General features: G+C 63.3%; 44 protein-coding genes (1 of these 44 cut by a window edge). 18 read left to right on the top strand and 26 right to left on the bottom strand.

All coding sequences use genetic code 11. The features are described 5' to 3' along the window. The 5 genes in view from MO486_RS02055 to MO486_RS02035 are tightly spaced (at most 10 nt apart) and all read right to left on the bottom strand, a layout consistent with a single transcriptional unit that may run on beyond the window. Positions 1-1,913, bottom strand: partial view of an EAL domain-containing protein gene (locus tag MO486_RS02055; protein ID WP_242904597.1) — the 5' portion only. 661 nt of this gene lie to the left of the window's left edge; 1,913 of the gene's 2,574 nt are visible here — the first part of the coding sequence; the start codon lies at positions 1,911-1,913; its stop codon lies beyond the left edge, outside the window. Between the two features lie 5 nt (positions 1,914-1,918). Next, positions 1,919-2,833 carry a hydroxymethylglutaryl-CoA lyase gene (locus tag MO486_RS02050; protein WP_242904171.1) on the bottom strand — a complete coding sequence of 305 codons (915 nt, stop codon included), beginning with the start codon at positions 2,831-2,833 and terminating at the stop codon, positions 1,919-1,921. Between the two features lies 1 nt (position 2,834). Next, a complete protein-coding gene (locus MO486_RS02045) occupies positions 2,835-4,829 on the bottom strand; it encodes an acetyl-CoA carboxylase biotin carboxylase subunit (RefSeq protein WP_242904170.1) in 1,995 nt (664 codons plus the stop codon). Continuing rightward, a complete protein-coding gene (locus MO486_RS02040; protein ID WP_242904169.1) occupies positions 4,829-5,230 on the bottom strand; it encodes a VOC family protein in 402 nt (133 codons plus the stop codon). Before MO486_RS02040 ends, MO486_RS02045 begins: the two co-directional genes overlap by 1 nt. A gap of 10 nt (positions 5,231-5,240) precedes the next feature. Beyond that, positions 5,241-6,023 carry an enoyl-CoA hydratase-related protein gene (locus MO486_RS02035; RefSeq protein WP_242904168.1) on the bottom strand — a complete coding sequence of 261 codons (783 nt, stop codon included), beginning with the start codon at positions 6,021-6,023 and terminating at the stop codon, positions 5,241-5,243. Positions 6,024-6,181: 158 nt separating this feature from the next. Here MO486_RS02035 and MO486_RS02030 point away from each other — a divergent pair, with 158 nt between their 5' ends. Genes MO486_RS02030 through MO486_RS02020 form a run of 3 tightly spaced genes read left to right on the top strand, consistent with a single transcriptional unit; the run spans position 6,182 to position 8,567 of the window. Beyond that, positions 6,182-6,427: a FeoA domain-containing protein gene (locus MO486_RS02030; protein ID WP_242904167.1), complete on the top strand. Its 246-nt coding sequence runs from the start codon at positions 6,182-6,184 to the stop codon at positions 6,425-6,427. Beyond that, complete coding sequence (locus MO486_RS02025) at positions 6,424-8,325, top strand: ferrous iron transporter B (protein ID WP_242904166.1); 1,902 nt, start codon at positions 6,424-6,426, stop codon at positions 8,323-8,325. The genes MO486_RS02030 and MO486_RS02025 overlap by 4 nt, the downstream gene beginning before the upstream one ends. Beyond that, positions 8,322-8,567, top strand: a complete 246-nt coding sequence (locus tag MO486_RS02020) for a DUF6587 family protein (protein ID WP_242904165.1) — start codon at positions 8,322-8,324, stop codon at positions 8,565-8,567. Before MO486_RS02025 ends, MO486_RS02020 begins: the two co-directional genes overlap by 4 nt. A 63-nt stretch (positions 8,568-8,630) precedes the next feature. Here MO486_RS02020 and MO486_RS02015 read toward each other — a convergent pair whose 3' ends face one another. The 8 genes from MO486_RS02015 to MO486_RS01980 form a co-directional block, all read right to left on the bottom strand. Continuing rightward, positions 8,631-8,996, bottom strand: coding sequence for a hypothetical protein (locus MO486_RS02015; RefSeq protein WP_242904164.1), 366 nt, complete (start codon positions 8,994-8,996; stop codon positions 8,631-8,633). Next, on the bottom strand, positions 8,993-9,529 hold the full coding sequence (locus tag MO486_RS02010; protein WP_242904163.1) for a polymer-forming cytoskeletal protein: 537 nt from the start codon (positions 9,527-9,529) through the stop codon (positions 8,993-8,995). Before MO486_RS02010 ends, MO486_RS02015 begins: the two co-directional genes overlap by 4 nt. Positions 9,530-9,666: 137 nt before the next feature. Next, on the bottom strand, positions 9,667-11,277 hold the full coding sequence (locus MO486_RS02005) for a carboxyl transferase domain-containing protein (protein ID WP_242904162.1): 1,611 nt from the start codon (positions 11,275-11,277) through the stop codon (positions 9,667-9,669). 137 nt (positions 11,278-11,414) lie between these two features. Further along, positions 11,415-11,789 (bottom strand): hypothetical protein, encoded by a 375-nt coding sequence (locus MO486_RS02000; RefSeq protein ID WP_242904161.1) that lies wholly within the window; start codon positions 11,787-11,789, stop codon positions 11,415-11,417. Between the two features lie 178 nt (positions 11,790-11,967). Next, entirely contained in the window at positions 11,968-12,315 is a 348-nt protein-coding gene (locus MO486_RS01995) for a hypothetical protein (RefSeq protein WP_242904160.1), read from the bottom strand. A 124-nt stretch (positions 12,316-12,439) separates the two neighbouring features. Further along, positions 12,440-13,615, bottom strand: coding sequence for an acetyl-CoA C-acyltransferase (locus MO486_RS01990; RefSeq protein WP_242904158.1), 1,176 nt, complete (start codon positions 13,613-13,615; stop codon positions 12,440-12,442). A gap of 97 nt (positions 13,616-13,712) precedes the next feature. Further along, a complete protein-coding gene (locus MO486_RS01985; protein WP_242904157.1) occupies positions 13,713-14,870 on the bottom strand; it encodes an isovaleryl-CoA dehydrogenase in 1,158 nt (385 codons plus the stop codon). 108 nt (positions 14,871-14,978) lie between these two features. Next, entirely contained in the window at positions 14,979-16,082 is a 1,104-nt protein-coding gene (locus MO486_RS01980; protein WP_242904156.1) for a Glu/Leu/Phe/Val dehydrogenase dimerization domain-containing protein, read from the bottom strand. Between the two features lie 389 nt (positions 16,083-16,471). Between MO486_RS01980 and MO486_RS01975 the strand changes: the two genes are divergently transcribed. The 3 genes from MO486_RS01975 to MO486_RS01965 all read left to right on the top strand — a co-directional run bounded on the left by MO486_RS01975 (position 16,472) and on the right by MO486_RS01965 (position 23,457). Beyond that, positions 16,472-19,954, top strand: coding sequence for a methylmalonyl-CoA mutase family protein (locus tag MO486_RS01975; RefSeq protein ID WP_242904155.1), 3,483 nt, complete (start codon positions 16,472-16,474; stop codon positions 19,952-19,954). 80 nt (positions 19,955-20,034) lie between these two features. Next, entirely contained in the window at positions 20,035-21,723 is a 1,689-nt protein-coding gene (locus MO486_RS01970; RefSeq protein WP_242904154.1) for a tetratricopeptide repeat protein, read from the top strand. Between the two features lie 105 nt (positions 21,724-21,828). Then, complete coding sequence (locus MO486_RS01965) at positions 21,829-23,457, top strand: TIR domain-containing protein (RefSeq protein ID WP_242904153.1); 1,629 nt, start codon at positions 21,829-21,831, stop codon at positions 23,455-23,457. A 21-nt stretch (positions 23,458-23,478) separates the two neighbouring features. Here MO486_RS01965 and MO486_RS01960 read toward each other — a convergent pair whose 3' ends face one another. Continuing rightward, on the bottom strand, positions 23,479-24,696 hold the full coding sequence (locus MO486_RS01960; protein WP_242904151.1) for a serine hydrolase domain-containing protein: 1,218 nt from the start codon (positions 24,694-24,696) through the stop codon (positions 23,479-23,481). Between the two features lie 329 nt (positions 24,697-25,025). Here MO486_RS01960 and MO486_RS01955 point away from each other — a divergent pair, with 329 nt between their 5' ends. The 3 genes from MO486_RS01955 (at position 25,026) to MO486_RS01945 (ending at position 29,490) form a co-directional block, all read left to right on the top strand. Then, a complete protein-coding gene (locus MO486_RS01955) occupies positions 25,026-27,437 on the top strand; it encodes a hypothetical protein (protein ID WP_242904149.1) in 2,412 nt (803 codons plus the stop codon). A gap of 134 nt (positions 27,438-27,571) precedes the next feature. Continuing rightward, on the top strand, positions 27,572-28,789 hold the full coding sequence (locus MO486_RS01950) for a hypothetical protein (protein WP_242904148.1): 1,218 nt from the start codon (positions 27,572-27,574) through the stop codon (positions 28,787-28,789). After that, a complete protein-coding gene (locus MO486_RS01945; RefSeq protein ID WP_242904147.1) occupies positions 28,786-29,490 on the top strand; it encodes a hypothetical protein in 705 nt (234 codons plus the stop codon). The genes MO486_RS01950 and MO486_RS01945 overlap by 4 nt, the downstream gene beginning before the upstream one ends. A gap of 228 nt (positions 29,491-29,718) precedes the next feature. On the opposite strand, the gene MO486_RS01940 is transcribed toward MO486_RS01945, so the two are convergent. Further along, entirely contained in the window at positions 29,719-30,192 is a 474-nt protein-coding gene (locus MO486_RS01940; RefSeq protein ID WP_242904146.1) for a helix-turn-helix domain-containing protein, read from the bottom strand. Positions 30,193-30,237: 45 nt separating this feature from the next. Here MO486_RS01940 and MO486_RS01935 point away from each other — a divergent pair, with 45 nt between their 5' ends. Continuing rightward, complete coding sequence (locus tag MO486_RS01935; RefSeq protein WP_242904145.1) at positions 30,238-30,831, top strand: hypothetical protein; 594 nt, start codon at positions 30,238-30,240, stop codon at positions 30,829-30,831. Between the two features lie 172 nt (positions 30,832-31,003). Here MO486_RS01935 and MO486_RS01930 read toward each other — a convergent pair whose 3' ends face one another. The 6 genes from MO486_RS01930 to MO486_RS01905 all read right to left on the bottom strand — a co-directional run bounded on the left by MO486_RS01930 (position 31,004) and on the right by MO486_RS01905 (position 42,436). Beyond that, entirely contained in the window at positions 31,004-33,937 is a 2,934-nt protein-coding gene (locus tag MO486_RS01930; protein ID WP_242904144.1) for an HYR domain-containing protein, read from the bottom strand. A 432-nt stretch (positions 33,938-34,369) separates the two neighbouring features. Next, a complete protein-coding gene (locus tag MO486_RS01925; protein ID WP_242904143.1) occupies positions 34,370-36,424 on the bottom strand; it encodes a TonB-dependent receptor plug domain-containing protein in 2,055 nt (684 codons plus the stop codon). Between the two features lie 265 nt (positions 36,425-36,689). After that, a complete protein-coding gene (locus MO486_RS01920) occupies positions 36,690-37,994 on the bottom strand; it encodes a sugar MFS transporter (protein WP_242904141.1) in 1,305 nt (434 codons plus the stop codon). A 211-nt stretch (positions 37,995-38,205) separates the two neighbouring features. Next, positions 38,206-38,421 carry a hypothetical protein gene (locus MO486_RS01915; protein WP_242904139.1) on the bottom strand — a complete coding sequence of 72 codons (216 nt, stop codon included), beginning with the start codon at positions 38,419-38,421 and terminating at the stop codon, positions 38,206-38,208. A gap of 210 nt (positions 38,422-38,631) precedes the next feature. Then, positions 38,632-41,454, bottom strand: coding sequence for a hypothetical protein (locus MO486_RS01910; RefSeq protein ID WP_242904138.1), 2,823 nt, complete (start codon positions 41,452-41,454; stop codon positions 38,632-38,634). After that, positions 41,447-42,436, bottom strand: a complete 990-nt coding sequence (locus MO486_RS01905) for an SIR2 family protein (RefSeq protein WP_242904136.1) — start codon at positions 42,434-42,436, stop codon at positions 41,447-41,449. The genes MO486_RS01910 and MO486_RS01905 overlap by 8 nt, the downstream gene beginning before the upstream one ends. Before the next feature lie 218 nt (positions 42,437-42,654). On the opposite strand from MO486_RS01905, the gene MO486_RS01900 reads away from it, so the two are divergent. Then, positions 42,655-43,326 carry a hypothetical protein gene (locus tag MO486_RS01900; RefSeq protein WP_242904135.1) on the top strand — a complete coding sequence of 224 codons (672 nt, stop codon included), beginning with the start codon at positions 42,655-42,657 and terminating at the stop codon, positions 43,324-43,326. Between the two features lie 171 nt (positions 43,327-43,497). Beyond that, a complete protein-coding gene (locus MO486_RS01895; protein WP_242904134.1) occupies positions 43,498-43,968 on the top strand; it encodes a hypothetical protein in 471 nt (156 codons plus the stop codon). Between the two features lie 400 nt (positions 43,969-44,368). Here the strand turns inward: MO486_RS01895 and MO486_RS01890 are convergent, their stop codons facing one another. From MO486_RS01890 to MO486_RS01880, 3 genes are all read right to left on the bottom strand, one after another. Next, positions 44,369-45,193, bottom strand: coding sequence for a trypsin-like serine protease (locus MO486_RS01890; protein WP_242904133.1), 825 nt, complete (start codon positions 45,191-45,193; stop codon positions 44,369-44,371). A gap of 169 nt (positions 45,194-45,362) precedes the next feature. After that, positions 45,363-46,265, bottom strand: coding sequence for a patatin-like phospholipase family protein (locus MO486_RS01885; protein ID WP_242904132.1), 903 nt, complete (start codon positions 46,263-46,265; stop codon positions 45,363-45,365). 77 nt (positions 46,266-46,342) lie between these two features. Further along, positions 46,343-47,086 carry an SDR family oxidoreductase gene (locus MO486_RS01880; RefSeq protein WP_242904131.1) on the bottom strand — a complete coding sequence of 248 codons (744 nt, stop codon included), beginning with the start codon at positions 47,084-47,086 and terminating at the stop codon, positions 46,343-46,345. Positions 47,087-47,184: 98 nt separating this feature from the next. Here MO486_RS01880 and MO486_RS01875 point away from each other — a divergent pair, with 98 nt between their 5' ends. From MO486_RS01875 to MO486_RS01855, 5 genes are all read left to right on the top strand, one after another. Next, entirely contained in the window at positions 47,185-48,105 is a 921-nt protein-coding gene (locus tag MO486_RS01875) for an AraC family transcriptional regulator (RefSeq protein WP_242904129.1), read from the top strand. A gap of 476 nt (positions 48,106-48,581) precedes the next feature. Next, complete coding sequence (locus MO486_RS01870; protein ID WP_242904127.1) at positions 48,582-50,210, top strand: serine hydrolase domain-containing protein; 1,629 nt, start codon at positions 48,582-48,584, stop codon at positions 50,208-50,210. Positions 50,211-50,633: 423 nt separating this feature from the next. Continuing rightward, positions 50,634-52,211: a hypothetical protein gene (locus MO486_RS01865; protein ID WP_242904125.1), complete on the top strand. Its 1,578-nt coding sequence runs from the start codon at positions 50,634-50,636 to the stop codon at positions 52,209-52,211. Positions 52,212-52,429: 218 nt separating this feature from the next. After that, on the top strand, positions 52,430-52,795 hold the full coding sequence (locus tag MO486_RS01860) for a DUF6164 family protein (RefSeq protein ID WP_242904123.1): 366 nt from the start codon (positions 52,430-52,432) through the stop codon (positions 52,793-52,795). A gap of 187 nt (positions 52,796-52,982) precedes the next feature. Further along, positions 52,983-53,663, top strand: a complete 681-nt coding sequence (locus MO486_RS01855) for an alpha/beta hydrolase (RefSeq protein ID WP_242904122.1) — start codon at positions 52,983-52,985, stop codon at positions 53,661-53,663. Positions 53,664-53,684: 21 nt separating this feature from the next. Here the strand turns inward: MO486_RS01855 and MO486_RS01850 are convergent, their stop codons facing one another. Further along, positions 53,685-54,779: an alanine racemase gene (locus MO486_RS01850; RefSeq protein ID WP_255745509.1), complete on the bottom strand. Its 1,095-nt coding sequence runs from the start codon at positions 54,777-54,779 to the stop codon at positions 53,685-53,687. A 144-nt stretch (positions 54,780-54,923) separates the two neighbouring features. On the opposite strand from MO486_RS01850, the gene MO486_RS01845 reads away from it, so the two are divergent. Then, on the top strand, positions 54,924-55,355 hold the full coding sequence (locus tag MO486_RS01845; RefSeq protein ID WP_242904595.1) for a VOC family protein: 432 nt from the start codon (positions 54,924-54,926) through the stop codon (positions 55,353-55,355). 265 nt (positions 55,356-55,620) lie between these two features. Here the strand turns inward: MO486_RS01845 and MO486_RS01840 are convergent, their stop codons facing one another. Continuing rightward, positions 55,621-57,279, bottom strand: coding sequence for a glycoside hydrolase family 5 protein (locus MO486_RS01840; protein ID WP_242904120.1), 1,659 nt, complete (start codon positions 57,277-57,279; stop codon positions 55,621-55,623). Between the last annotated feature and the right edge of the window lie 392 nt (positions 57,280-57,671).

The raw sequence follows: 57,671 nt of genomic DNA, 5'->3' as shown, positions 1-57,671 counted from the left end.
CGGATCAACGCCTCTGCGGCGATCACACGACCACTGGCGAGGTCGACCTGCGGCTGGTAGACCAACGTCAGCTCGCGGTTGTCGACCGCGCGGCGCAGGTGCGTTTCCAGCTGCAGCCGCTGCAGTTGCTGCTGCGCCAGTTCGGGACTGAACACCTGCCAGCCGTTGCGGATGCGGCGCTTGCTGTCGTACATCGCCACGTCGGCATTCTGGATCAGCACCTGCGGGCGTTCGCCGTGTTCTGGCGCGCGGGCGATGCCGATGCTGGCGGTGATGCTGAACTCCTCGCCGTCCATGCGGAAGCTGTCGCCGAAGACGTCGAGGATGGCCGCCGCGAGCCGCTCCGGCCGCATGCTGTCGTCGCCGATCGAGCAGACCACCAGGAATTCGTCGCCGCCGAAACGCGCGATCAGGCCTTCGGTGCCGACGGCGCGCTGGATACGGTGCGCAGCGCTGGCGATGACCTGGTCGCCAGCGCCATGTCCGAGCACGTCGTTGACCACCTTGAAGCGATCGAGGTCGATGTACAGCACGGCGACATCCGACTGCGCGCGATCGTCGAGGCGTGCCTCGAGTTCGGCCAGCACCGCATCGCGATTGAGCAGGCCGGTGAGCGGATCGGTGCGCGCCTGCACGCGCAGTGTTTCCTCGGATTGCTTGCGCTCGGTGATGTCCTCGACAGTGCCCGCCAGGTGGGAGCCACTGGGGTCGCTGACTTCGGCTTCGCCGATCACCTGCACCCAGATCGTGTGGCCGTCGCGGCCGACGCCCTGCAGTTCCAGATCGAAGCTGCCGCCGTGCTCGCTGATTCGTTGCAGCGCTTCCTGGAAGCGACGACGGTCGGGTTCGCGTAAACGCGACTGCATGCTTTCAATCTGCATGCTCTCGGTGGTTTCGGTTTGTGGCGGATCGAGGATGCGCTGCGCTTCCGCAGTGAGATACAACCGGTTGCGGCCGGCATCCCATTCCCAGCCCCCGATATGGGCCAGGTCCTGCACGCGATCGAACAGCGTGCTGTCGCGCTTGAGCTCGGTGACATCGGAAAACATCGACAGCACCTTGTGCGGCTTGTCCTCGCCGGACGCGAACTGCGGCACGGCGGTCACCGACAACCACTTCAGCTTGCGCAACCTCCGGTTATAGAAACCGAACACCGCACTGCCGACGATCTGCCCGGTCTTCAGTGCAAGTTCGAACGGTCTTTCTTCCCGGGCGATGGGTCGGCCATCTTCGTTCACTACCAGCCAGCGTTCGGAAGCGAATTCCTCGTCGAAGCTCAGGCCTTCCTCGATGTTGAACAACTGTATGGCCGCAGGGTTCGCATAGGTGATGTGGCCATCGGCATTGCGCACCAGGATGGGTTTGTCGATCGATTCGAGCAGTTCGCGGTAGCGGAGTTCGGCTTCCTGGCGGCCGCTCATGTCGCGGGCGACCGCAACGATGCGCTTGTGGCCCTCGTCGACGAAACCGGCCGAATGCACTTCGACCGGGAAGCGTGTGCCGTCGCCGCGCATGTTGGTGACTTCGACGACGTAGGTTCCGCCGTGACTGAGCGCGTTCCAGACCGGACCCATGTGATCGCGGGGCAGATCGGGATTGATGACGTGGATTGGTTTGCCGACGATATCCTCGCGTGGCCGTTTGTACGCGGCCATGCCCGCCTTGTTGAGGTCGAGCACGGTGCCGTCCCAGTCGATGATGCTGACCGGGTCTGGAATGGTGTCGAACAAGGCGCGAAAGCGGTTGCGCTCGGCTTGAGTGGTAGCGAGTGCGGCCTGCAAGGTTCCGTGCGCTTGCTGCAACAGCATGCGAGTGGCTTCGGGTAGCGCCGGGTCGCGGCTGGCGTATTCGAGAGCCACCAGCATCGCGGCCGCATCCGCAGCAGCGGAGGCGCGATCGAACTCGGCCTGCATGGCGTTCACGCGGCCGCCAGCGCCTGCGTGACCTTGCTGCCGCTACTGCGGCCGAGTAATGCGGCGAGCCAGCGGCCGGTGTCGACCAGCTTGTCGAGATCGATCCCGGTGGCGATGCCGAGGCCGTGCAGCATGTACACGACGTCCTCCGACGCGACGTTGCCGCTCGCGCCTTTCGCATACGGGCAGCCACCAGTGCCGGAAACCGACGAGTCGACTACCGCTACGCCTTCCTCGAGGCAGGCGAGGATGTTCGACAGGGCCTGCCCGTAGGTGTCGTGGAAATGCACGGCGAGGGCCGACATCGGGACTTCTGCGGCGACCGCACGCAACATCGCACGCGCCTTGCCCGGCGTGCCGACGCCGATGGTGTCGCCGAGCGAGATCTCGTAGCAACCGAGATCGTGCAGGCGTTTGGCTACCCGCACGACATCGGTGACCGGCACATCCCCTTGGTACGGGCAGCCGAGCACGGTCGAAACGTAGCCGCGCACGCGCACGCCATCTGCTTTCGCGCGTTCGAGCACGGGTCGGAAGCGTTCGATCGATTCGTCGATCGAGGCGTTGATGTTCTTCTGGTTGAAAGCTTCGGAGGCCGCGGTGAACACCGCGATTTCATCGGCGCCAACCGCACGCGCCCGTTCGTAGCCTTGTTCGTTCGGCACCAGGACCGGGTAGTGCACGCCGGGCTTGCGCCTGATCCCGGTGAATACCTCCGCCGCATCGGCCAGCTGCGGTACCCATTTCGGACTGACGAAGCTGGTCGCCTCGATCGTCTGCAGTCCAGTGGCGGAGAGCCGATCGATCAACTCGATCTTGGCGGCAGCCGGCACGATCGTCTTTTCGTTCTGCAGCCCGTCACGCGGGCCGACTTCGACGATGCGAACAGCCTGTCCTGAAGCCGGGTCGGGCAGGGTCATGTCAGTCTTCCAGCAGCACCAGCGCTGCGTCGGCTTCGACGAAATCGCCGACGCTGGCGCGCAGCTCGGAGATGGTGCCGGCGCGCGGCGCCTTCAAGCTCAATTCCATCTTCATCGCTTCCATCACGAGCAGCTCCTGGCCTTCGGCGACAGCGGTTCCGACGTGAACCTTGACCAGCACGATCCGGCCGGGCATCGGTGCCGTCACGCGGTTGCCGATGCCGGCAGCGGCAACGCCCTCGCGAAGATACACCGCGATCGGCTCCAACCGCAGTCGGCGGTTGCCATCATGGACCGCGACCCGGCGCTCGTCCTGATCAACCTGGAAGCGGCGTCCGCGGGCGTCGATGCGTGCGCTCAATTCGCCACCAGCAAGCCGCGCCCCTGCGATGTCGGTGTGTACGTCGTCGTGTTCGATGCGGTAGTGGCCGTCGCTGCCGTGCGCGATGAGTTCCAGCCGTGCGCCGCGATGGAGGAAGGCGAGATGGCGCTTGCCGGCATGACCGAGGCGCCAGCCGTCTGCGATGGCCCAGGGCGAGTGCGGGTCGGTCGAATGCGCGGCACGTTCGCGTGCTGCCTGTTCCTGTGCCAGGAGCCGCGCGGTGGCCGCAGCCAGCAGCAGGTCGCGGTCGACGGTCGCGGTCGGCATGAACTCGTCGAGGTGGCGGTCGAGATAGCCGGTGTCGATGGTCGCATCGACGACGGCCGGATGCCGTATGAGGCGCTCAAGGAATTCGATGTTCGACTTCGGGCCGCTGATCTCGCATTCGACCAATGCCTCACGCAGGCGCGCCAGCGCGGTCGGGCGGTCGCGATCCCAGACGATCAGCTTGGCGATCATCGGGTCGTAAAAAATCGTGACTGTGTCGCCTTCGACCACGCCGGAGTCGATGCGTATGTGTTGCGAAGGCGTGGGCAGCTGCAAGCGTTCGAGCTTGCCGGAACCGGGCAGGAAGCCCGCTTCCGGATCTTCCGCATACAACCGCACTTCGATGGCGTGGCCGTCCTGCCGCACCTGTTCCTGCACCAGCGGCAGGGCTTCGCCCGCGGCGACACGCAATTGCAGTTCAACCAGGTCGAGCCCGGTCACCAGCTCGGTCACAGGGTGTTCGACCTGCAGGCGGGTGTTGATCTCCATGAAGAAGAACCCGCCGTCGGGGGCGACGATGAATTCGACGGTGCCGGCGTTGACGTAGTCGATCGCACGCGCGGCCTGGACTGCCGCTGCGCCCATCGCCGAGCGCAACTCCGGCGTGAGGAACGTCGATGGCGATTCCTCCAGCACTTTCTGATAGCGACGCTGGGCCGAGCATTCGCGTTCATTGAGGTGGATGACGTTGCCATGGGCATCGCCGAACACCTGGATTTCGATATGGCGCGGATGGCTGACGAAGCGTTCGAGCAGCACGCGATCGCGGCCGAATGCACTTTTCGCTTCGCGCTGGCAGCTTTCCAGCGCGGGCATGAATTCATCCAGCACGCGCACGATGCGCATGCCCTTGCCGCCGCCGCCGTGCGCGGCCTTGATCATCAAAGGGAAGCCGATGCGCGCCGCCTCGCGCGCCAGCACTGCGGGCGACTGGTCGCTGCCGGTGTAGCCGGGCACCACCGGCACGCCGGCGGCCTGCATGAGTTCCTTGGCGCCGGCCTTGCTGCCCATCTTGCGCATCGACGCCGCCTTCGGCCCGATGAAGACGATGCCGGCGGCTTCGACCGCGTCGGCGAAGTCGGCGTTCTCGCTAAGGAAGCCATAGCCGGGATGGATCGCCTGTGCGCCGGATCGTTTCGCTACTTCGATGATCGTGTCGCCGCGCAGGTAGGACTCCTGCGGCTGTGGCCCGCCGATGCAGTAAGCCTCATCGGCTTGACGCACGTGCTGCGCGCCGGCGTCGGCTTCGGAATACACCGCGACAGTGCGAATGCCGAGCCTGCGGCAGCTGCGGATCACGCGACACGCGATTTCGCCGCGGTTGGCGATGAGGATTTTCGAGAACATCAGCGCGGGGCTTCCGGCAGGTGGCAGACGGCTTCGATGTTGTGGCCATCCGGATCGAGCACGAATGCGCCGTAATAGTTGGGGTGGTAATGCGCGCGGATGCCCGGCGGACCGTTGTCGCGGGCCCCGGCCGCGAGCGCGCCTGCATAGAACGCGTCGACATCGGCACGCGACTTCGCGTGCAGTGCGACGTGGACGCTGCTGTCGCGGGTCACGTTGCCGGTGCTGATCCAGAACGCGGGCTTGCGGTCGGCGCCGAAGCCTGCATGGTGCGCATCGGCCCCGGTCATCTCCGGCGTCACTTCCATCAGCAGGCCGTAGCCAAGCGGCGCGAGTACGCGCTCGTAGAACGCCTTGCTGGCGGCGAAGTCGGAAACCTTGAAGCCGACGTGATCGATCATGGCGATGTCCTTATTCGGTCCAACGGGGTTTGCGTTTGCCGAGGAAGGCCGACAGACCTTCCTGTCCTTCGGATGACACGCGCAGCCTGGCGATCAACGCGGCATTGTCGGCATCGAGCCGGCTGCCGTCGTGCTCGGCCGCCACGCGCCTGACCAGCTGTTTCGCCGAAGCCGAGGCGATCGGCCCAGCTTTGAGCAGCAGGTCGATCTGACGCTGCACCGCGGTATCGAGCGCGGTCGCGTTAACCACGTCGTGCAGAAGGCCGATGCGTTGCGCTTCATAGGCGTCGAATAGTTCGGCGGTCGCGAACCAGCGTCGCGCCTGCCGTGCGCCGATGGCAGCGATCACGTAGGGCGAAATCACCGCCGGCAGTAAGCCGAGCTTGCTCTCGGTCAGGCCGAACTTCGCCTCCGGCGTGCCGAAGGCGATATCGCAGCAGGCGACCAGACCGACGCCGCCGCCGAATGCGGGGCCATGCACCCGCGCGATGGTCGGCTTCGGCAACTCGTCCAGGGTACGCATCAGGTGGGCGAGGGCGAGCGCGTCGTCGCGGTTCTCGGCCTCGCTGGCCGCGGCCATGCCGCGCATCCAGTTGAGGTCGGCGCCGGCGGAGAACGAGGCGCCTTCGCCTGCCAGCACGACCACGCGCACGTCCGGATCGGCCGCCAGCTGTTCCAGCGCGGCGGTCAGCGCGGCGATCAATTCGGCGTCGAAGGCGTTATGCAGCTCCGGCCGGTTCAGGCGCAGCTGGGCGACCGGACCCTCGCGCAGGGTCAGCAGGGATTGGCTCATCGGGTCGGGTCCACGAGTGATCCGGCAATCATAAGGGCGGGGCTTGGGAACTACGCCGTACACAAACATTCCGGTTTCCAAATCTTCTGAGTGCTTGGCCAAGGCGGTGCTAGAATGAGAACAATTCCCATTTGGGATTACGCCCTCGCAGGCCCGCCTTGAAGCTGTCCGAACTGTCACGCCGCATCGTCGCCACGGTCGTGGGCGTCGAAGACTGCACCCCGAACGACGCCATCGCGCGTCGATTGCGCGAGTTGGGTTTCGTCGCCGGCGAAGCGGTGGAAGTGATGGCGGCCGGGCCGCTCGGTGCCGAGCCGTTGCTGGTGCAAGTCGGCTACACCCGTTTCGCGCTGCGTCGCGCCGAGGCCGAGCGCGTCCGGATTCGCGTGGGTGAATCCGCATGACCGCCGCGTCCACGAACATGGCCGCGCTACGCGTCGCACTCGTCGGCAATCCGAACTGCGGCAAGACTGCGTTGTTCAACCTGCTGACTGGCAGCCGGCAGAAAGTCGCGAACTACGCCGGCGTCACCGTTGAGCGTAAGGAAGGCCGTTTTTACGCACCATCCGGACGCAACTACGCCGTGCTCGACCTGCCCGGTGCGTACAGCCTGCACGCGGCGAGCCTGGACGAGGCGATCACCCGCGACCTGTGCCGTGGCTTCTATCCTGGCGAACCCGCGCCCGACGTCATCGTGTGCGTGGTCGACGCCACCAACCTGCGCCTGCACCTGCGTTTCGCACTCGAGGTGCGCCAACTCGGCAAGCCGATGGTGCTGGCGGTGAACATGATGGATGCGGCCAAGCGTCGCGGCATCGACATCGACCTTGCCGCGCTGGAACGCGAACTCGGCGTGCCGGTAGTCCCAACGATCGCGGTGAAGCACGACGGTGCGCGCGAGCTGGTCGCGATGCTCGACCGCGTTGCAGCCTCGTTGCACGAGCCGCGTGTGCACCTGCCCGCCGCAGCGGGCGATGCCGATGCCCTGCATGCGGAAACACGCCGGCTGCTTTCCCTCGCGGTCACCATGCCGCGCCGCACAGCCGAAATCGACGACGCGCTCGATCGCTGGCTGCTGCACCCGGTGTTCGGCCTGCTGGCGCTGGGGCTGGTGATGTTCCTGATCTTCCAGGCGGTGTACGCCTGGGCGACGCCGCTGATGGACCTGATCGAAGCGGGCACCGCCGTGGTCGGTACCGCGGTCGGCGGCGCGTTGCCGCAAGGGCCGCTCAACAGCCTGCTGGTCGACGGCATCATCGCCGGCGTCGGTGGCGTGATCGTGTTCCTGCCGCAGATCCTGATCCTGTTCGCCTTCATCCTCGTGCTCGAGGAAAGCGGCTACCTGCCGCGCGCGGCGTTCCTGCTCGACAGGCTGATGGCATCGGCCGGCTTGTCCGGACGCTCGTTCATTCCGCTGCTGTCGAGCTTCGCCTGCGCGATCCCCGGGATCATGGCGACGCGGTCGATCCAGGATCCGCGCGACCGCCTCGCCACCATCATCGTGGCGCCACTGATGACCTGTTCGGCGCGGCTGCCGGTATATGCCCTCCTGATCGGCGCGTTCATCCCGGCGCACAAGGTTGGCCTGCTTGGAATGAATGTGTTCAATCTGCAGGGGTTGGTGCTGTTCGCGCTGTATGCGACCGGCATCCTGAGCGCGCTGATGGTGTCGTGGGTGATGAAGAAGTGGCGCCGCGACAAGAGCGAGCATCCGCTGATGCTGGAGCTGCCGTCGTATCGCCTCCCGCACCCGCGCGATCTGATGATCGGCCTGTGGGAACGCGCCGCGATCTTCCTGCGCCGCGTCGGCGGCATCATCCTCGCGCTGACGGTGCTGCTGTGGTTCCTGCTGTCGTTCCCGGGCGCGCCAGCGGACGCCGTCGGCCCGGCGATCGACTACAGCTTCGCCGGCCGCATCGGCCACGCGATGACCGCGTTCTTCGCGCCGCTCGGTTTCAACTGGCAGATCTGCATCGCGCTGATCCCGGGCATGGCGGCGCGCGAGGTGGTGTTGTCGTCGCTCGCGACCGTGTACGCGCTGTCGGCGACCGACGACACCGCCGCGGCGCAGGCGTTGTCGCCGATCATCAGCGACACCTGGTCGCTGGCCACGGCCTTGTCGCTGTTGGTGTGGTTCATCTATGCGCCGCAGTGTATTTCGACGCTGGCGACGATCCGGCGCGAAACCGGCTCGTGGAAGCAGGTCGCAGTCAGCGCAGGTTATCTGTTCGCCCTGGCCTACCTGGCGAGCTTCGTCACTTACCAGGTCACTGGCATGTTGTTCGGGACGGGCCCGGCATGACCGCGTCACTGCTCGCGCAATACGCGGTGATCGTGCTGGCAGTCCTGCTGAGCACGGCTTACGTCGTGCGGCGGCAATTCCCCGCGAGCGTGCGTCGCATGCGCCTCGCGTGCGCCTTGCCGCTGGTGCGGGAAGGGCGATCGCCATGGTTGCAGCAGCTTGGCCGTTACATCGCACCTGCGCCACTGGCCGCAGAAAGCGAGTGCGGTGGCTGCAATAACTGCGGTCCGCGGAAAGCGTAGGGCGGGTCTTGACCCGCCGCTTGTCGAAAACTTGTATCGGATGGCGGGTCAAGACCCGCCCTACTAGTGCCCGAACTTGCCCTTCGCGGGCATCTTCAAGTCCGGTGACGAGGACATTTCCACGCTGAAACTGAAGGTTCGCTCCTCATCGGGCCGCAAGGCACCGACGCCGAGCACCTGGCGAGTGACCTCTTCGCCACGTTCGTTGCGGATCGAAAGCACGACGGAGTACTCGGCCGCGCCGCCAGTAGCGGGCTGGTGGATCGTGCCCTCGACACGCAGCGGCGTGGAGCTTTCGCGCTGCGCCGCATTGGGTTCGAAACGCAAATGTCCGCGGCATGCCGGGCAGACGCTCGCGCTTTCGAGGATCGTCGCCTTGCAGTGGGGGCAGGTGCGGGTCGCACCTGCCGTGCCCGGACGGAGACTCATGAGCCTGAGCCGTTCTCCGAACCGCTTCCGGATTTCGAGGTGCTCTTGTCACCCCAGCCGAATTCGACATTGCCACGCATGCGCGAACCCGCCGCGACCGTGAGCGAACCGGCCTTGAGGTCGCCGGCAAGCACACCAGACTCCAGCAGCTCGACGCGCTGCGCGGCATCGATGTTGCCTTCGAGTTCGCCGGCGATGATCACCTTGCTGGCGCGCACGCCGCCGGTCAGCTTGGCGCCGAGCTCGATGGTGAGGTTGCCTTGCACGTTGACGTCGCCCTTGAACTTGCCGGCGATGCGAACGTGGCCGGTGCCTTCGATCTTGCCTTCGATGGTGAGATCCGAGGCGATCAGCGATTCCTTGACCTCGCGCTCGACCGCCGTGGTACGCACAGGGGCAGGCGTGGCGGTGGGCGTGAAATCGGCAGCCGCCGGGGTCGATTCAGGTTCGCGGATCCGGACGGGTTCCGAAGCCATCGGGGTTGGCGTTGGCTTGGCGGGGGTGCTCGGCGTTTGTTCTTTCCAGAGGGCCATGCGCGGGAGTTCCTGCGTTCGGGGGAACCGCGAGGCTATCACTCGTCACGTGATCTTGACGTTTTCCCTTCAGCTATCGGACAGGAACGTGATTGCGTTGTGAGTACCGGGAGTGAACGGGATCACATCACGAGCAGCTACATCCTGAAGACACCGAAGCGCGTGCGGTCCTCGATGGGCGCATTCAGGGCGGCCGACAATCCAAGCCCGAGCACGCGGCGCGTATCGGCCGGATCGATGATGCCGTCGTCCCACAAACGCGCCGTTGCGTAATAGGGATTGCCCTGCGATTCGTACTGCGCGCGGATGGGAGCTTTGAACGCCTCTTCCTCGTCTGGTGTCCAGACCTTGCCAGCGGCTTCGATGCCGTCGCGCTTCACCGTCGCCAACACGCTTGCCGCCTGTTCGCCGCCCATCACGCTGATGCGCGCGTTGGGCCACATCCACAGGAAGCGAGCACCGTAGGCACGACCGCACATTGCATAGTTGCCGGCGCCGAAGCTGCCGCCGATCACCACGGTGAACTTGGGCACGTGCGAGCAGGCGACGGCGGTGACCATCTTCGCGCCGTCCTTGGCGATGCCGGCGTGCTCGTACTTCTTGCCAACCATGAAGCCGGTGATGTTCTGCAGGAACACCAGCGGGATGCCGCGCTGGTTGCACAGTTCGATGAAGTGCGCGCCCTTGAGCGCGCTCTCTGAAAACAGGATGCCGTTGTTGGCGACGATGCCGACCGGATAACCGTGCACGTGCGCGAAACCCGTCACCAGCGTCTTGCCGTAGCGGGCCTTGAACTCCTGGAGTTCGCTGCCATCGACGATGCGCGCGATCACTTCGCGGATGTCGAACGGGCGGCGAGTGTCCTTCGGCACGATGCCGTAAAGCTCTTCGGCGGCGTACAGCGGGTCGCGCGACGCCTGCACGGCGACCGGCAACACTTTCCTGCGATTGAGATTGCCGACGATGTCGCGTGCGATCTGCAGGGCGTGGCGGTCGTCCTCGGCGAAATGATCGGCGACGCCTGATATTGAAGTGTGCACATCGGCGCCACCGAGTGCCTCGGCGTCGACCACTTCACCGGTAGCGGCTTTCACCAGTGGTGGGCCACCGAGGAAGATCGTGCCCTGTTCCTTGACGATGATGCTTTCGTCGCACATCGCCGGCACGTACGCACCACCGGCCGTGCAGGAGCCCATCACCACGGCGATTTGCGGGATGTTCTCGGCGCTCAATCGTGCCTGGTTGTAGAAGATGCGGCCGAAGTGATCCTTATCCGGGAAAACCTCGTCCTGCAGCGGCAGGAACGCGCCGCCGGAATCGACGAGATAGACGCAGGGCAGGTGGTTCTCGCGCGCGATTTCCTGCGCTCGCAGGTGTTTTTTGACCGTGATCGGGAAGTAGGTGCCGCCCTTGACCGTCGCGTCGTTGGCGACGATCACCACTTCCTGTCCCTGCACGCGGCCGATGCCTGCGACGAGGCCAGCGCCGGGCGCGGCGTCGTCGTACATGCCTTCGGCGGCGAGTGGGGCGATTTCGAGTAGGGGCGAGCCCGGGTCGAGCAGGGCGGTGATGCGATCGCGCGCGAGCAGCTTGCCACGCTCCGTATGTTTGGTCCGGGCTTTGTCGCCACCGCCGTTGGCAGCGCGTGCGAGTCGGGCATCGAGCTCCTGGACCAAGGCGCGGTGGTAGGCGACGTTGTCCTGGAAGTCCTGCGAACGCGGGTCGAGGCTGGAGCTCAATGCGGGCATTGCGGGCGCCGTGCGGAGTGTGAATGGCGCAGGATAACCGCTCGTGCGGTATACGCCGTTCAACTACGTGCCGTTCTATCCGCACAAACAAAAAGACCCGCCGAAGCGGGTCTTTTTGCACAACCTGGAAGCAAGAATTACTTCTTGGCTTCTTCGGCAGCGGCGTCAGCCTTGTCGGCGACGTTCTGAGCGGCGTCGGCGGTAGCCTGGGCAGCGTCAGCAGCGGCGTCGGCGGTAGCGGCAGCGGCAGCGTCGGTAGCTTCTTCCACGGCTTCACCGGTAGCGGCAGCAGCGGCTTCGGCGCCTTCGACAGCGGCGTCGCCAGCGGCGACAGCGGCGTCACCGGCAGCAGCGGCAGCGTCGCCAGCAGCAGCGGCGGCGTCGCCAGCAGCGTCGGCAGCCTGCTCGGTGGCAGCGGTGGCTTCAGCGGAGGCGTCAGCGGCTTCTTCTTTCTTGCAGGCCGCGAGAGCGAGGACGCCGGCGGCCAGGAGGACGTAAAGCTTGGTGTTCATGATCTCTCCGAAGGAGTTGTCTGAAATTACGAAGGGTCAGGCAACGCCAGTGCGCGCGGCAGTCCGGCTTGCGCCGGCTTCATTCGTTCACTGACTCTACAACTGAAAAAGCCGCCGGCGGACCGGCGGCTCATTCATTGTAACAACTAATTCAATCGTGTGAAGAAACGATGAATTATTACTTCTTGGCCGCTTCTTCAGCAGCTTCTTCCGCCTGCTCGGCAGCGTCGGCAGCCTGTTCGGCCGTGTCGGCAGCAGAGTCGGCAGCAGCAGCGGTGTCGGCAGTGGCAGCGGCGTCGGCCGAGGTGGCAGCGGCGTCGGCAGCAGCGGCGGCGCTGTCGGCAGCAGCCTGGGCGGCGTCGGCAGCGGCGGCGTCACCGGTGGCGGCGGCGTCGGTAGCGGCGGTGGAAGCGTCGGTCGCGGATTCAGCGGCCTCAGCAGCCGAATCCTCGGCCTGCTGCTGGTTGGTGCACGCGGCCAGGGCGAAGCCCAGGGCCAGGGCGAGCAGAGCCTTATTGATGGACATGGTGATCGTTCCTCGTCGTTAAAGTTAGGCAACGCGCAACTGCGCGCCAATACCATGATGACAAGCCCGTGTCGCGTGTCAAGCGGGTTGGCCGGTTTTTTTTCAGCTATCCGTTATACGACCTTCACAGGATCTCGACAGCGACTGCGGTGGCTTCCCCGCCGCCGATGCACAGCGACGCCACCCCGCGCTTGCCGCCACGCGTCTTCAACGCATTCAAAAGCGTGACCAGCAGGCGCGCACCGCTGGCGCCGATGGGATGGCCGAGCGCACATGCGCCGCCGTTGACGTTCAACTTGTCGTGCGGAATGCCCAGTTCCTTGATCGGGGCCATGGCTACGCAGGCGAAGGCTTCGTTGACTTCGAACAGGTCCACGTCCGCCACGCTCCAGCCGGCCTTCTTCAGCACGTTGTCGATGGCCTTCACCGGTGCCGTGGTGAACCATTCCGGGGCCTGCGAATGGGTCGAGTGGGCGACGATCCGGGCCAGCGGCTTCAGGCCACGCTTCTGCGCTTCGTCTGCCGACATCAGCACCGTCGCGGCGGCGCCATCGGAAATCTTGGACGAGCTGGCGGCGGTGATGGTCCCGTCCTTCTTGAACGCCGGGCGCAGCGAAGCGATCTTGCCGAGGTCGCAGCGCGCCGGCTCTTCGTCGCTGTCCACCACGACGTCGCCCTTGCGGCCACTCACGGTGACCGGGACGATCTCGTCCTTGAACCCACCGTTCTGCTGCGCCGCGACCGCGCGCTGCACCGAAGCGGTGGCGAATGCATCCTGCTCCTCGCGGTTGAAGCCGAACTTCTCGACGCACAGCTCGCCGAACACGCCCATGGCCTGCTTGTCGTAGGGATTGGTCAGGCCATCCCAGGCCATGTGGTCAAGCATTTCGCCGCTGCCGTAACGAATGCCGGTGCGCGAACCGTTGAGCAGGTGCGGCGCATTGGTCATCGACTCCATGCCGCCGGCAACGACGACCGTGGCCGAACCGGCCTTGATCAGATCGTGGCCGAGCATCACCGCCTTCATGCCCGAGCCGCAGACCTTGTTGATGGTGGTGCAGCCGGCCGCCGTCGGGATTTCCGCCGCGATCGCAGCCTGTCGCGCCGGCGCCTGGCCGAGCCCGGCAGGCAGCACGCAACCCATGATCACTTCGTCGACCTGGTCCGCTGCGATACCTGCTTGGGCGAGCGCGCCGCGGATCGCGGCAGCGCCGAGGGTCGGCGTCGGGACGCCCGTGAACTGGCCGAGGAAGGAACCGATGGCGGTGCGCTTGGCACCGACGATGACGATGTCGGACATGGAAGGAACTCCAGAAAAAGGCGGCCGGCAAGGGCCGGAACAAGCCGATTATGCGACTCTATGTTGCACTGCGGCAAACCGCAGGTCGGACGGGCGCTCAGGCCTTGCCGTCGAACAATTCCCGTCCGATCAGCATGCGGCGGATCTCGTTGGTACCGGCCCCGATGGCGTACAGCTTGGCGTCCCGCAGCAGGCGGCCGGCGGGGAATTCGTTGATGTAACCGTTGCCCCCCAAGGCCTGGATGGCCTCCAGCGCGACCTGGACGCAGGCCTCCGACGCATGCAGCAAGCAGGCAGCCGCATCGGTGCGCGACTTGTGCCCGGCGTCGTAGTCGCGGGCGACCTGGTAGGCAAACGCGCGCGAGGACTGCAGCGCGGTGTACATGTCGGCGATCTTGCCCTGCATCAGGCTGAAGGTGCCGATGGGGGCATCGAACTGCTTGCGCTCGCGCACATAGGGCAGGGTGATGTCGAGCGATGCCTGCATCAGTCCCAGCGGCCCGCCGGTCAACACGAGGCGTTCGGTGTTCAAGCCGGACATCAGCACCTTGACGCCATGATTCACTTCGCCGAGGACGTTCTCCGTCGGGATCTCGCAGTTCTCGAACACCAGCTCGCAGGTGTTGGAGCCACGCATGCCCAGCTTGTCCAGCTTCTGCGCCGTGCTGAACCCCTTCATGCCCTTTTCGACGATGAAGGCGGTCATGCATTTGCTGCCCGCGCTTTTTCCGGCCGTACGCATATAGACCACCAGCACGTTGGCCTCGGGGCCGTTGGTGATCCACATCTTGCTGCCGTTCGCGACCCACACATCGCCGCGCAGTTCAGCGCGGCACTGCATCGAACCGACCACGTCGGAGCCGGCGCCCGGTTCGCTCATCGCCAGGGCGCCTTTCCATTCGCCGCTGCACAGCTTGGGCAGATACTTCGTGCGTTGCGCCTCGTTGCCGTTGGCGTAGAGGTTGTTCACGCACAGGTTGGAATGCGCGCCATACGAGAGGCCGACCGAACCCGAAGCGCGGGAAATCTCCTCCATCGCCACCAGGTGCGCCAGGTAGCCCATGTCGCTGCCGCCGTATTCGCCGGGCACGGTCAGGCCGAGCAGACCCATTTCGCCGAGTTTCGGCCACAGGTCCTGCGGGAAGGCGTTGTCGTGATCGATCTGCGCCGCGCGCGGCGCGATTTCGGCGTCGGCAAAACGACGCACGGCATCGCGCAGTGCGTCGACTTCTTCGCCTAGTGGGAAAGCTCGCATGGTGACTCGTGTCTGCTCGCGTTGAACGCGCTTGCAGCACAGTCTAGCGATGCATACGCCGTATGCCGCAATGCATACGGCGTATGCGTTACTACTTCAGGAAAATTTTCAGTGGCCGCCGCGAATCCGACCCTGGAAACGCGGTGCAGCGCGGCCCAGCGGCAGCTTGAGCTTGCCGATCGCGGTGATGCGTTCTTCGGCGAGGCGATCGGCGGCCTTGTAGGTCGGGATGCCTTCGCGTTCGGAGATTTCGTAGATGCGCGCGAGGTTGTGGTAGATCGTCCGCATCATGCGCATCGCGCGTTCGCGGTTGTAGCCGTCGAGTTCGAGCGCGACGTTCATCACGCCGCCGGCGTTCACCGCGTAGTCCGGTGCGTACACGATGCCGCGCTTCTGCACTTCGTCGCCGATCGCATTGTTGGCGAGCTGGTTGTTGGCAGCGCCGCAGATGATCTTGGCCTTCAGGCGCGGCAGGGTCTGCTCGTTGACGGTGCCGCCCAGTGCGCACGGCGAGTACACGTCGGCCGGGACATCGTAGATCTCGTCCAGGCCCACGGCTTCGGCGCCGTATTCGGACACGGCCTTGTCGACCAGTCCCTTGTTGATGTCGGTGACGAAGATCTTCGCGCCGCGTTCCTTCAGCAGCTTCACGAACTCCATGCCGACGTGGCCGAGGCCCTGCACCGCATAGGAATGCTTGCCGACTTCTTCGTCGCCGTACTTCTTGTTCAACGTCGCCATCAGGCCCTGCAGGGTGCCGTAGGCGGTGAACGGCGACGGATCGCCCGAACCGCCGTGGACCTGGTGCACGCCGGTGACGTACTCGGTTTCGCGGTACACGTATTCCATGTCGTTGACGTCGATGCCGACGTCCTCGGCGGTGATGTAGCGGCCGCCCAGCGATTCGACGAACTGGCCGAACGCGCGGAACAGCGCCTCGGACTTGTCGGTGGCCGGGTCGCCGATGATCACCGCCTTGCCGCCGCCGATGTTCAGGCCCGCGACCGCGTTCTTGTAGGTCATGCCGCGCGAAAGGCGCAGCACGTCGTTGAGCGCGTCGGCTTCGGTCTTGTACGGCCACATGCGCGTACCGCCCAGAGCAGGGCCGAGCACGGTGTTATGAATCGCGATGATGGCCTTCAAGCCCGCATCTTTGTTGTGGCAGAACACGACCTGTTCATGGCCGTAGGTGTCGAGGGTTTCGAAGATCATCAGAGGCTCCGGTCGGCGGCTGCACTGCGCATCGCGTACAACGCCAACAAGGTGGGGTAAGTCATTGAGTTTCTTGCCTTCAGCGGTTTGAAAGCGGGCGTGGCCGCCACCGCAGGCGCGGTAGTCTAATTCAATCGACTGGTGCGGGCTTGTATACGCCGGCGTATTCGCGAGACAGCGCTCTCGCATCATTCAGTTCCATCAGCATCAGCTTGAGATGTGCGCTGCACTGGGTGGCAGTGACGACAAGTCGGATGGATGACACGACGACTACGTTGTTGCTACCTGCAACCGCCATGTTTACAGGCGCAACATGTTGATCGCCAAGAGGATGTCGTGAGGTGCGCGTTACAATGCGTTATCGCCTGTTTTCGCATTGAGTGCCCCCCATGAGCACCCCCGCCGCCAGCGTTCCCGCAGCTGCCCTCGAAACTTCGCCGCTGCGCTTCGTCACCGCCGCCAGCCTGTTCGATGGCCACGACGCGGCGATCAACATCATGCGACGGTTGATCCAGGGGCAGGGCGCGGAAGTCGTGCACCTCGGCCACAACCGTTCGGTCGAAGACGTCGTGCGCGCCGCGCTGCAGGAAGACGCCGACGGCATCGCGCTGTCGTCGTACCAGGGCGGACACGTCGAGTACTTCAAGTACATGGTCGACATGCTGCGTGAGCGCAACGCATCGCACATCCGCGTGTTCGGCGGCGGCGGTGGCACGATCACGCCGGAGGAAATCCGCGAGCTGCAAGCCTACGGCGTCGAGCGCATCTATCACCCCAACGACGGCATGCACATGGGCCTCGTTGCGATGATCGAGGACGTCGTGCGTCGCGCCGAAGGCGCGCGCCTGCCGGTGGAGAAACCGCACCAGGTCGATCTCAACGACGAGATCGCCATCGGCCGCATGCTCTCGTCGATCGAAGAGGGCCTGCTCGACGAATCCGAACTCGCCCACCTGCGCAAGCAGTGGCATCTATCCGGAGGCAAGACGCCGGTGATCGGCATCACCGGCACAGGTGGCGCCGGCAAGTCGTCGGTGACCGATGAACTGTTGAATCGCTTCCTCGCCAATTTCCCCGAGATGCGCATGGCGGTGATCTCGGTCGACCCGACCCGTCGCCGCACGGGCGGCGCGCTGCTCGGCGACCGCATCCGCATGAACTCGCTGCGCAGCCATCGCGTGTACATGCGTTCGATGGCCACGCGTCGGCAGAACCTCGCCACCAACGTGGTGCTCAAGGACTGCATCGGTTTCCTCAAGGGCCTCGGCTACGACCTGGTGATCGTCGAAACCGCCGGTATCGGCCAATCGGATTCCGAGATCGTCGACCTCGTCGACTTCCCGATGTACGTGATGACCTCCGACTTTGGTGCGCCGAGCCAGCTCGAGAAAATCGACATGCTCGACTACGCCGAACTCGTCGTCCTCAACAAGTTCGACAAGCGCGGCGCTGAAGACGCGTTGCGCGACGTGCGCAAGCAGTGGAAGCGCAACCGCGTCGCCTTCCAGATGAAGGACGAGGACGTCCCGGTCTATCCGACCATCGCCTCGCAATTCAACGATCCCGGCATCAGCTGGATGTTCTCCAACCTCTGCCGCCTGCTGCGCGACAAGCTGTCGCTGCCGGCCGAGAAGTGGACGCCCGACATCGACACCACGCTGAAGGAACCGCGCGCCACCGTGTTGATTCCCGGCAGCCGCGTGCGTTATCTCGCCGAAATCGCCGAGCAGGGCCGCGCCATCAACGCAGGCATCGACAAGCAGGCCGAAGCCGCGAACCGCGCACAGGCGTTCTGGCTGACGTTGCAGGAACTCGGCGATGCCAAGCTGCCGAAGCAGCTCGATCTCTATGACATAGCCGCCGTCACCGAAGGCGATGATCGCAGTCTCAAGACCCTGCGCCAGCGCTACAACGACGCCATCCACGCGCTCTCGTCCGAGTCGCTCAAGTTGCTGCGCGAATGGCCGCAGCGTTTGAAGTCGATCACCGACGACGTCACCGAATACGAAGTCCGCGGCAAGAAGATCCGCGTCGAGAACTATCGCGAGTCGCTGTCGCACCAGAAGATCCCGAAGATCGCCGCGCCCACCTACAACAACTGGGGCGAGCTGCTGGTGTTCCTGCAGAAAGAAAACCTGCCGGGCAGTTACCCCTACACCGGCGGCGTGTATCCGTACCGCCGCACCGGCGAAGACCCCATCCGCATGTTCGCGGGCGAGGGCACGCCGGAGCGCACCAACCGCCGCTTCCATTACCTCAGCCTCGGCCAACCGGCCGCACGTCTGTCCACCGCGTTCGACAGCGTCACGCTGTATGGCGAAGACCCGGCCGTGCGTCCTGACATCTACGGCAAGGTCGGCAATTCCGGCGTTAACATCGCCACGCTCGATGATATGAAGAAGCTGTACTCCGGCTTCGACCTGTGTTCGCCGACGACTTCAGTGTCGATGACCATCAACGGCCCCGCGCCGATGATCCTGGCGATGTTCATGAACACCGCCGTTGATCAACAAGTCGAAAAGTACCTGCGCGCCGATCCCGCGCGTTGGGAAGAGGCGCACAACAAAATCGAAGCGTTCTTCGAAGGCAAGCCGCGTCCTGCGTATGCCGGCATGCTGCCCGAAGGCAACGACGGCCTCGGCCTCGGTTTGCTCGGCGTGACCGGCGACCAGATCGTCGACGCCGACACCTACAATCGCATCCGCACCGAAACGCTAAGCACTGTGCGCGGCACCGTGCAGGCCGACATCCTCAAGGAAGACCAGGCGCAGAACACCTGCATCTTCAGCACCGAGTTCGCCCTGCGCATGATGGGCGATATCCAGCAGTTCTTCGTCGACAACAAGGTCCGCAACTTCTACTCGGTGTCGATCTCGGGTTACCACATCGCCGAAGCCGGCGCGAACCCGATCAGCCAGCTCGCCTTCACCCTCAGCAACGGCTTCACCATCGTCGAGTACTACCTTGCGCGCGGGATGAAGATCGACGACTTCGCACCCAACCTGTCGTTCTTCTTCAGCAACGGCATGGATCCGGAATACACCGTCATCGGTCGCGTCGCCCGCCGCATCTGGGCCCGCGCGATGCGCGAGCGCTACAACGCCGACGCGCGCAGCCAGATGATGAAGTACCACATCCAGACCAGCGGCCGTTCCCTGCACGCGCAGGAAATCCAGTTCAACGACATCCGTACCACGCTGCAGGCGCTGTATGCATTGTTCGACAACTGCAACAGTCTGCACACCAACGCCTACGACGAAGCGATCACCACGCCGACCGAAGAAAGCGTGCGTCGCGCCGTCGCGATCCAGATGATCATCAACAAGGAGCTGGGGCTCAATTTCAACGAGAACCCCTGGCAGGGCAGCTTCATCGTCGACAAGCTCACCGACATCGTCGAAGAAGCCGTCTACAAGGAGTTCGAAGCCATCAGCGAGCGCGGCGGCGTGCTTGGTGCCATGGACACCATGTACCAGCGCGGCAAGATCCAGGAAGAGTCGCTGTACTACGAACACAAGAAGCACGACGGCAGCCTGCCGCTGGTCGGCGTCAACACCTTCCTCGCCAAGGAACACGGCGGCGACATCGTCACCGAGATCGAACTGATCCGCTCCACCGAAGGCGAGAAGGGCCAGCAGATCGACAACGTCAAGCGCTTCCAGCAACTCCGCAACAATCTTCCCGTGGGAGCGACGTCGGTCGCGAGCTCTTCCCAGAAGGGCGACGCCCCCGGCCTCGCCTACCTCCAGAAAACCGCCCGTGACCGCCAGAACGTGTTCGCTGCGTTGATGGAAGCGGTGAAGACGCATTCCCTCGGCCAGATCAGCCACGCGCTGTACGACGTCGGTGGGGAGTACCGCCGCAACATGTAAGCCTGCCGGACTCCCCCGGCGCGAAGGTTGCACGGTCGAGGTATGGCGCTCACCATGCGCGCAGTCCCTGGAGGACGCCCATGGCTGAACCAGGCAATGAGTCGCCGTCGCTCGGCTTCTTCGCCGAGCTGCGCCGACGGCGGGTGATCCGTGTCGCGGTGTTCTATGCGATCGCCGGTTGGGTCGTGATCGAGGTCGCCTCGACCATGTTGCCCGGGCTGCACTTGCCCGACTGGACTGTCACCCTGGTGATCGCACTCGTCGTGCTCGGCTTTCCGATTGCCTTCATCATGGGTTGGATGTTCGACATCGGCCCGCGCGGCGTGCAACGCACCGTCGGGACAGACGATCCGCCCATGGCCGCATTGCCAACATCCACGCCGGCACCAGGACCAGCGCTACAGGAACGCCGCGCCACGGTCGCGCCGCCGACGGCGCCAAAGCCGGCACCAGTGCCACGCGAGCCGTCCGTGTTGGACGAAGGTCGCCGCACCATCGCGGTGCTGCCGTTCGTCAACATGAGCGGCGATGTCGAGAACGAATATTTTAGCGACGGCATCTCGGAGGAGATCCTCAATCTGCTGACCAAGCTGCCACAGCTGAAGGTCGCCTCGCGCACATCCTCGTTCAACCTCAAGGGCGAGAAGATCGACATCCCGACCGTCGCCCGCCAGCTTGGCGTCAACACCATCCTCGAAGGCAGTGTCCGCCGCGCCGGCGACCGCGTGCGCATCACCGCGCAGCTCATCGAGGCCGATTCCGACTCGCACCTGTGGTCGGAAACCTACGATCGCGAGATGAAGGATGTGTTCGCGATCCAGGACGACATCGCCCAGAGCATCGTCAAGGCACTGCAGGTGACGCTCAGTCCGCAGGAGCGCCGCGCCATGCAGTCGGTCGCCACCAGCGATCCCGAGGCCTATGACTACTACCTGCGTGGCCGTCGCTACATGTATTCCATGGCCCGCCGCGACTACGAACACGCCATCCGCATGTTCGAGCAGGCGATCAGCCTCGATTCCAAATACGCGCTTGCCTACGCTGGCCTCGCCGACGCCTATTCGCACATGTACCGCTACGTCGAGGCGACGCCGGACAACGTCGAGAAGGCCATTCGTGCCAGCGAGCAGGCCGTCGTGCTCGATCGCGACTCGGCCGAGGCGCACGCTTCGCGCGGGATGGCGCTGTTCATCAGCGAACGCTACGACGAGGCCGAGGCCGAATTCGAGATCGCCATCGCCCGCAATCCCAACCTGTTCGAGGCCTGGTACTACTACGGTCTGGCGTCCTCGTCGCAGGGTCGGGTCGAGAAGGCTGCAGAGCTCTACAGCAAGGCTTCCGAGGTCAACCCTGCCGACTTCCAGGTGCCGATGTTCCTCGCGATGGCCTACGCCTCGCTCGGCCGCAAGCAGGACGAAATGCGCGTGCGCCTGGGTGCCCTTGGTACGCTCGAGCGGCACCTCAAGCTCAATCCGCATGACACCCGCGCGATCTATTTCGCCGCGCAGAACCTGTACCGCATCGGCGAGAAGGACAAGGCGAGGGCGATGGCGGAGCAGGCGATGCAGCAGGGCATGAACGAACCCGTCGTGCTCTACAACGTCGCCTGCTTCTACACCGGCATGGGCGAGCACGAGCGCGCGATCGACCTGCTGGAACAGGCCGTCCAGCTGGGGTGGGGCGATCGCGCCTGGATGGAAAACGACAGCGACCTCGAGCCATTGCACGCGGAACCACGCTTCCAGGCACTCCTGGCGCGCATCCACTAACTGTGCCAATACGCGCGTCATGTGACCTCCGCTTTATCCAGGCGGGCGTATGCTCCGGGGGCCGGATGGGGTGGCGGCGACCGACCCGGTTGAGGTCCACCAGACATGGCCGACGTCTTCGTTTCCTACTGCCGACGTGACAAGGCGCGTGTCGCGCCGCTCGTGGCCGCGATCGAATCCCAGGGCTGGTCGGTCTGGTGGGATACGGAGATCGCGCCCGGCCAGGAATTCGATCGCCTGATCGATGCCGAACTCGCCAGCGCCGGTGCCGTGCTCGTGGTCTGGACCAAGGATTCGGTCGAGTCCCGCTGGGTGCGTGGCGAAGCGCGCGAAGCGGCGGACCGCGACATCCTGGTCCCGGTGCGATTCGATGGTGCGACGCTGCCGATCGATGTGCGCGCGTTCCAGACCATCGACTTCGATGAGGCAAGCGCTCACGCACGAGGACCGCAAGTCCAGGACATGCTGCACGCGCTCGATACCCTGATCGCGCGTCAACGCACGCCGTCGTCCGACGCAGCGGCGAAACCGAAACTCCCGTCCGCTTCCACCACGGGACCCGCCCGCGTCGAGATCTGCGTCCTGCCTTTCGCCAATATGAGCGGCGATCCTCAGCAGGACTATTTCAGCGACGGCATCACCGAGGACATCATCACCGAGCTCTCGCGCTGGCGCCTGTTGGCAGTGCGGTCGCGCTCGGCCTCGTTCCGCTATCGCGGCGTCGCGGTCGACATGCAGCAGGTCGCGCGCGACTTGCATGTCCATTTCATCGTCGAAGGCAGCGTCCGGCGCATGGGCGATCGCATCCGCATCACCGCGCAGCTGATCGACACCGAAACCGGCAACCACATCTGGGCGGAGAAATTCGACAGCGACGTCGCCGAGATCTTCACCGTGCAGGACGAGGTCGTGCGGACGATCGTCAGCACGCTGGTGGGCCGGGTCCAGGCGTGCGACGTCGAACGCGCACGCCGCAAACCTCCGGCGAGCCTGGCCGCCTACGAGTGCGTCCTGCGGGGCAACGCATTGCCTTGGGACGACCCGGAAGGCGCCGCGGAAGCAGCGCGATTGTTCGAGAAGGCCATCGAAATCGATCCGGACTATGGCTTTGCCTATGCGCTGCTGGCCGCAATGCGTTACGGGCAGTGGTACCACGAGTCGAGTGACTCCGACGCCGCGCTGCAGGAGGCCTACACCCTGGCCAAGCGTGCGGTCGAACTCGACGAAAACGAAAGCACCTGTTTCTCCATCCTGGCCTACGTCTGCCTGCTACGACGCTCGTTTGACCTGACGCAGCAATACATCCGGCGCGCCGTCGAGCTCAATCCGACCAACCAATGGAACATGGCCGATATGGGCCTCATGCTCATCTATCTCGGCCAGGCAGAAGAGGCCCTGACCTGGTTCAAGCGCGCCCGGGAAATCGATCCCTATTTCGAAGAGCCCTGGTACTGGCGCGCGTACGGCCAGGCCTACATGGTCCTGCACCGGTACGAAGAGGCGCTGGCGAAGTTCGACCGCTGCCCCACGCGGGTCTATCGCATCGCCGCCCTGCGGGCGGGTTGCCATGCCCGACTGGGGAATATCGAGCTGGCCCGCCGCGACGCCGCTGAATGCATGGCGTTGAAGCCGGATTTCTCGATCCGACACTGGATGGCGAGAGAACCCTTCAAAAACCCAGCCGACGCCGCGCACCTGGCCGATGCGCTGCGGCTGGCGGGGTTGCCTGAGTGAGCGCGTAAAACTCTCGCGATCTTATCGACCGAGCGTCAACTGCTCCTCGACCGCACTGAAAGCCGAACGTCCGCCCGAGCGTTCCCCTGGCATCCCTGTAGCGAAATAGACCAAGCCGGTGCCGGCTTCACGATCGACCCACAGACCCGACAACAAGCCGTAGGCCGAACCGGAATGACCGACGCGCGCCACGCCGTCGCCGAACGGATCGTCGCGACAGCCTTCGCGCTTAGTGGCCAGAGTTTGCGTCGCCAATCCGTAGCGACAGAAGAAACCCCGATCCGGCCCGCTGTCTTCCTCGAACGTCATGCCGGTCTCGGGCGCATAGGTCCACAACGGTTGCACCAGCGTCTGCACCGAAGCCGGTTGCAGCAGACGCATGCCATCGACACTGCCGTCGCCGAGCAGCAACTGTCCGATCCTCGCCAACCCATTGGCGGAGATGCGCAGTCCGCCCTGCGGCGAGAACAGCGCACCGTTGTCGCCAGCGCGCCAGCGCGACAGGTCGCAGTTGCCATCGCTTGCGATCACCACCGGACAATCCGGCTTGCGACCAAGATTGTCGTCGCGCACCGGCTTGCCCTCGGTGTCGTACAACACCACGGCGCGCGCGGCTGTGGCCTCGCTGCACGCATCCCAGTTGAAGCAGCCTTCGATGCCCAGAGGCTGCAACACCAGGCGATGCATCAACCGATCGAAACGCTCGCCGGTGGCGCGCTCCATCACCATCGCCACCAACGGGAAGTTGAGGTTGGTGTAACGAAAATATGTGCCGGGTGCGTGCGCGCTATCCCACGCACGCGGATCGTCGAGGATGCTGCGCAATTGTCCGCCCAGCGGCACCGCGTAATAGCCGGCCGCATCCGTCAGGCTGGAGCGGTGCGACAACAGCAGTCGCAACGTGATCGGTTGGTCCGGAAAGGCGGGATGCCGCAGCGACCAGCCCAGCAGCTCCGACACGTCCGCATCGAGATCGAGCTTGCCGTCTTCCACTAATCGCATCACGCCGATCGCGGTGACCAGCTTGGAGATCGACGCGACCCGCACTGGATCGCCGGCACTGACCTTGCGACCGCTGGCCACGTCGGCGAAGCCATCGACGTCGATCGCGGTAATGCCTTCGCGGTCGAACGCCACGCGTACGGTGGCGGCCGGCTTGATAGGAGCCGGTTTGGCAGCATGGGCGCTTGCCGCTGCAAAGACGACGGTCAGTAAACAGGCCTGCAGTCTTCGCAACATGATGGGAATTCCACGATGGATACGGACGCGTACATATAACGGCTTTAACCGCATCAAGGAAACTCGACCCACGTAGGTAAATAACGAATGGTCATGTGCTCTTTCCCACTTCAGTTATCAGGCACGCCTGATTTGTAAGCGCCATCAGTGAGTTAAGACCTGCACTGCACGTGCTTATTAGTTCGCGGATGGTGCAATGCGGGATGCAATGCCAGTCAAAGGTGGCTAGGTTCCGCGTGCCGCGCCAATGGGCCATCCCCGTGAGCGCGGCACTGTTGTATCCGACTGCCGCTTCCGCGGCTTATTTCGCATTTGCGAGGGGGAAACAGATGATCCACAAACACAAACGCTGGCCATTGCTGGCTAGCGCGTTGCTGACCGCGCTGGTTGGCCTGTCCGGGCCCGGCGCCGCGCGTGAGCGCGACAACGCCACGGCGCGTCGTCAGGCCATGGACGAGTGGTACAACGAAACCTATGCCGATCGCGGCAATCAGAAGAAGTTGCACAAGAACAAGAAGCCGCTGTGGACGCAGAGGTACGAGCGTTTCATGCAGGACGCGGCCAAGCGCGAGCGCCAGCGTTATCGCACGCTGATGCCGGGCAGCAGCACTTCGGCGACAGCGATCGATCCAACCGTGTCGATCGCCGCCGTGGGTACGACCTGGACCAATATCGGTCCAACCAAAGCGAACTATTTGCAGAACGGCGGCACCACCATCAACAATGCCAGCGACACCGGCCGCGTACGCAACATCGTGACCGATCCGGCCAACCCCGACACCATCTACGTTGCCTTCTCTGGTGGCGGCGTGTGGAAGTCGACCGATGGTGGCGCGTTCTGGAATGCGAAGACCGAAACGCTGGGTTCGCTGTCGGTGGGCTCGCTGGAAATGGATCCGAGCAACGCCGGCGTGTTGTATCTCGGCCTTGGCGATCCGTTCGATGGCACGGGCATCGGCCTGGTCAAGTCGACCGATGGCGCGAACACGTGGTCTGATCCAGTCGTGCTGGGCGACGCATCCGTGATCCCGGACATCGCCGTGGCACCGGGCAATACCAACATCGTGCTGGTGGCGACAAACAAGGGGCTGTACCGCTCGACTGATGCAGGCGCGACGTTTGCCGCGACCAGCATCGCAACGGGTTCGACCGAGAAGCCGTACGTGTGGTCGATCGCATGGGGCGGTGGCAGCAACTTCGTGCTCAGCCTCGAAGCAAGTCCCAGTGCCACCGCTACCGATGGCCAGGTCTGGCGCTCGGCCGACAATGGCGCAACCTGGACCAAGGGAACCGGCATAACTGATGCCAGCGGCATCTCCCGCGTCACCGTGACCTCGGCCCCGTCCAACCGGAACGTGATGTACGCACTGGCCGCCAACGACGCCTCCCAGTTCGCCAACCTGTTCAAGTCCAGCGACGGCGGCGCCACCTGGCTCGGCGTCGGCACGTCCAGGAAGGGCGGTCGCACCACCTTCAAGAGTTACGCCAACAAGAACACCGAGCAGAGCACGCTACAGACGCTCTTCAATGGCCAGGGCTGGTACGACCAGATGATCATCGTCGATCCGACCAACACCAACACAGTGTATTTTGGCGGCGCGCTGGTGATGGCCAAAACCACCGACGGCGGCAGCACGTACCGCCAGGTGTCGAACTGGTTGGCCCAGTTCAACCTGCCGTACGTGCATGCCGACCTGCATGCCGCGCATTTCGCCAGCAACGGCACGCTCTACATGGGTACCGACGGCGGCATTTTCTACACCGCCAACGGCGGCACCACCTGGAGCGCAGCCCTCAACGAAGGCATCGCGTCGCACCTGATCTACCAGGTCGGTTCGTCCCTCGCCAATCGCAACGCGGTGGTGGTCGGGCTGCAGGACAACGGCACCCGCGTGCGCGAGAGCAGCACCAGCGTGTACAACCAGGAGATCGGCGGCGACGGCTTCGGTTGCGACGTCAACCAGTCGAATGCCAACCAGATGCTCGGCAGCCTGTACTACTCGCGCATCTACAAGAGCACCGACGGTGGCCTGAACTTCAGCAGTGCCTGCTCGGGCATCACCGAGTGCAACAACTCGAGCACTGCGCCGTTCATCACCGTGCTGTCGCGCTGGGCTGGCGACGCCGCCGGCAACACGCTGTACACCTACAGCAACACCAAGGTGTACAAGACCACCAACTACGCCGGTTCGTGGACGGCGCTGGGCGTCACTGGCCTGCCCACCACCAGCCTGTTCCTGCGTGGCGTCGCCGCGGCGCCGAGCAGCAGCAGCGTGATTGGCGTCGTGGCCAATTCGGGTCGCGTGTTCCTGTCGACCAACGGTGGTTCGAGCTGGGCGGCACCGGCCGCGACGCTGCCGAACAACGGCTTGAGCCTGAGCTGGATCGCGTTCGACCCGACCGACAGCAACACGATCTACGTTGCTTCGGTTGCGCCGGACCAGACCAAAAACCATCTGTGGAAGTCCAACAACTTCGGCGCCAGCTGGACGGCGATCGACGGCGGCGGTTTCCCCACGGGCATTCCGGTGAACTCGATCGTGGTCGATCCGGTGACCCGCACCACGCTGTATGCCGCGACCCATCTCGGCGTGTACACCTCGACTGACGCCGGCACGACCTGGACCCGCTTCGGCGCAGGCCTGCCGCTGGTCAACGTCACCGACCTGTACGTGGCCAGCGATGCTTCGCTGGTGCGTGCGGCGACGTTCGGCCGCGCGGTGTGGGAATTGGCGCCCTGATCTAATCGTTGTCAGTATTTTGGGCGCGGCAAATGCCGCGCCCTTTTTTTATCGCCGCGTCTCCGCGCTAGTCGGCGAACCCCACGTTGGTTCAAACTGATCGACGAAATACAAGCGTTGCTCAGGGGACAACGATGCGATGGATCATGCTCGGCCTCACGGCCGCAGTGGCAGTTTTGGGGTTCGTGGTCTTGAGCCCGGCGAAGAAAGGGGAGAGTCGTGCGTACCGTCCGACGGTGGAGGCGCAGCCTGATGCGCTTGCCGCAGGCGAGTCCTACGTGCTGGCACTGGACGGACGCGGACGCGTCTTCGGCTGGGGCTCGGCGCGGCGACGTGGGGGTGAGGTGGCTCCGTTGAGCACGAGCAAACGTCCACGGTTGTTGCTCGAAGGCGAGGGCTATCGCCAGGTCAGTGCCGGTTCGCGTGCGATCTACGCGCTCCACGCAAGCGGAACGCTGTGGCGCTGGAGCATCGACGATGTGCTTGACGGCGCGGCGGCCAACGCGTTGCCCAAGCCGATGCCCGTTGCGCCCGACCTGCGCTGGAAGAAGGTGTTCGAGACCTGGGGCGTGGGTGCGGGCATTCGTGCCGATGGCAGCCTGTGGTACTGGCAGGACGAAGGCCTTGAAGACCAGACTTCGCAAGTGACGACGGCACTGATGTTGCGCGCGCCGCACCAGCTGAAGCCCGGCACGCGTTTCGTCGACGCCTGCCTGGAGGGCTCGCGACTGCATGCCATCGACGAGTCCGGCCAGCTATGGCGCACGGCGCACCTCCACGGCCGCACCGGCAGGCAGGGTCCTGACCAGGGCGAGCGCACCGACATGCAGGTGCTGTCGGCGGGAGGCCGCTTGCGCCAGGTGTATTGCCGCGAGAACGCCAGCCAGGTCTTCGCGCTGGACGATCAGGGCCGCCTGCATGGTTATGGCTTCAATTCGTTCGGCGAGCTCGGCGTGGGCGAACCGGACTACCACTACCGCAATCGGGACGCGTGGAAGGCGACGTCGCTGCAGCCGGTTCCCGGTGGGCCGTGGGCGACGGTAGCGGTCAGTCATTCGTTTTCGCTTGGCATCGCGCGGGATGGTTCGCTCTGGGGCTGGGGCCGCAATCTGGATCATGAGTTGGGATTGGGTGACGAGGGGTCCGAGCACCACCCGGCACTGATCGATGACTCGCACCGCTGGCTCGCCGTCGCCGCCACTTACGGCGCGGGCATCGCCTTGACCGCGTCGGGAGAGTCCTACGCCTGGGGCAGCAATGGCAGCGGCGCGCTTGGCGACGGCGGGATCGCGAAAACACACGACCGGCCCACGGCCGTGCTGACCGACGAACATTTCGGAGCCTCCCCATGACACGCTGCAACGGAATGTTCCTGGCTGCGTTGCTGATGCTGGCCGGGTGCGGCGGCGGTGGCATGTCCTTGCCGGACGAAAAGTTGGCCCGCGTGCGCGAGGCCGTTGATGAAGGGCTGATCGCGTACGAACCGCTGTGCATCGAGGCCGGCCCGTTTCCCTACCGCAACGATCGCGAACACAAAGGATGCGATCGCTGTCAGGCATTGCACGCCGCCGGATTGCTGGAGCGCCGCGTCGTCGATGGCCCGGTCGAAAACTACGTCGAGTACGTACTGTCGCCGCTGGGCGAAAGCGCATACCGGGTGGCGCCGGATCCCGAGTTCCTCGCCCTCTTGCGCAAGCGCTACGCGCAGATGGGCCAACCTGATCGCGTGCCGGACGAGAAGCAGCTCGCGAAGCCGCGGATGTGCTTCGGCACCACGCGCTTCCACAGCGTGACCGACGCGCTGGCGCCGATCTGGTTCGGGGGTTCGAAGGTCTTCAGCGTCAAGCTGGTGTACGAAGCGAAGGACACTTCCGGCCACCTGTTCGACCCGCAGATCGCGACGCTGGGCTTGTCGATCCCGCCGCGTCCCGAGCCGGGCCAACCGGCGCTGTATCCGGCACGGGTGATGACGTTCGCGGAACACCCGGCCTATGGCGACGAACTGGAGATGAGGGACGACGTGCGTTACGGGCGCTGGGTGAACGAGCCATAGCGCGCGGCCGACAACATCTGCCAACACATGGGGTGGTGCAATAGCACACCCCCTGTGGGAGCCCCTGTGGGAGCCCCTGTGGGAGCCCCTGTGGGAGCGACGTAAGTCGCGATCCTCTCCAACCAAATGATTGAATCGCCCCAGAACAGCTCAGCGCCGCCCTCCCCTGTGGGAGCGACGTAAGTCGCGATCCCACCAACCCAGATGATTGAATCGTCCCAGAACAGCTCAGCGCCGTCCCCCTGTGGGAGCGACGTAAGTCGCGATCTCCGCCGACCCAAATGATTCAATGGCCCCCGAACAACTCAGCGCCGAAGCCGCGCTAGCGTCGTCTCCACGCACCCGTTGCAAGTGCTGCACTCCCCACACGCGAACGTTCTCAACCAACGGCAGCACAGTGCAGCCGTAATCAGTGAGGCGATAGCAAACCGGCATCGGCACCGGCCCCAACGCCGTCCGCTCCACGATCCCGTCCGCTTCGAGTTCCCGCAGCTGCTCGGTCAACACCTTGTGCGAAATCGGCGCGACCCGGCGCAGCAGCCCGGAGAAGTGATGCTCCTCGTGCGCCAACCAATAAATGATCGTCAGCTTCCATTTGCCGCCAACGGCAGCAAACGCGGCAGTCAGTGGGCAGTCGACCAGCGGATTGCGTCGCGCTGGCCGGGGGTACGCACCTTGAAGTGCGTTCTTGTGACTGGACATCGAGGGCCTCTACGGTGGTCGGCAGTCGCTCGTAGCGAGGATGCCATGCCGAACCGTAACAACGCGTTTCCATCCGGACTCCTGGCCTGCCTGCTGGGCATCGCGCCCGCATTGCCGGTGTTGGCCCAACAAGCGACGGACGCGACCACGATGAAACCAGCCCAGGCATTGCGCGATGGACAACACGACTTCGATTTCGAAATCGGCACCTGGAAGACCCACCTGAAGCGCCTCGTCCACCCCTTGTCGGGATCGAGCGAGTGGACCGAGTACGAAGGCATCACCACGGTCCGCAAGGTCTGGAACGGCCGCGCCAATCTGGTCGAACTCACCGCGGACGGCCCAGCCGGCCATTTCGAAGGCCTCAACCTGCGCCTCTACAACCCGCAATCGCGGCAATGGAGCCTCAATTTCTCCAATGCTCGAGTGGGCACCATGGGGCCACCCACGATCGGCGAGTTCAAGAATGGCCGCGGCGAGTTCTACAACCAGGAAGAATTCAACGGCCGCGCCGTCCTCGTCCGGTTCGTGATCATCCCGATCGACGACAACACGATCCGTTTCGAACAAGCGTTCTCCGACGACGGCGGCAAGACCTGGGAAGTGAACTGGATCGCCACTGACACGCGGATGAAGTGAGGCCCCCACGCAGGCTTTTGCTTTTGTGGGAGCGACGTAAGTCGCGATTGTGGGAGCGAAGCATCGCGACTTACGTCGCTCCCACAGAACAGATGCCAGGCGCCCCGTGGCACATCAAAGAAAAAGGCCTGGTCCGTGGACCAGGCCTTCTCTGTTGCAGTGACTCGCCGCGTTACTTCGTGAACTTGAAGTTCGCCGCATGCACCGTCCCGTCGGCAAGCTTTAGCTGCAGTTGGCGGCAGCTGCCGGCCCACAACTTGTCGCTCTTCCAGACATAGATGTACTGCTGCGCCGCGGCGTCATAGGTGAGCGTGCTGCTGCCTGCGGTCACCGTCTCCTCGATGACGTCTTCCAGCGCGCCGCTCGTGCATTGCATCAGCACGACGCGCGGATAGCCTTGCGCGAAGATCGCCAGACCCATGTTGCCACCCAGGTTGAACTTCACCGGGATCGCACTACCGGCCTTGGCGCTGTTCACCGTCGGCAGGTTGTCGATCGGGCGGAAGAAGCCGTTCCACGGGTAATGCACCGTCACCGTGAAGGTGACAGGCGTGGCCGCGTTGCCGCGGGCGTCCGTCGCGGTGCATGTCACCGTGGTCGTGCCCAGCGGGAACAAGGTGCCGGACGTGTGATCGCAATCGGCAACACCATCGCCGTCCACCACGTCATGCGTCGCGGGGTTGTCGAACGTAGCAATCGCGCCGTCGGGTCCGGTAGCGTCGATCGGTCCGATGTCAGCGGGCTGGTCGATCGATGGTGCCGTCGTGTCCTGCACGGTGACGTTGAAGCTGCCATGTGCCGTGTTGCCGGCTGCATCGGTGGCCGAACAGTCGACCGCGGTGATGTTGGCCTTAGTCGGGGCGGGAGCCAGCGCGAAGGTGCTGCCCGACGTCGGCACACAGGTGACGCTCACGTTGCCGTCGACGATGTCCAGCGCAGAGGCGACGAAGTTCACCACCGCACCAGCGGCCGAAGTGGCCTCGACAACCGGGTTGGCCGGCAAGGTCAACGCCGGTGGCGTGGTGTCCTGCACCGTGATGTTGAAGCTGCCTGTCGCAGTGTTGCCGGCAGCATCCGTCGCACTGCAATTCACCGGCGTCACGCCGAGTGCAAACAGGCTGCCGGAAGCGGGAACGCATGTCACCGCGACGTTGCCATCGACGAGATCATCGGCGGTGGCGACAAAGGTCACCACAGCGCCACCCGAAGAAGTCGCTTCTTCGATCATGTTGCCTGGCAGGCTCAGGTCAGGCGGCGTGGTATCCACGACGGTGACGGTGAAACTTGCAGTCGCGACGTTGCCATCGGGGAAACCCAGGCGCACTGCCGAGTCGTGCGCGCTGCACTGCACGGTCGTGGTGCCGAGCGGGAAGGTATCGCCGGACTGCTTGTCGCAGGTCACGGCCACGACTTCATCGACCAGATCGAATGCCGAGACGCTGAACGTCACCGGCGCACCCTGCGCGGAAGTGGCTTCCGCGGTGATGGGATCCGGCACGGTGATCTCGGGCGGCGTCGTGTCGTGCACCGCTACCTCGAAGCTCGCCGTGCCATTGTTTCCACGCGCGTCCTCGGCCTCGCAGTCGACTTGGGTCACGCCTACCTGGAAGACAGTCCCCGAGGCTGGTGTGCACACTGCAGTGCCCGCGCCATCCACCGCATCCAGCGTCGGAACGACGCCGTAATCGACGGGAGCGCCATCGGGACCGATGGCCTCAACCGCGATCGATGCCGGCACGGTGATGGCCGGTGCAGTGGTGTCTTGGACCCTGACATCGAAGCTGGCGTTCGACGAATTGCCGGCCGAATCGGTCGCCGTGCAAGTCACTTCTGTCGTCGTTCCCTGTGCGGGCGCGCTGCCCAGCGGGAACACGGTGCCCGATGCCGGTGCGCAGGCGAAGGACGCCGAGCCATAGTTCAGATGGCCATCGAAGTTGTCCATCGCCGATACCTGCAGCTCGTACAGGATTTCGGCGCCGGCTGCGGAATCCGCTTCCTGGACGATGTCCGGATCCCCGGCGATGGCCGCCTGCGGAACGACGATCTCGGGAGCCGTGACGTCGAGGATTTCGACCATGCAATCCTCGAACGTGTAGGCACCGCTCGCATCGGTGGTGGTCAGCGTGAACGTGAAGAACGGCCACTCATGGAACCCGAGGGTCTTGGCCTCCACGTTGATCGCATTCGCCGTGTAACCGCTCAGGTCCAGCGTCGACCAGCCACCGGTCCATACATAGGACGCGATGCCGTCGTCGCCATCCGACGACGCGCTGCCGTCGAGGTAGAGGTTGGCGCGCTCATTCACCGAGGGCGGGCACGACAGCGCTGCGACGGGCGAGTCGTTGACCCAGGTGACGTTCACCGTGACCGGCGCGACATCGCTGAAGGTGCCGTCGGACACGGTCAGTTCGAACTGGAGCGTGTCGCCGGACGGGTATGCGGTGTTCGGCGCGGTGAACGTGGCGGTGTCCGTGTTGGCGCCAGCGAGCGAAACGGGAACACCGTCGGTCTGCACCCAACTGTACGTCAGCGGATCGCCGTCCGGATCGTTCGAGCCGGCTGCGCTCAGCGTGACCGGCACGCCTTCGTCGACGGTGTCCGGCGTTGCCGTGGCCACCGCAATGGGTGCGACGTTGGCAACGACGGTGTAGAAATCGATGACCTGCACTCGCACCGTATCCGTCCAGACGCCAGGGCAGGAGGAGAGCGTGCTGGTGATCGTCAGTGTCACGGTGAGTTCTTCACCGGCGGGGCCGACGTCCGGCACCGTGAACAAGGTCGATGTGCCGGTGGTGGCGGAGAACGTGCCAGCGGTTTCACCGGCGCCTTGCGACCAGCTGTAGGTCACGCCGGGGCCTGCCGACGGCTTCGACGATCCGCCCGTAGTGAACGTTTCGACATGGGGCACGTAGCCCCCGCCCGCGACAGCATCGAAGTCCGGGACATTGGCTCGAACCGCCCCACCTTGGATATCGGCGCCTTGGTGCTGGCCGCATTGCTGATTCTGGCTCTGCTGCGCAAATACCGGAGTAGCCGCAGCGAAAGCGATCGCCGAGGTGATGGCGACCAGCCACCGCCGGCCCTGGGCCGTGGTCGTGAGCTTCATGGTGTCCCCCTGTTTGACGCTTCAGCCGACCCCGTCGGGGCCGACACCCTGTGCCTTGCATACTGTGACGCAAGTCTCATTCCACCTAGGGCACCCATCGGCCGCCATATGCCGCCTGGCGGTTTGGATAGCTGAAGGAACGGGAGCTGGGGCGAGGGTGCGCCACACAGCGTCGCCATCGACAAGCCCGGGTCAGAACGTGCCCGAAACCGTCCACGCCCCCTTCACCTGTGGGAGTGACGTAAGTCGCGATCTCCACCAGCCCAGACGATTCGACCTGTTGCTGCAATGAACCGGCGTCAGGGGCTGCAACTGATGGACCTCTGCACCTGTGGGAGCGACGTGAGTCGCGATGCTTCGCCCCCACAATCGAGACTTACGTCGCTCCCACAATCAATCGCGACTTACGTCGCTCCCACAGAAAGCCAGCCCTCAGAACTTCCCCGACACCGTCATCGAAAAAATCGGGCCGATCTTCCGGTCGCGGTTCTCGATGAAATCCACCGGCCCGGTGCGTCGATCCACGTACACCGTGCGCTGCCACATGCTCATCGCATTGGTCAGGTTGGCGGCACTGAACCGCAGCGTCAGCCCCTTCAGATTCTTGCGCTCGATGAAGAGCCCGCCCCACACCGGACCTTCCCACTGCCGGCCCACTTCGGTCAGGCGATAGTCGCGCGCAGAGAAGTAGTAGCTGAGGTCGCCGCCCCACGCCCAGTTCGTATCGGGAATGTCGTGCCGCAACGCCAGCTCCGCCGCGTCCTTGAGGTTGTTGCTGATCGGGCGATCCTCGCCCGTCAGCGGATCGGTCACGCTGCTGTCCTCGTGCTGCAGGAGCGCGGTGAATTTCGCGCCGCGCCAGCCGATCGGATCCATGTTGATCGTCGCCTTCCACTCCAGTCCGTACACCCGCGCCTGATCGATGTTGCCCGGGCTCTCGCCGGTGGCGCCGATCGGGATCGTGTCGACGATGTCGTCGATGCGCTGCGCGTACACGCGCAGGCTGGTGTTGCCCCACGCGCCGAGGTCGCGATTCGCTTCCACGATCAGTTCCGAAGTCTGCGGCGGCACCAGGTCCGGATTGCCGGCATTGGACTGGTTCGCATTGAGGTCCACCGACGCCAGGAAGTCGTAGAAATCCAGCTGCCCCACGCGCCGCTGCAACTTCAAATTCAGATCGAACTTCGGCGTCGCCTTCCACGCCAGTGAGATCAATCCTTTCGGACGCCGGAACGAACGCACCAGTCCGCCACCGCCCACCTGTTCCATCTTCGAGTACTCACCACCCAGGCTCACCTGCAACGTGGTCTTCGGCGAAAGCGGGCGCCCATACGTGCCCATCACTTCATAACGGTCTTCCTGCACCGTCGCCGTGCCACCGGGCAGCGGGATCGGCGCATACACGCCATCGGTGCCGAGCACGAACAATTCCGACACGCTGTCCAGACTGTTGAACGCGTACTCGCCCGACACCTGCCAGTCGCCGCCGGCTTTCCACCGGTATTCGGCGCGTGCGATGCGTTCCTTCGACTCGCCATCGCGCACAAAACGGAAACCTTCCGTGGGCGAACCATCGGCGAAGCGCGTCTCCACCGTGTCGACGGTGGGCGTATGCGTGAAGCTGTTCAACGCGATGAACTTCAACTTGCCCGCGCCCAACGCGAATTCGTAATCGCCGCCCAACTCGTAGTTGTGGCCGCCTTCCCACGACCGCACGCTGCGCACGCGATCCGGCAATCCCGGCCCTGTGCGCGTGCCGTCCTCGACATAGTCGAAGTAGATCTTCTGCCACGACCCGTTGAAGTTGCCGACGTTGCCCGTCGGTCCCTTGTAGGCCAGCTTCGTGCTGACCTTCGGCCGATCCACTTCGCCGGTCCATTCGTCGTAGCGGTATTCGCGGAAGCTGCCGTCGGCGTTGTAGATGTTCGTATCGCCGCCCGCGCCGCTGTGGTTGGCGCTGTTGTCCAGGCCGATCGTGTAGTCGACCGATCCCTTCGTCCCGCTCATCGACACCGACCCGCGCGTGTACTGCGGATGGGTGAAGTACTTGCGCACGTCCGGCCGCCACTCCCATTGCCCGCTGATCCCCGCGGCCTTGGTCACCACGTTGGCCACCTGGCCCGACAACCCGGGGACGTCGAGCGTCGCCCCGTCCCGGATCTCGATCCGCACCACGTTGCCCGCCGGCACCTGGCTCAACTGCGTCAGCACATCGTTGGACTTGCCCGACAACCGCTGCCCATTCACCAGCACGTTGCCCGTCGCCTGGCCCAACCCGCGCTCCTCCACCGCCTCCCGGATCACGAACCCCGGCACCTGTTCCAGCATGTCCAGCGCATTGCGCGGGGCATAGCGGGTGAAGTCCTCGGGGGTATAGGTCCGCGCGCCGGCGACCGTCGGGGCAGGGGGCGCCTCCTGGGCCAGCGCGAAGGGCGGGGCCGAGAGGAGGGCAACGGTTAACGCTAGGCGACGGGCGAATGGCGTCATTACGAAACCCCCCCAGGTGAAAAGCGGACAAGCACGTGAGAAGACGGGGTAGGCGTCGTGAGTGTTATCCGAGGCGCACCAGCGAATGGGGTGCTGATTTCGAGCAAAGGGTTTAGACGGCGAACCGTTGAGACGCTAAACAGCCATCGGTCTCATCGTTCGCAGGAGCGGCTTACGGCCGCCAATCAATGGCGACGGAGGCAATTAGTCCGTGCCACGGCAAGCCGCCCTCGGCGTAACCGCAAACCTGCCGGCAGCGAAGTGGTTATGCGGGCTGCGCGGCTACCGATGCAGCGGGCGACGGCTTTGCGCCCCACAGCGCATAGAACAGCACGTACAGCTCGCAGGCTGCGGTGAGCAGGAACGAGAGCTGCAGGCCGTAGCGATCCGCCAGCCAACCCTGCACGACCACCAGCGCGCCGCCGGCGATCGCCATCACCAGCAGGCCCGAGCCTTCCTCGGTCAGCGGGCCCAGGCCGCGGATGCCAAGGGTGAAGATGGTCGGGAACATGATCGAGTGGAACAACCCCACCGAGATCAGCGACCACATCGCCAGGGGACCCGTGGCGAAGACCGTCACCAGCATCGCCACGAACGCGCCGATCGAGAACAGCGCCAACACATGCTCCGGCGCGACGCTGCGCATCAGGAAGCTGCCGGCGAAGCGCCCCACCATCATTCCGCCCCACAGCAGGAACAGGTAGTGCGATGCCTGCTCGTGGGTGAGGTTGCCGATGTCCGGCTGCGCCACGAAATTGATGAACAGGTTGGAGACGCCGATCTCCGCGATGAGGTAGATGAAGATCGCAGGGATGCCGAGCACCAGGTTGCGGTGCGACCACAGCGAATGGCGCGCGCGCTCCTCGCGAGCATGACGCTGCGTGGCGCCGCCGAGCGCCGGCAGCCGGTAGCGTGCGATCACGATCGCCAGCACCACCAGCACCGCCGCGACGATCAGATAGGGCAACTGCACCGATTGCGCATCGGCCAGGCGCTCGGCCTGCGTCAGCACGGTGTCGGCACTGGCCGTGCCGGCGGCGGTGCGGCCGAGGATCAGATAGCCCCCGAACAGCGGCGCCAACGTGGTTCCGAAGGAATTGAACGCCTGCACGAAGTTGAGCCGCGACGAGGCCGTCTCCGGTGGGCCGATCACCGCCACGTACGGATTGGCCGCGACCTGCAGCAGCGTGATGCCGCAGGCGATGACGAACAGCGACGCCACGGTGATCGCATACGAAGGCATCTGCGCCGCCGGGACCATCCCGAGCGCCCCCGCCGCCATGATCACCAGTCCGGTCACCAGCGCGCGCTGGTAACCGATCCGTTCGATCAGCCAGGCCGAAGGCAGCGACGCGACGAAGTAGGCGATGAACCAGACCGATTCGATCAGCGTGGTCCGCGTGTAGTCCAGGTCGAACACGCTGCGCAGGTGCGGCAGCAGCGTGTTGTTGATGACCGTGATGAATCCCCACATGAAGAACAGCGAGGCCAGCAGCGTCAGCGCCGAACGATAGGCGGGCACGCCGGAGGGCAACGCCTGAGCCGACGCCTGCAATGTAGGTGCTGCCATGGATGCTCCTGTGGATGCGGAGGACGCACGCCGGTTGCAGGCGTCCGCCCTCAGCATAGGAGCTCGCTGCAAGGCCCGACCAATCACTTGTGCCGCGCGATCCATCCAGGTTTTGCAATGCTGCGGTGCGACAACGACGTGCGTCGCGCCATCCAGGATTTCGATCCGCATCACGCTGCTCGTCGGCATCCGACTCAACTGCGTCAGCAGATCACCCGCGCTCCTGCACCGCTTCCCGGATCACGAACCCCGGCACCTGCTCCAGCATGTCCAGCGCATTGCGCGGGGCATAGCGGGTGAAGTCCTCGGGGGTGTAAGTCCGCGCGCTGGCAACCGTCGGGGCAGGGGGCGCCTCCTGGGCCAGCGCGAAGGGCGGGGCCGAGAGGAGGGCAACGGTTAACGCTAGGCGACGGGCGAATGGCGTCATTACGAAACCCCCAAGTGAAAAGCGGACGAGCGCACGCAAAAGACGGGGTAGGTGTCGTGAGTGCTATCCGAAGCGCACCAGCGAGTGGGGTGCTGATTTCAAGCAAAGGGTTTAAAGGGCCGAGCCGTTCAGAGCCTTGAGCAGTCACCGGGACCCACAAAATGCCGGCGCGATGTGCCGCCCTGGCTTCTGCTTCTGCACCGTGCCTAGTTAATTCAACCTACGGGAAACGAGCTCTTCGTAGAGCTCCAAGAACGGCCGCAAACCGCCTCGCACAAGACGATCCAATGCCCTAAGCGCAACAGGACGCTGTCCAGAAGAATCCAGTTTTCGAATCACCGATTGCAATCGGTCTTGATAGTCATAACCGGGCTGATATTGCGTTAGGAACGCCTCAAGCAGCTGCGCTGTTTCCTCAGGACTCTCGGCGGCAAGACGGTCAAGAGACTCCGCAAAGCCATACGCACCATGGTAGGAGGAGGCGAAGGGGGCCGCGGGCAGAAGCCAGTCCATGTCCTCCGCGGAAATTCGCGGGAGGTAATCGATGAACTTCGCCGACTCCGCAAGTATCTTCTGCCTTGTGGAGGGGCTTGCCATGCCGAACTGAACAGCCTTTCGAGCCAACGCCGTTGCCCGAGGCCGTTGATCCTCTTGCAAGCTACTAGAAGACCAGCGCGCGACCGTGGATACCAATTCGGATAGATCGTCCAGCGCGCTTTCCTGAAACATGAACTCCATAGCTTCTGAGTCAAGCGATTCCAGATCCCACGAGTAGGCGACTGCGATTCGCTCGATCAGGCGCTCCCGACCGCTGCCCTTAACCTGCGGCATTCGCAATGCCCTTGCGGGAATATTTGCGGATAGGAGAATCTCGTACACCTTAGCGCCAACTGGCGTGAAGGAAAGGCCTGAGATGGCACAAGCAAAATTCTCTGGGTGCTCTTGAGGAAAGATTTGGTCCAATTTTGAGGTGGTCCAGCCTTCATCAACATAGAGAAGTTGAGCGAAGTAGCATCCGATAAGAGTAGAAACCTCAAAACTCTGGCCCGTACAGCCTCGCAACTCATTCTCTAGGATCGGTGCAAATGGCATCCACGCGGTTGAATGCCCGCCGGACGCCGCATCCGCGTCTCGACATGTTCGAAGCAAAAGCTGGAGAAGACTCTCAAACGAGATTCCACGCGTGTTGTTAATGGCCGACGTCATCGGATCGTCTGAAAGTGCGATTCCATCCGAGTGCTGGAGAACGCTAAGAGAAGTTTCCAGCAGCATTACCTTTTGGGAGTCAGACAAGGGAATCTCGTCGTTAGCCGCAAGTGTCTTACCTAGCTCAGCAAGCTTCGGAGGAATCCAGTCCTTAGTAGGCTCTAAAACCTCCGGTTGCAGCGCCGGCTCTGCCCAGAACGATTCGTCTGCGGCAACGGCTTTGGCGTACGGGGTAAGCCTGGCGACGATTTCCAGTTGCTCCTTTGCTGCGCCTTGTTTTTTTGTATCCAGAGCTTGGATCAGACCCGCAAGAATCCCGTACTGAGTCCGACGGTCGATTGCAAGTGAGGTGTCCAAGGTCCAAAGGAACTCGAGTGGGTATTCCGAGACCACACCAACAAGCGCATCGTTCAGGCTCTTTAGAGGCGAGTTCCCGAACGTCCTCTCGGGAATGAAAGCTGTCAATCGAGTGATCAGTGATTGGTCCCGGGCAAAAGCAAGCAGCTCCTCCTTTGAGAAAGGACTAGGTCCAAAGCCCCACTTGGTCGTGTGGTACGAGAGCAAATCTGGATGTTCTCGAACCGGGCCGCACAGCGCGTTGAGTCGGGCCAGGTCTGCATCGGCAACCGCATTTCCCTTCCCTTCAAGCGCCAGCAGCCAGTTCCGCTGAACGTAACGTATGCGCTTCAACTCATCCTCGTCGGTGGTCGACTCATCCTCCAGCTGGCCTATCGCTTCCAATACGCGTGTCTGTGCTGGTTGAGAAAATGAAGTGAATTTCTCGCTGAGCAAAAGATAAAGTTCATGCAGGTGGCCGATGTCAAATAGACGAGGCTCTATGGTCGAATAAAACGATGCGCTGAGGGCCTCCCAGTTTTCGCGGACCGCATTGATGCCCACTCTGCGGATGATCTGCGCATCGTTGGTGAGCATCTCCTCTACGTATCTGACCGCGCTTGTGTCCCCGGTCAGAATCCACGCGTTCAGCGCATCACGGGACCCTTCGGTGAAGGCGTTGGTGACGTGATCCCACTTGGCGTTCTGCCCGTGGTTCTCGATCGCAGCGCGGAACATCCATGTGTGAGTTGACACATACTCGTCTGCGAACAATGAGCGTAATCGGTCCAAAAGGCAGTCGATGCAGGGTTGGCCGCATTTGGATCCCAGTGCCGCGGCGTTGTGGGCGAGAAGCTGCTCGAGCCAATACTCATCTGCGATGGGTCTAAGCTTTCGACTTTCACTGACCGCGGACGGATCAAGCCGGAGCTCAGTGCAGTGTCGAAGTGCTGGAAGAAGTTTGGCGCTTTCCGACACATCTGCAGCGAGGAAGCGTTGAAAAATGTGTTTGTCCAACACGGTCATGACTGTATCGTTTCCCCAGCGTGAGGAAAGCCACTGCTCGGTCATTTCAAGGTCTTCCGAGCGGACACACTGCATGGGCACACTGCCAACGATCTCAGCACATGCGCTGTAGGTGTGATAGTTATCAATGGCTTGGCCTGACGCGTCGCGATAAGCAGTGATCCTACGCACCACTGACATTAGCTTTTCGCCAAGCTCAACGTCGTTAGAGCCACCCGCCTTCTTTGCAACAAGCGTCAGGTATCCAAGCGCTACCCAGGGTGGGATTCGGAAGAAGCCGACCTGTTCGGCGGGTTGAGGGCGCGGGTTCTTGTCGGGGTCAAATAGGCCTGCCCCATTCAATTCGTCAAAGAGCGCTTCCGGCGCGTCAGAATTGATCAAAAGATCGAACCCGCGCGCAGCGTGCAAATCACTCTGCCGCATGTAGACGACAAATGACTTCTTGTTGGCGCTTAGTTCAGCCACGAAGCAAGTCCTTCATCTCAAAGAGCTCCTGTGCCACCAGCTTGTCATTCATGGGCAGGCCTCTAGCGAAGTGCTCCAAAACGAAAATCAGTTGGCGCCAATCGTTCTCATCCCGGAGATAGGGAATCAGCTCGACCCCACATTCCTTCAGGAAGTACGTCTGCATGGCATTACACAACTCGGTCTCAAACGAAAAAAAGCCTTGAACCATGTAGTGGCTAGCTTCGTTTTGGCGACCGGACGCACGCGCCTTCATGATGATGTATTCAAGAATTTCCAACTCTTCCAAGCCGTACCCGAGAAAAAGAACCGTCTTGTTCTGGAACAGGTTTTCGAGGAAGGTCAGTACTTGATTCTCTTCATCATCCCGGTGGCGGTCATTTGCATAACGACCGACGTAGTCGCTCGTCGTCATCACCATGCCAGCCGGGTCACCGATTATTCCGTGAAGATGAACGACGCAATCTGATTCCCGAAACTTGTCGGCGGTAAGATCTGTTGGTGCATGAAGGATGGTTCGGCGAGTTAACTCCTGCGTGGTGTAGGTGGTAGCTGTCCCTTCCACCTCGGAGTCGAACGGTGGGAGTACCACATCTAGCCACTCGTCGTAGTTGGTAGTAACAAAACGTTCTCCCAGCGCAGAGATCGTTGAGTAGATCCTTCGACCATCGGAGTCGGCACTCCAGTTGGCCTTTTGCAGGATTTCGCGGAACTTGACCTTCACCCCTTTCTCGGCCGCTGTGAACTGGGCGACGGACAGTTTGATCCGCGGTGACAGACCGGAGAGCTGGGAGCGCTGGGCCGGGCTGAGGATGCCTTGCGTGACCAAGGAATCGAGTGCCCGGTCCGCGAACTGTACCCAGCTGGGGCACCCGGCCAGTCGCGAGACACCTGCGCCGACGAAGGGCACAAGAGCTCGTCTCGTAGCCGCGTCACTGAGCCCGGGTGGGATGACGGGCAGGGGAAGGATCGGCGTCGCCACTAGTCCTGCTTGTGATCCACGAGCCACCTCGATCGTTTTGTAGTCCGACAACTTTAGAGCATGCGTCGCATGCAGCGCCGGCCAACGGGAAGCGGGAGAGTAAAGGGAAAGGGGGGCGGATTCCTTTATTGAGGATAGCCAATCGGCGCGTGCCCGCTTGGAGATCGATCCGACGTTATCGTCAGGGATGTCAGTCTTGCGACCAATGGAGCTGCTAAATGACCGAAGCAAATGGCACTAGGCTCACATTTACTGAACTCGAAAGGCGCATTCAAGAGCTGCCTGAGGGGCCGGTCAGTGCTCTGAACACGCCGCGCTGGATATTCGTTTTGAACACCGTTGGGTTGCTGAGCGCAGTAATAGCGATGGTGCCCATGCTTCTGATCAAGATTTTCGAGCCGGCGATGTGGATGGTCCATATGGCGCGCTGGGGCGTCTGGATTGCATGGATCGTCCTGCTGCCCAGCATAGTTCGCGGCGTATGGCTCATTCTGAGATCGTTTTTGCGATGGAAGGCAGAGATGGTCGAGCAGTTAGATCACGACTTCACGCAGTTCAATACGCTGCAAGAGTGGCTATCCCGTATCCCAACGCCCTTCGTGGTTGAACACCTTCGGTTTGCCCAGGTGGGCCAGGCGCGTTTGGCTGCGAAGCTGAGTTTTCTTGCCGGCAGCCTTGACAAGCTTGGAGTCCTACCCGTTTTGGTGGCGATGACGATTCAGATCAATGCAATTAAAGACATTAATAAGGTGCCTAGTTGGCAGATCCTTCTTGCGATGTTCTTGCTACTTGCGTATTCCGCCGCCCTGATGGGATCACTGATGCGAATCCGGCTGCATCTGTACGAAGTCGTACTGTCCGATTCGCTTCAGGCCCGAAACGACGCGTAGAGCAGGCTTGAGCCACCTACGACTTCCCAAACTCCCATCACCTTTGCCAAACTCCAACCGCTCCATCGCCGCCCCGTCGGCACGCAACACCCGCCAGCACGGAACGCGGCGGAGCAAGGACCGCCCGGCAGATGCCGGGTTTTTCAAACAAGGAATGCAAAGGAGTTTGCAGTGACGCAAAACATCATTTCGCTGGAGTTGTCCGATGGGCAGATCACCATCGCGCTCGAGGCGTTGACCGAACTGGAAGGGGCGTTGGCCGGGTTGATCTCGCTGGAGGCGGAGGACCGCCGGCGGTTGACCAAGATGGGGCAGAAGTCGGAGGTGTTCTGTCGGCAGGCGCTGAGCGTGCTGGCGCAGAACCCGCAGATCGTGCCGCCGAGTTTGCCTCTCGCCGAGGCGCAGTCGGACCTGCGCGCGCTCGACCGGCTGCGTCCGGTGCTCGATCGCCTGCAGCGCCTGGCCGAACGCGGCGCGGATACCGAGATCGCGCTCGGCAGCGACGTCATGGACGTGGCGCTGGAGGGCTACGGCCTGCTCAAGGTGTCGGGCAAGAACCAGGGCCTGGACGGCCTGCGCAAGGAACTGTCCTCGCGCTTCTCCCGCACCACCCGCAAGGCTGAAACCGCGACCGCCGGCTGAAACGCCCGACGTTCCGACAAAAAAGCCCCGCTCGCGGGGCTTTTTTGTTGAGCGGCCGAGCAAGACACGCCGAGCGCCGGGCAATTTGCGTGGGCCACGGAGACATTGGCCCGAAGTGTCGAGACATTCGCTCCGAACGCCGAGTGGTTTTGCCGGCGTATGGACGAATTCCGGACATCGCCCGAGTTCCAACACCGGAGCGCCGGCTTATTTTCCCGGCCGATGGACAAATTTTGTCCAATTAAGTTCGTAGGCTGGGTCGGCTCTATCAACCCAGCGCTTGACGGCTTGGGATGCTGGGTTGATAGAGCCAACCCAGCCTACGGTCCTGACACCTGAGTTGCGCCGCGCCGGGGAGCGGCGCCGTTTGGTCGAGATCTTCCGCTACCGGTGTCGATGCTCAGCGCGACTTCCCGGCAGCAGTGACCGTCGTCGTGGTCGTTTCGATCCAGTCGGCGTAGTGGCCCAGCCGCACGCCGTAACTGGTCTCCCCGTACCTGCCTGGGTAGATTTCCGTGCCGTTGACCTCGGCACGCTTCCATGCAGCGATACCTGCAACGTGCCACTCATTGTCCACGGCGACCAGGATCGGCCCGCCGCTGTCCCCACTACCGGTCGTCGCCTCGAGGGGGAGCGCGTTCGGCGGCTTGTCGAAGGTGTATCCGACCCATCTGCCTCCCGAGACAGTGATCTCGTTGTAGCCATGGCGCAGGTCGGTCCGGTTTGGGCCGTGCAGATGGTGTCCCTTCGAGCCGGTTCCCGTGGCTCCCCGCCCCATGATCCGAACGCTCTTTCCCAATGCCGAGCCGTTGTAGATCCGTGCAGGTGCAACGTCGCGAACCGGCTCGGCGAGCTGGATCAACGCGATGTCGTCGGACGACGCGGTGAAGTCGAAGTAATCCGCCCAATCGCCCGACTTCATCGCGGCGTCGATCATCGTCTGGGGCGCCTTCTTGTAGCCCGGATGGATGACGACGCGGCTGACGGCCCGGGGAGTGCCACCGACAACGACCACATCCACCGAGTGCTGCCAGCTGACCGCGTGGGCAGCCGTAACAACCCACTGGGGCGCGATGAGGACCCCATGACCCTCGCCAGGAACATCCGCCAGCGCCGGGAAGTCGGATACAGCCATCCGATACTGCAGGTCCGGGACGTCGTCACGGATGACGACTGCGTTGGCGCCGAACGAGGTCAATAGAAGGAGAAAGGCAGCATGGCGCATTTGCAACATCCGTTGTCAGGAACGCTCATTGTCGAGCCCGAGGCGCCCATTGGCTATATGCCCAGTTCGACATGTCCGCTTTGGGTCGGAAGCAGACGTCTAGTTCAATGTCGGCTCCCGGCCAATAGCAGTCACTGAGTTAGCGGCTGCTATCGGCCAGAAGCCGGCGCTAGTCCTGAAAGTCCAATGATGCCCTCAATGAAGCTCCGTCATGCTTGTTCAAGACCGCACTGGCAGCCTCATAACCCGCATCCATTGCCATTTGCCTGGAACTTGCCTCGGACATCTTCGGCATTGGCACATCTGCCCGGATGACGATGTCGGCTTCACTCAATTCCGAATCCGCCAACAGGCATGTTTGCAGGCGCATGGAGCGCCGGAGCACGCCCGGGGCTGATAACGCCGTGAACTCGTCGGCATTGCAGTAGATGTCCACCGCGATGACGACACGCGCACCCATCGCGTGTGCAAAGCGCACCGGCACCAGGCTGCTGACGCCGCCGTCGACCAAATGACCACCGGGATAGGCCACCGGCACGGTCGCACCCGGTACAGCCGCCGAAGCGCGGACGGCATCCCCAGGCGCACCCACCGCAAGTAGAACAGCGTCACCGCTGTCGAGATCGGTCGCGACCGCACCGAAGCGCACAGGGAAATCCTCGATCGGTCGTCCCCGGGTCGCGCCATCCACCCAACGTGCAATCTCGTCGCCGCGCATCAAGCCGCCTTCGTCTAGCGTCCAGTCGATCAGCGCGGGCACGTCGATGTCCATTGCTGCAGCTTCCAGTTGTTCGACGGTAACGCCGCTGGCATAGGCGGCACCGACCAGGGCACCTGCCGAGGTGCCGACCACGATGTCTGGCCGGATCCCGCGCTCCTCAAGCGCGCGCAGCACGCCGATGTGGGCGAAGCCACGCAACCCACCGCCGCCGAGCACCAGGGCCACGGACTGGTCCGCGCCGGATGCTGCGTCGGAATGTTGGCGAACCACCTCCAGGCTGAAGGGAGTAAGCGGTCGTATCGGGGCTTCGCGGGAATGCCCCGACGCCCCCAAGGCAGCGGCGACGAGCACCGCTGCCAGGAGCAACCCGAGGACCGGCATCCAGCGCCGCTGTCGCCTTCCAGACCGGGGCAATCGTGCCGGCGTATTCACCGCGGCCCTGCCAATGCGACGGCATCGGCTCCAGCGGGGAAATGGAACTGGTCGGAGCCGTCGTGCGCGGCCTGCCAGACCGCCTCGGCCACATCCTCGGGTCGCGTGGTCGCCTGCGGACGGGCGAAGGCCTCAAAGATCGGGCGGGCGTAGTCCGCATAGGTATCCGGGATAAGACCATTCATGCGCTCGGCCCCGTTCTCGGCGAACCGCGTGGTCGGGCCGTAGCCGGGTTCGACCAGCTTGACCCGGATGCCAAACGCGCCCAGTTCGTGCGCCAGGGAGCCGGTGAAACCTTCGACCGCCGTCTTGCTCCCCGTGTAGGCGGCAGCGAGCGGCATGCTGGCCAAAGTGACGCTCGAGGTGACATTCACGATCGTGCCCGCCCGGCGCTCGCGCATCTGCGGAATCACCGCCTGCACGATCGCCATCGTGCCGAACGTGTTGGTTTCGAACACCTCGCGCACCGTTTGCATCGACGTGGCCTCGAAGGCGCCGACGACGCCGATGCCCGCGTTGTTGACGAGAACATCGACCGGGCCGGCCTCCTCGATGGCGCGGGCGATGCTGTCGGCATCGGTGACATCCAGCGCGACCAGCTTGATGCGGTCGGACGCGGGCAGGAGGTCGGGATTCGGGCGGCGCATCGTGGCGATGACATTCCACCCGCGATCGTGGAAGTAACGGGCGGTTTCGAGCCCGTAGCCGGAGGAACTGCCAGTGATCAGAACGGTCTTCATTGCGGGGACTCCGTGGTTGGTAGGTGCGACCACGATAGGCATGCAATTCCGGACTATCGATGTTGTAGAGTCCACATAACATTGGCCATAGTCCTGCCATGACCGACCCCCTCGCCGAGCTGATCATCCTGCTTCGACCCGCCCGGGTCATGGGCAAGAGCATTTCCGGCGCCGGGCGCTGGGGTGTCCGCTATGCGCCATTCGGGCACCCTGGGTTTTGTGTGGTGACCGACGGCGCCTGCCTTCTGCAGGTCGATGGCGCGGATCCACTGCGTCTGGAGGCAGGCGACTTCGTGTTCCTGCCCGCGACACCGGGATTTGTCCTGTCCGGGTTCGAGTCCGTGGAGCCGCAGCAGGTCGATCCCGCCGCCATCGCGGACCAAGGCCATGAATTGCGTCATGGCTCCATCGAGGGGGAGCCCGACGTGCGCATGCTGGGCGGCTATTTCGTCTTCGATTCGCCAGACACGGCGCTGCTGGTGGCGCTGCTCCCACCGGTCATCCACGTCCGAGGCGAGGATCGCTTCGGCGTGCTGGTGCGGCTCGTGCGCGAGGAAGCCATGCAAACGAGGTCGGGGCGCGACCTCATCCTGACCCGGCTGGTCGAGGTTCTGCTTATCGAAGCCTTGCGCGCAGCACCGGGCGACGCTGCGCCGGCAGGTCTGCTACGCGGCCTCGCGGACGAGCGTCTGGCCCTGTCGATCCGGGAGATGCACCGCGACCCATCTCGCGCTTGGACGGTGGAGCAGTTGGCAAAGGCCGCTGCGCTGTCGAGGTCGGCCTATTTCCAACGCTTCACTCGTGCGGTCGGCATGCCGCCGATGGAGTATCTGCTCGCCTGGCGGATGGCGATCGCGAAGGACATCCTCGATCGTCAGGACCTGGTGATCGAGAAGGTAGCCGAGCGCGTGGGCTATTCGTCGGCGAGCACGTTCAGTACTGCCTTCACTCGCTACGTGGGTCGATCCCCGAGTGGCTACGCCCGAGAGAGACGCCAAGTACGCTCGCGTGTGGCCTGATGTCCGCTATGGGTCGAAAGCCGCCTGATCATGCAGTCGGCGCCTGATCATCAAGTTCGTCTGTTGATGCAGTCGCCCCGGCGCACGCACGGAATGCAAAAACCGGCGTCGCGAAGGTGGCAATCGGGTTCACGAATGTCCGACGCGCCTTCGCGAAGACGAAACCTGGATTCCGGAATCCGCAATTTGTTTAAGAGAAAAAGGGGCCAGAGTAAATTTCCGTTTGAATTGGATATGTTCTCTGACCCCTTTGTCGCAGGTTATGAAGAGTCCTGGGCTACGCTCGTTTGCAGGATTCGGGAAGGTGGATCAGCTTCATTGGAATGGCAGAACTTCGTGCAGGTTGGTCGGTCGAACCGGCAACTAAACCGTCGGCATCGTCGCGCATCTCCGCGGGGACATCGGGTTTAAAGGTCCAGGCTCCTGCTTTACCGACTATGGGCGGCCAATACGCCCCACCAAACGAGGCTCAAGGCATGAAGAAAGCGAACTTGCTCGTATTCGTCCTCCTGGCGGTCGCCGGGTCGCCCGTCAGTGCTGCCCAGGATGGGGGCTTGGTTTCCAAGATCGACCCGATCTTCCAAAGTCCCGACGATACGAAGGCGCCGGGCTATGCCGTTGCCATCGTTGAAAACGGAAAAGTGGTCTTCCAGAAAGGCTATGGCCTGGCCAGCCTGGAGTATGAAGTGCCGTTCACACCCGAGACCGCCTTCAACACCGCTTCTCTGTCGAAGCAGTTCACCGGCTTGGCCATCTCGTTGCTGGTGCAGGATGGAAAAGTGGACCTCGACCAGGACATCCGGACATACGTACCGGCAGTGCCGGCGTTCGGCAAAGAAAAAATCACGGTGAGGCAACTGCTGCATCACACCAGTGGTATCCGCGACTGCTACGACGTTCTGGGCACGGCGGGATGGCGCTGGAACGACACTTTCACCTACGACGATTGCATGCAGGTGGCCATTTCGTTGAAAGCGCCGGCTTTCGCGCCAGGCACTCGTTATTCCTACAGCAATACAGAGTACGTCCTGCTGCAGGCGATCGTCGCCGCGGTCACCGGCAAATCCTTCCCGGCGTGGGCGACGGAGAATGTCTTCAAGCCCATTGGCATGAACTCGACCTTCTTCGTGGATGACCGCACCAGGATCGTGATGAATCCCGCTGCGCCTTATTCGCGCAAAGAGGATGGGTTCCACAAGGACATTCAGCAGAACAGCGGCGTTTATATGTTGTCCACACTGCGGGACCTGAGCAAATGGGCGATCCACTTCAACGAACGGCTCGCCGCCAAGGATCCGGTGTACACCAGGATGGTGGAGCCGGGCAGGCTCGGCGATGGCAAGGAGGTGCCCTATGGTTTCGGCCTGATGCTGGGCCAGGACCGCGGTCAGGACATGGTCTTCCATACCGGAGCCTGGGGCGGCTATCGCGCCAATATCCGGAACTATCCCGGTCTGCGCCTTTCGATCATCGCCTTGAGCAATACCGGCGACAACGATATGAACGGGAAGAAAGTGCCGCAGGTCGCTGCGCTGTTTCTGAAAGAAAGCACCGAACCAGCAGGGAAGGCCGGAACGATCAAGGACGCCCCGACGGTGAAAGCCGATCCGGCTGTGCTGAAACGCTACGCCGGCACCTATCGCTGGAATGAAGACGCCATCACGATCGCGCTGGCGGACGGGCGCTTGATGGTGCAGTACCTCGGCGAGGATGCGGTTCCGGCCGAAGCGAAATCGGATTCGGAGTTCTGGGTGCCCGCGTTTCGCACACCGATCTCTTTCGCGAAAGAGCAAGGCGACAACGCGTATTCGCTTACGTTCCGATCGGTGAAGGGCGAGAAGGTCGCCACTTTTTTGCCGAACCGGTTGGATGCTTACAGCGGTGCCTATTACAGCGAAGAGCTGACCACCGCATACAAGGTGGATGCGAAGGACGGCAAGCTACGCATCCATCATTTCCGGCGTGGCGATTGGGAGTTGTTACCGCACCCCGCCTACCAGGATCGTTTCACCAGTGAAATGGGGGTGGTGCAGTTCGTCAGAAATGGCAGCGGAAGCGTGACCGCCTTGGAGTTGAGCGGTCTGCGCTTTGCCAGAAATCTCTAGTTCGTAGGATGGGGTGAGCCGAAAGCGATACCCATCAACACGCGATCCTCATGCGGCGCAATCGCGGTTCACCTGAGGAACAGTAGGAACAGTAAGGGTCAGAGAACATTTCCGTTTGAATTGGATATGTTCTCTGACCCCTTTGTCCGCTGGCCCAACGACGGGCGCGGTGCGGTGCGCTTTCCGACGGCGAGGTGGCAGTCGCGCTCTGTGAGATCAGGGGTGGGTAAGGTCACTCGCACGCTGCGGATGACCTGTCGTTAGTGTTCGCCACGTTGCAGCTTTTTTGTGCGAAAAGCGGTGCCAGAGACATTTTCCAGAAGTGTCTCTGGCACCGTTCCTTGTGATAGCAAAGTTGAAGACGCTCGAAATGGAATGACTGAAGTCAAAGACACTCAAATGGAATGATTAAAGGAGCTCGATATGCAATGGATCAACGATGTTCCGCGTGAGTCACGGTTCGTGAATGTGAGGGGATTTCTTCTGTGCGCGCTGTTGCTGCTGTTGGGGGCGGGTCTCGTCCCCAATTCGGCACAGGCGCAGGTGCTTACCCAGGCGCAGCGCCAGGCCTATCTGAACTATTACGCGCCGGTCATCCTGCAGCGTGCCGAGGAAGACAGCGGCAAGCCGGGTCGCGACTGGATTTCCAATTACGACTTCGACCGCGACGGGAACTTCTCCAACAACCGATATACGTGGGCCAATCTGTTGTCGAGCTACGTCGCCGCAGGCGCGGCCGGCTCGGGCGCTTACCAGAACTGGCGCATCCGCCCGACCTTGTACTCCTCCCTGGTCGAGTACCAGGACGGCACCCGCAAGGGACTGCTGCTGCTGTATCACGTGTTCCACCCCGTGGACAAAATGGCCAGCGACATCCACGACTGGGAGCGCGTCGAGATATCGGTCCGCGCCGTGACCGGCACTCCCGGCGGGACGGGCGAGTACGTCGGCCACGTCACCGTGACCAGCCATAAGGACCACGTCCTGCGTAGAAACGGCAGCTCGGATCTCAAGTTCATGCAGGTTGCCAGTGGCAAGCATGTCCTGCTCTGGCAGGCGGACGAGGACACCGGATGGGGCAGCACGCATGCCCACGAGTTGCATTTCGTGCAGGACTCCTACAGCACGATCAGCGCCAGCGTTGCGGCGAATGGCACGGCCGACGTCGACGTCACCAATGATGACGACAAGAACGTGCACTACGTCTGGGTGCCGGAGACCTCCTCGGCGGCGGTGACGGCGTGGAACGCGAAAGCGATCAGCTATTCCAGTGCCTCGTCGCTTGCCTCCCGACGCAACAGCCAGACGTCGTGGTCGAACGTCAAGCGCATCACATACGAGCTGCAGGACCTGGCCGATGTGTTCGCCACGCAATGGAGCGGTTCGACGTGGTGGACCAGTTGGACCGACAAGGCCACGGAGGATGTGTTGCTCGAGAGCGCGATCGTGAACGAAGCCGGCGTGACCGAAGTGCCGGCGGGTCTGCAACGGTTCTACCTGGGCTCGCGGGATGCGTACGACGCCAGCCAGGATCGCGAAGGCGTGATAGCGAAGGCGTGGTTCTGGGGTGCCTATTCGGCCGAAGAAAATGCCGACGACTACACATCCGGCTCCGACGACTTCGGTGGCTACAGCGGCGCGGGTCGCGACAGCTTCAACCGCAATCGTGCCGATGCCAGCGGCGATGCCGGCTCGCTCGGGAATTACTGGCGCCAGCACGATTTCTTCGTCCATTCCGGTGTTTTGAACGCCAGTGAACATTACGAAGCCGGCATCTGGTTGCTGGGCGCCTGGTACCTCCCGCAGAACGGCGGCTTCGATGGGCGCTGGGCGCAACTGTTCGACGACCGGCGCGACTTCGAGGCGGCTCCGCTTCCACCCCCGCCGCCGCCGCCTTCCTGTCCCGTGAACGCCGAGCAGCAGTGCGACATCAACGGTGGCACATGGAACCCCACCACATGCACCTGCAGAGCGATTTGTCCGGACTGTCAGATCCCTTGAAACTCAACGTTGTCCAGGCATGGACATCTGAGCTGAAGTGATTTTCGAGTGGCGGTGTCGACTTGGACGTCGACATCGCCACTTGACGTCATGAGCCATGAAAGATGGCTGCAAGTAAGACGAGTAAAGGGGTCAGGTTCCGGCCTGGGCCCGCCCTACGGGCTATCCGAAGGGGATTGCACCGCATGTCTGGTTGACCGTCCCGCTATGATCAGGCCATGTCCAAACTACTGCTGAACCTGCGCAACGTGCCCGATGACGAAGCCGACGACGTGCGCGCCATGCTCGACGCACACGGGATCGCGTTCTACGAAACCACGCCGAGCATGTGGGGCATTTCGGCCGGTGGCATCTGGGTGACGGAAGATGCGGCGATCGGGGAGGCCAAGCGCCTGATGGCCGACTACCAGGGCCAGCGACAAACCCGAGCCCGGGCCGAGTACGCCGCCGCCAAGCGCGCAGGCACCGCGGAGACGTTCTGGATGGTGCTGCGTGCCGAGCCCGCTCGCGTCGTACTGACGGTGCTGGCCATCCTCTTCCTGTTGGGCCTGGTCGCGCTACCGGTGATCCTGCTGCGCGGGTAATCCGAGCCGGCAATAAGGGGTCAGAGAACATTTCTGTTTGAATTGGATATGTTCTCTGACCCCTTTTGCGGAGGGGATGTAGCTGTACCGTGAGGAAAAAGTGTCAGGGACAGTGTTCTGACGGGACAAATTGTTCCTGATACGTTCTTCGGCCGAATAGCGACCTCGAGTGCAAGGATTCGCCGACATGACGACTTTCGTGTTGATCCACGGCGGCGGAGACGTCGGCTGGTACTGGCATCTGCTGGAAGCAGAGTTGCGTTCGCGCGGGCACGATGTGGTCGCTCCCGACCTGCCTTGCGACGACGACTCCGCAGGCCTGATTGAGTACGCAGACGCCGTGGTCGAGGCTGTCGGCGGGCGAAGGGACCTGGTCGTGGTCGGCCAGTCGTACGGTGGCTTCACCGCACCGCTGGTGGCCGATCGGCTCCCGGTCGACGTACTGGTTCTGCTGGCTGCAATGATTCCGTCCCCGGGGGAAACCCCGGAGGACTGGTGGAGCAACACCGGCTACAGCCAGGCCGCGAAGGAACAGGCCGAGCGCGATGGCGGCAAGACCGGCAGCGATGACCCGTTCGTCAGCTATTACAACGGTGTGCCGCGTGCCTTGGCTGAGGAGGCGTTGCGCAGGGCACGTGAGGAGTCATCGACAGCCTGGCGTACGCCGTGGCCGCTCGATGCGTGGCCGGACGTGCCGACGAAATTTGTGCTGTGCAAGGACGACCACCTTTTCCCGCCCGACTTCTTGCGCCGGCTTGCGGCAGAGCGCCTGGGCATCACCCCCGACGAGATCCCCGGCTGCCACTGCGTTGCGCTCAGCCACCCTAAAGAACTGGCCGACCGCTTGGTGGGTTACATCGCCGGCTGATGCAGGTTCGACCTTGGATCGCTATCCCATCATGCCGACGGATTCGCCTGTCAGCGTGAGATAGCGCCCCATGGCGTCCGCGGTCAGGCACGAATGCACCGGCAGGAACAGCAGCGTGTCGCCGGGGCGGACGCGGGCGATCACATCGGCGGGCGCGGCGACGATGCCGTGCTCCTGCGACAGCCCGACCAGTCGAATATCGGGGCGGAGCGCACCCCAACCCTCGGGCGTTGCTTCCACCGCCAGGCCGAAGATGCGCTGCCCGTCGAGTTGCATCACGTCCTTGGAGAAATGCACCGCACCGCCATGGACCACCAACTCGCCGCGCGCGGGGTGGCGCGCCGCCACGGGGCAGGCCATGGCCACGGCGATGTCCTCCACGCCGCAGGCGCCGATCCGCCACTGCGACAGATCGTAGAAGACGTAGTTGCCCGGACGGATCTCATCTACGCCCGGAAAGGCGTCGGCAGTGGAACAGGTGGGCGTATCGCCTACGGAAAGCTCCAGCGGGCCGGAGACGGCGGCCAATTCCTCGCGCAAGCGGCCGAGCAGCGCCAGGGTGTCGTTACGCACGGCGGCGATTTCTCCGACGCCGCGCGCATCGTAGCTGTGGCCGGCATGGGCGAGCAGGCCACGCAGGCGGATGTCGTTCCTTCCGGTCAGCGTCGCGGCGAGCGCGCGCAGGCCGTCAATGTCCTCGGGCGCGAAGCCGGTGCGATGGCTGCCGACATCGATCTTCAACCATACGTCCACCCGCGCGGAGAACCGCACGCCGTCCAGCGCCAGCGGATCGGCCAGCACGATGCCGAATGCGATGCGCCCGGCCAGCGCCTCGACCCGATCCCGCATGCCGGGATGGAAGGGAAAGGCCAACGTGATGTCGCGCCAGCCGTCGGCGGCGAAATATTCCGCCATCGCCAGCGAGGAGACGGTGATCGCCTCGACTCCGAGCCCACGGCACCAACGCCCGACCGCATGGCTCTGGTGCGTCTTGAAATGCGGACGAAGGCGAACCCCTGCAGCAGTCGCACGCTCGGCCATGCGTTGGAGGTTGCGACGGGCGCGGGTCTCGTCGAGCAGCAGCACAGGCTCGGACAACGGCGATGGCAGTGGCATGGGCATGGTCGCGTGACAGGGACGACGCAGAGTCTTGCACACGTCGTCGTCATGCGGCCTTGAACAGCGGTATGGCAGCCTGCGCACCCGCTCGGCTGCTGGCCGTGCCGCTGCAAATGCAAAGGAGGATTCGTCTTGAAGATCGTGACCAGTCTCAGCTTCCGCGGCCAGTGTCGCGAGGCGTTCGAGTTCTACGCGAAAGTACTGGGCGGCAAGATCACCGCCGCCCATCCCTACAGCGAGGCACCACCGGACATGCCGATCACCGATCCGAAGTACAAGGATTGGCTGATGCATTGCTGGCTCGAAGTCGGCAACCAGGCATTGATGGGCGCGGACATGGACAAGGAGTGGGCGCCCAATATCGACAAGCCCAAGAACGGCTTCGACGTCACCCTGCATACCGAAGACGCCGACCAGGCACGACGCTGGTTCGATGCGCTGAAGGAAGGCGGCAAGGTGGTGATGGATTTCGCCGAGACCTTCTGGTCGCCGGGTTACGGCGCCCTGGTCGACCGGTTCGGCGTGCCGTGGATGGTGAACACACTTCCCGCCGCGGATTGGAAGCCGGCATAAGGCGAGGGCTTCTGTGGGAGCTTCCTGTGGGAGCGACGTAAGTCGCGATCGCTTCCCTCCATGCAGCGAAGATCGCGACTTACGTCGCTCCCACAGGTGTTGCTGCCCTGCAATGCGTAGGGTGGGCTTCAGCCCACCGCCGCCATGTCGACATTCTTCCGGTGGGCTGAAGCCCACCCTACGGAACTACGGATGGAACAGGAGTCGAGTACATGTTCCGAATTCGTACTCCGACCCCTTTTCTTCGAACACTGCAGCTAGCTGATTACTTCGACGCGTTGACGATGGTGTTGACCAGTTGCGGATAGACCTGCGCGCCGGTGGCGCGGTCGAACAGGCCCATGCCGTGGTTGGCGGTGACGCCGTTGTCCCAATAGACCGGCACCACGCCGCGTGAGTAGGCCGCCCGCGTGACGTACTGGTTCCAGTAGGTGCGGTACTGCTCGGCGTCGGGGATGTTGGTGCGCGAGATCACGCCGAACTCGCCCAGGATCACCGGCACGCCCTCGTCGACGAAGAGCGATTTCATCTTCTGGAACTGCGCATCGACGTAGGACTCGTTGGCCCAGGTCTCGGTGGCCGAGGGGGTGGTCGCATTCGCGCCCCATTGCCAGACGTTGCTCTGTTCGTTGAGGGTGAAGTTGTACGGATCGTAGTAGTGCACTTCCACCATCAGCCGGTTGGCGATCGTGTCCATGGGGATGGTGAGGAAGTTGTAGGCGTGGTCGATGTTGGTGTTGAAGCCCTGCACGATCAGGTGGCGCACGGCGTTGTTGCCTCCGGTGGCGCGCACTGCATCCACGAACGTCTGGTTGAAGCTGTTCTGCACCGTGTAGTACTCGACCGTCGGCGTGCCGTAATCGCCGTCGACCATCACCTCATTCGTGCCCGCGAACAGCAGGTAGTCGTCGTGGTTCCTGAAGTTGTTGCCGATCTGCGTCCACAGCTTGGTCAGGCGGGCGTTGACGGCCGATTGCTGGGCATAGGTGGGCTGCATCCAGCCGCCGTCCCAGTGGATGTTGATCATCGTGTACAAGCCCGCGTTGCGTGCGTAGTTCACCACCTCGGTCACGCGCGCCATCCAGGTGCTGCTGATGTTGTAGTTCGCGTCGGCGTACTGGCTCCAGGACACGGGGATGCGAATGCTCTTGAATCCGGCCGCCTTGACCGCGTCGACCAGCGCCTGCGTGGTGCGAGGGTTGCCCCAGTTGGTCTCGCCACCGATGGCTTCCAGCGAATTGCCCAGGTTCCAACCGGGCGCCATCAACCTGGAAAGCTCGAGGCTGGTCAGATCCCGCATGCCGGTCGTCACGGCAATCGCGAACAGTTGCGTGGTCTGGGTGCCGCAGCTGTTGGTGTAGACGGCTGTGGCCGTGCAACTGGTCGAAGGCGCGATGTTCTGTTCGCGCGACGTGCCGGACGTCCCGCAGCCGCTCCACGACCACGTACCTCCGGATGCCGGTTGCGGCCCGAGCACGAGCGGTGTGCCGGCGCCGACGCTGGCCGACGAGGTCTGCGACCAGACACCGTTGACCTGGATGTAGGGCGTCACGGTGGTGGCAGTGCAGGCCGGAGTGCGAATGGCTGAAGCCGCACCCGAGTTGTAGCTGCTGCCACTGACGGTGAACTTGATCCAGTACCAGTACTGCGTACCGGAGGCGGCGTTGTTGTCGGTGTAGCTGCGCACCGTGTCTTTGAGGATCGCCAGGCGACTCCGGCCATTGGGATCGCTGCTCGTGTTGCGATAGACCTGCAGGCTTTTGACCGGGCCGCTGACGGTCCAGTCGAGTCGGATGTTGTCGGGCGTTCCGGTCGCGCTCAGGCAAACGGTCGTGCCGCCACCGCTGCCGCAGCTTTGCGCATGGGCGTGTTGACCGAAACAGAGGCCGAGCAGGAGCAAGACCGCCAAGAGCGATGACTTCATGGAATGTTGACCCTTGCATGAGTTGAGTTCGCTCGCGCCGGCGGTGCCGAAGCGAGAGTCTGGAGTGAATCGACAATCGTGGAAGACATCGCGCCTTCCCATTCGCACGCGCTGACAAGCGCACGCACCATCGAGCAAGCGCACGCACAATCGATGCGGTTCGACAGCACTGTCAAGCCGCGTCGCATCAATAGCGAAACGACATGCACCTATATCCAAAATTCTGGGACAGGAATCGCTTTCCATTCGCACGCGCTGGCGAGCGAACACAAAATCGATGCGATTCGACAGCACTGCATGCCGCGTCGCATCAATAGCGAAACGACATGCACCTATATTGAAATGAGTTGGAGACGAAGTGCGTAGGGTGGGCTTCAGCCCACCGTCGCCAT

Source organism: Lysobacter sp. CFH 32150 (genome assembly GCF_022758295.1).
Classification (GTDB): Bacteria; Pseudomonadota; Gammaproteobacteria; order Xanthomonadales; family Xanthomonadaceae; genus CFH-32150.
Note: the sequence above shows the minus strand (reverse complement) of the source record. Positions and strands in the feature narration are given on the sequence as shown.

Excerpts from the sequence above, each read along its gene's own strand:
- MO486_RS01995 (WP_242904160.1), bottom strand. The coding sequence starts at position 12,315 with ATGTCCATCAATAAGGCTCTGCTCGCCCTGGCCCTGGGCTTCGCCCTG.
- MO486_RS01950 (WP_242904148.1), top strand. The coding sequence starts at position 27,572 with ATGCGATGGATCATGCTCGGCCTCACGGCCGCAGTGGCAGTTTTGGGG.
- MO486_RS01860 (WP_242904123.1), top strand. The coding sequence starts at position 52,430 with ATGTCCAAACTACTGCTGAACCTGCGCAACGTGCCCGATGACGAAGCC.
- MO486_RS01890 (WP_242904133.1), bottom strand. The coding sequence starts at position 45,193 with ATGCGCCATGCTGCCTTTCTCCTTCTATTGACCTCGTTCGGCGCCAAC.
- MO486_RS01920 (WP_242904141.1), bottom strand. The coding sequence starts at position 37,994 with ATGGCAGCACCTACATTGCAGGCGTCGGCTCAGGCGTTGCCCTCCGGC.
- MO486_RS02050 (WP_242904171.1), bottom strand. The coding sequence starts at position 2,833 with ATGACCCTGCCCGACCCGGCTTCAGGACAGGCTGTTCGCATCGTCGAA.
- MO486_RS01875 (WP_242904129.1), top strand. The coding sequence starts at position 47,185 with ATGACCGACCCCCTCGCCGAGCTGATCATCCTGCTTCGACCCGCCCGG.
- MO486_RS01945 (WP_242904147.1), top strand. The coding sequence starts at position 28,786 with ATGACACGCTGCAACGGAATGTTCCTGGCTGCGTTGCTGATGCTGGCC.
- MO486_RS02005 (WP_242904162.1), bottom strand. The coding sequence starts at position 11,277 with ATGCCCGCATTGAGCTCCAGCCTCGACCCGCGTTCGCAGGACTTCCAG.
- MO486_RS01955 (WP_242904149.1), top strand. The coding sequence starts at position 25,026 with ATGATCCACAAACACAAACGCTGGCCATTGCTGGCTAGCGCGTTGCTG.
- MO486_RS01980 (WP_242904156.1), bottom strand. The coding sequence starts at position 16,082 with ATGATCTTCGAAACCCTCGACACCTACGGCCATGAACAGGTCGTGTTC.
- MO486_RS01985 (WP_242904157.1), bottom strand. The coding sequence starts at position 14,870 with ATGCGAGCTTTCCCACTAGGCGAAGAAGTCGACGCACTGCGCGATGCC.
- MO486_RS01965 (WP_242904153.1), top strand. The coding sequence starts at position 21,829 with ATGGCCGACGTCTTCGTTTCCTACTGCCGACGTGACAAGGCGCGTGTC.
- MO486_RS01925 (WP_242904143.1), bottom strand. The coding sequence starts at position 36,424 with ATGACGCCATTCGCCCGTCGCCTAGCGTTAACCGTTGCCCTCCTCTCG.
- MO486_RS02035 (WP_242904168.1), bottom strand. The coding sequence starts at position 6,023 with ATGAGCCAATCCCTGCTGACCCTGCGCGAGGGTCCGGTCGCCCAGCTG.
- MO486_RS01975 (WP_242904155.1), top strand. The coding sequence starts at position 16,472 with ATGAGCACCCCCGCCGCCAGCGTTCCCGCAGCTGCCCTCGAAACTTCG.
- MO486_RS01865 (WP_242904125.1), top strand. The coding sequence starts at position 50,634 with ATGCAATGGATCAACGATGTTCCGCGTGAGTCACGGTTCGTGAATGTG.
- MO486_RS02000 (WP_242904161.1), bottom strand. The coding sequence starts at position 11,789 with ATGAACACCAAGCTTTACGTCCTCCTGGCCGCCGGCGTCCTCGCTCTC.
- MO486_RS01970 (WP_242904154.1), top strand. The coding sequence starts at position 20,035 with ATGGCTGAACCAGGCAATGAGTCGCCGTCGCTCGGCTTCTTCGCCGAG.
- MO486_RS02020 (WP_242904165.1), top strand. The coding sequence starts at position 8,322 with ATGACCGCGTCACTGCTCGCGCAATACGCGGTGATCGTGCTGGCAGTC.
- MO486_RS01900 (WP_242904135.1), top strand. The coding sequence starts at position 42,655 with ATGACCGAAGCAAATGGCACTAGGCTCACATTTACTGAACTCGAAAGG.
- MO486_RS01840 (WP_242904120.1), bottom strand. The coding sequence starts at position 57,279 with ATGAAGTCATCGCTCTTGGCGGTCTTGCTCCTGCTCGGCCTCTGTTTC.
- MO486_RS01870 (WP_242904127.1), top strand. The coding sequence starts at position 48,582 with ATGAAGAAAGCGAACTTGCTCGTATTCGTCCTCCTGGCGGTCGCCGGG.
- MO486_RS02015 (WP_242904164.1), bottom strand. The coding sequence starts at position 8,996 with ATGAGTCTCCGTCCGGGCACGGCAGGTGCGACCCGCACCTGCCCCCAC.
- MO486_RS01935 (WP_242904145.1), top strand. The coding sequence starts at position 30,238 with ATGCCGAACCGTAACAACGCGTTTCCATCCGGACTCCTGGCCTGCCTG.
- MO486_RS02045 (WP_242904170.1), bottom strand. The coding sequence starts at position 4,829 with ATGTTCTCGAAAATCCTCATCGCCAACCGCGGCGAAATCGCGTGTCGC.
- MO486_RS01915 (WP_242904139.1), bottom strand. The coding sequence starts at position 38,421 with ATGACGCCATTCGCCCGTCGCCTAGCGTTAACCGTTGCCCTCCTCTCG.
- MO486_RS02040 (WP_242904169.1), bottom strand. The coding sequence starts at position 5,230 with ATGATCGATCACGTCGGCTTCAAGGTTTCCGACTTCGCCGCCAGCAAG.
- MO486_RS01855 (WP_242904122.1), top strand. The coding sequence starts at position 52,983 with ATGACGACTTTCGTGTTGATCCACGGCGGCGGAGACGTCGGCTGGTAC.
- MO486_RS01960 (WP_242904151.1), bottom strand. The coding sequence starts at position 24,696 with ATGTTGCGAAGACTGCAGGCCTGTTTACTGACCGTCGTCTTTGCAGCG.
- MO486_RS02010 (WP_242904163.1), bottom strand. The coding sequence starts at position 9,529 with ATGGCCCTCTGGAAAGAACAAACGCCGAGCACCCCCGCCAAGCCAACG.
- MO486_RS01990 (WP_242904158.1), bottom strand. The coding sequence starts at position 13,615 with ATGTCCGACATCGTCATCGTCGGTGCCAAGCGCACCGCCATCGGTTCC.
- MO486_RS02025 (WP_242904166.1), top strand. The coding sequence starts at position 6,424 with ATGACCGCCGCGTCCACGAACATGGCCGCGCTACGCGTCGCACTCGTC.
- MO486_RS01930 (WP_242904144.1), bottom strand. The coding sequence starts at position 33,937 with ATGAAGCTCACGACCACGGCCCAGGGCCGGCGGTGGCTGGTCGCCATC.
- MO486_RS01850 (WP_255745509.1), bottom strand. The coding sequence starts at position 54,779 with ATGCCACTGCCATCGCCGTTGTCCGAGCCTGTGCTGCTGCTCGACGAG.
- MO486_RS01940 (WP_242904146.1), bottom strand. The coding sequence starts at position 30,192 with ATGTCCAGTCACAAGAACGCACTTCAAGGTGCGTACCCCCGGCCAGCG.
- MO486_RS01880 (WP_242904131.1), bottom strand. The coding sequence starts at position 47,086 with ATGAAGACCGTTCTGATCACTGGCAGTTCCTCCGGCTACGGGCTCGAA.